The organism is Paenibacillus gallinarum (assembly GCF_014836635.1).
Classification (GTDB): domain Bacteria; phylum Bacillota; class Bacilli; order Paenibacillales; family Paenibacillaceae; genus Paenibacillus; species Paenibacillus gallinarum.
The window spans coordinates 115,343-173,013 of record NZ_JACSQL010000004.1; the positions used below are offsets into that span (position 1 = coordinate 115,343).

Annotated in this window: 47 protein-coding genes (2 of these 47 running past the window's edge); 31 read left to right on the forward strand and 16 right to left on the reverse strand. The window is 43.1% G+C overall.

Annotated features, from left to right (window positions below; translation table 11 throughout):
* Positions 1-110, reverse strand: the start of a protein-coding gene (locus H9647_RS11565; protein WP_191800001.1) for a hypothetical protein. Its footprint begins 313 nt before the window's first position; 110 of the gene's 423 nt are visible here — the first part of the coding sequence; its start codon is at positions 108-110; the stop codon falls past the left edge of the window.
* Between the two features lie 612 nt (positions 111-722).
* Here H9647_RS11565 and H9647_RS11570 point away from each other — a divergent pair.
* Complete coding sequence (locus H9647_RS11570) at positions 723-971, forward strand: hypothetical protein (RefSeq protein ID WP_191800003.1); 249 nt, start codon at positions 723-725, stop codon at positions 969-971.
* Positions 972-1,465: 494 nt separating this feature from the next.
* On the opposite strand, the gene H9647_RS11575 is transcribed toward H9647_RS11570, so the two are convergent.
* Positions 1,466-2,077, reverse strand: a complete 612-nt coding sequence (locus H9647_RS11575; protein WP_160034995.1) for a hypothetical protein — start codon at positions 2,075-2,077, stop codon at positions 1,466-1,468.
* Positions 2,078-2,107: 30 nt separating this feature from the next.
* Positions 2,108-2,590 carry a peptidoglycan-binding domain-containing protein gene (locus H9647_RS11580; RefSeq protein WP_160034997.1) on the reverse strand — a complete coding sequence of 161 codons (483 nt, stop codon included), beginning with the start codon at positions 2,588-2,590 and terminating at the stop codon, positions 2,108-2,110.
* A gap of 358 nt (positions 2,591-2,948) precedes the next feature.
* On the opposite strand from H9647_RS11580, the gene H9647_RS11585 reads away from it, so the two are divergent.
* Complete coding sequence (locus H9647_RS11585; RefSeq protein WP_160034999.1) at positions 2,949-3,203, forward strand: hypothetical protein; 255 nt, start codon at positions 2,949-2,951, stop codon at positions 3,201-3,203.
* 159 nt (positions 3,204-3,362) lie between these two features.
* Here the strand turns inward: H9647_RS11585 and H9647_RS11590 are convergent, their stop codons facing one another.
* Positions 3,363-3,938, reverse strand: coding sequence for a hypothetical protein (locus H9647_RS11590; RefSeq protein WP_160037122.1), 576 nt, complete (start codon positions 3,936-3,938; stop codon positions 3,363-3,365).
* A 337-nt stretch (positions 3,939-4,275) separates the two neighbouring features.
* Between H9647_RS11590 and H9647_RS11595 the strand changes: the two genes are divergently transcribed.
* Positions 4,276-5,118 (forward strand): tyrosine-type recombinase/integrase, encoded by an 843-nt coding sequence (locus H9647_RS11595; RefSeq protein WP_191800005.1) that lies wholly within the window; start codon positions 4,276-4,278, stop codon positions 5,116-5,118.
* Positions 5,119-5,263: 145 nt separating this feature from the next.
* Here the strand turns inward: H9647_RS11595 and H9647_RS11600 are convergent, their stop codons facing one another.
* Positions 5,264-6,316, reverse strand: a complete 1,053-nt coding sequence (locus H9647_RS11600) for a 2,3-butanediol dehydrogenase (RefSeq protein ID WP_191800007.1) — start codon at positions 6,314-6,316, stop codon at positions 5,264-5,266.
* A gap of 354 nt (positions 6,317-6,670) precedes the next feature.
* On the opposite strand from H9647_RS11600, the gene H9647_RS11605 reads away from it, so the two are divergent.
* The 5 genes from H9647_RS11605 (at position 6,671) to H9647_RS11625 (ending at position 11,677) form a co-directional block, all read left to right on the forward strand.
* Complete coding sequence (locus H9647_RS11605; RefSeq protein ID WP_191800009.1) at positions 6,671-7,702, forward strand: LacI family DNA-binding transcriptional regulator; 1,032 nt, start codon at positions 6,671-6,673, stop codon at positions 7,700-7,702.
* Between the two features lie 216 nt (positions 7,703-7,918).
* The gene (locus tag H9647_RS11610; RefSeq protein WP_191800011.1) at positions 7,919-8,350 is read left to right on the forward strand and encodes a GtrA family protein; all 432 of its coding nucleotides are present in this window, start codon (positions 7,919-7,921) and stop codon (positions 8,348-8,350) included.
* A 135-nt stretch (positions 8,351-8,485) separates the two neighbouring features.
* Entirely contained in the window at positions 8,486-9,160 is a 675-nt protein-coding gene (locus H9647_RS11615) for a response regulator transcription factor (protein WP_191800013.1), read from the forward strand.
* Positions 9,157-10,530 carry a sensor histidine kinase gene (locus tag H9647_RS11620; protein WP_191800015.1) on the forward strand — a complete coding sequence of 458 codons (1,374 nt, stop codon included), beginning with the start codon at positions 9,157-9,159 and terminating at the stop codon, positions 10,528-10,530. The genes H9647_RS11615 and H9647_RS11620 overlap by 4 nt, the downstream gene beginning before the upstream one ends.
* A 100-nt stretch (positions 10,531-10,630) precedes the next feature.
* Positions 10,631-11,677 (forward strand): glycosyltransferase family 2 protein, encoded by a 1,047-nt coding sequence (locus H9647_RS11625; RefSeq protein WP_191800018.1) that lies wholly within the window; start codon positions 10,631-10,633, stop codon positions 11,675-11,677.
* Positions 11,678-11,783: 106 nt separating this feature from the next.
* Here H9647_RS11625 and H9647_RS11630 read toward each other — a convergent pair whose 3' ends face one another.
* From H9647_RS11630 to H9647_RS11645, 4 genes are all read right to left on the reverse strand, one after another.
* Complete coding sequence (locus H9647_RS11630; protein ID WP_191800020.1) at positions 11,784-14,288, reverse strand: CoA-disulfide reductase; 2,505 nt, start codon at positions 14,286-14,288, stop codon at positions 11,784-11,786.
* Positions 14,289-14,576 (reverse strand): ArsR/SmtB family transcription factor, encoded by a 288-nt coding sequence (locus tag H9647_RS11635; protein WP_160035228.1) that lies wholly within the window; start codon positions 14,574-14,576, stop codon positions 14,289-14,291. It abuts the gene before it with no gap.
* A gap of 145 nt (positions 14,577-14,721) precedes the next feature.
* A complete protein-coding gene (locus H9647_RS11640; protein WP_191800022.1) occupies positions 14,722-16,470 on the reverse strand; it encodes an alpha-glycosidase in 1,749 nt (582 codons plus the stop codon).
* 304 nt (positions 16,471-16,774) lie between these two features.
* Positions 16,775-17,722: an L-lactate dehydrogenase gene (locus tag H9647_RS11645; RefSeq protein WP_191800336.1), complete on the reverse strand. Its 948-nt coding sequence runs from the start codon at positions 17,720-17,722 to the stop codon at positions 16,775-16,777.
* A gap of 577 nt (positions 17,723-18,299) precedes the next feature.
* On the opposite strand from H9647_RS11645, the gene H9647_RS11650 reads away from it, so the two are divergent.
* The 4 genes from H9647_RS11650 to H9647_RS11665 all read left to right on the forward strand — a co-directional run bounded on the left by H9647_RS11650 (position 18,300) and on the right by H9647_RS11665 (position 20,621).
* Entirely contained in the window at positions 18,300-18,956 is a 657-nt protein-coding gene (locus H9647_RS11650; protein WP_191800025.1) for a MerR family transcriptional regulator, read from the forward strand.
* Positions 18,956-19,096, forward strand: a complete 141-nt coding sequence (locus H9647_RS11655; protein ID WP_191800027.1) for a hypothetical protein — start codon at positions 18,956-18,958, stop codon at positions 19,094-19,096. Before H9647_RS11650 ends, H9647_RS11655 begins: the two co-directional genes overlap by 1 nt.
* Before the next feature lie 57 nt (positions 19,097-19,153).
* Positions 19,154-19,900, forward strand: coding sequence for a type I methionyl aminopeptidase (map, locus tag H9647_RS11660; protein ID WP_191800029.1), 747 nt, complete (start codon positions 19,154-19,156; stop codon positions 19,898-19,900).
* A 262-nt stretch (positions 19,901-20,162) separates the two neighbouring features.
* The gene (locus H9647_RS11665) at positions 20,163-20,621 is read left to right on the forward strand and encodes a thioredoxin family protein (protein WP_191800031.1); all 459 of its coding nucleotides are present in this window, start codon (positions 20,163-20,165) and stop codon (positions 20,619-20,621) included.
* A 55-nt stretch (positions 20,622-20,676) separates the two neighbouring features.
* Here the strand turns inward: H9647_RS11665 and H9647_RS11670 are convergent, their stop codons facing one another.
* Positions 20,677-21,174 carry a CcdC family protein gene (locus H9647_RS11670; RefSeq protein WP_318245296.1) on the reverse strand — a complete coding sequence of 166 codons (498 nt, stop codon included), beginning with the start codon at positions 21,172-21,174 and terminating at the stop codon, positions 20,677-20,679.
* A 189-nt stretch (positions 21,175-21,363) separates the two neighbouring features.
* Between H9647_RS11670 and H9647_RS11675 the strand changes: the two genes are divergently transcribed.
* The 6 genes from H9647_RS11675 to H9647_RS11700 all read left to right on the forward strand — a co-directional run bounded on the left by H9647_RS11675 (position 21,364) and on the right by H9647_RS11700 (position 29,716).
* Positions 21,364-22,467, forward strand: a complete 1,104-nt coding sequence (locus H9647_RS11675; RefSeq protein ID WP_191800033.1) for a hypothetical protein — start codon at positions 21,364-21,366, stop codon at positions 22,465-22,467.
* A gap of 191 nt (positions 22,468-22,658) precedes the next feature.
* On the forward strand, positions 22,659-23,102 hold the full coding sequence (locus H9647_RS11680) for an Rrf2 family transcriptional regulator (RefSeq protein ID WP_191800035.1): 444 nt from the start codon (positions 22,659-22,661) through the stop codon (positions 23,100-23,102).
* A 127-nt stretch (positions 23,103-23,229) separates the two neighbouring features.
* Complete coding sequence (locus H9647_RS11685; RefSeq protein WP_191800037.1) at positions 23,230-25,152, forward strand: hypothetical protein; 1,923 nt, start codon at positions 23,230-23,232, stop codon at positions 25,150-25,152.
* A gap of 28 nt (positions 25,153-25,180) precedes the next feature.
* On the forward strand, positions 25,181-27,193 hold the full coding sequence (locus H9647_RS11690) for an RNA polymerase sigma factor (protein ID WP_191800039.1): 2,013 nt from the start codon (positions 25,181-25,183) through the stop codon (positions 27,191-27,193).
* A 64-nt stretch (positions 27,194-27,257) separates the two neighbouring features.
* Positions 27,258-29,222 (forward strand): RNA polymerase sigma factor, encoded by a 1,965-nt coding sequence (locus H9647_RS11695; protein ID WP_191800040.1) that lies wholly within the window; start codon positions 27,258-27,260, stop codon positions 29,220-29,222.
* A gap of 8 nt (positions 29,223-29,230) precedes the next feature.
* Positions 29,231-29,716 carry a DUF4188 domain-containing protein gene (locus tag H9647_RS11700; protein WP_191800042.1) on the forward strand — a complete coding sequence of 162 codons (486 nt, stop codon included), beginning with the start codon at positions 29,231-29,233 and terminating at the stop codon, positions 29,714-29,716.
* Between the two features lie 9 nt (positions 29,717-29,725).
* On the opposite strand, the gene H9647_RS11705 is transcribed toward H9647_RS11700, so the two are convergent.
* Together H9647_RS11705 and H9647_RS11710 are read right to left on the reverse strand one after the other, a co-directional pair.
* Positions 29,726-30,709 carry a LacI family DNA-binding transcriptional regulator gene (locus H9647_RS11705; protein ID WP_191800044.1) on the reverse strand — a complete coding sequence of 328 codons (984 nt, stop codon included), beginning with the start codon at positions 30,707-30,709 and terminating at the stop codon, positions 29,726-29,728.
* A gap of 146 nt (positions 30,710-30,855) precedes the next feature.
* Positions 30,856-32,292: a glycoside hydrolase family 1 protein gene (locus H9647_RS11710; RefSeq protein WP_191800045.1), complete on the reverse strand. Its 1,437-nt coding sequence runs from the start codon at positions 32,290-32,292 to the stop codon at positions 30,856-30,858.
* A gap of 199 nt (positions 32,293-32,491) precedes the next feature.
* Between H9647_RS11710 and H9647_RS11715 the strand changes: the two genes are divergently transcribed.
* Together H9647_RS11715 and H9647_RS11720 are read left to right on the forward strand one after the other, a co-directional pair.
* Complete coding sequence (locus H9647_RS11715; protein WP_225229240.1) at positions 32,492-33,553, forward strand: lactonase family protein; 1,062 nt, start codon at positions 32,492-32,494, stop codon at positions 33,551-33,553.
* Positions 33,554-33,702: 149 nt separating this feature from the next.
* Positions 33,703-41,268, forward strand: coding sequence for an Ig-like domain-containing protein (locus H9647_RS11720; RefSeq protein WP_191800047.1), 7,566 nt, complete (start codon positions 33,703-33,705; stop codon positions 41,266-41,268).
* Between the two features lie 51 nt (positions 41,269-41,319).
* Here H9647_RS11720 and H9647_RS11725 read toward each other — a convergent pair whose 3' ends face one another.
* Entirely contained in the window at positions 41,320-42,282 is a 963-nt protein-coding gene (locus H9647_RS11725) for a class I SAM-dependent methyltransferase (RefSeq protein ID WP_318245299.1), read from the reverse strand.
* A gap of 273 nt (positions 42,283-42,555) precedes the next feature.
* Between H9647_RS11725 and H9647_RS11730 the strand changes: the two genes are divergently transcribed.
* From H9647_RS11730 to H9647_RS11750, 5 genes are all read left to right on the forward strand, one after another.
* Entirely contained in the window at positions 42,556-44,409 is a 1,854-nt protein-coding gene (locus H9647_RS11730; protein WP_191800342.1) for a rhamnogalacturonan lyase, read from the forward strand.
* 400 nt (positions 44,410-44,809) lie between these two features.
* A complete protein-coding gene (locus tag H9647_RS11735; protein WP_191800051.1) occupies positions 44,810-45,871 on the forward strand; it encodes a sulfate ABC transporter substrate-binding protein in 1,062 nt (353 codons plus the stop codon).
* Between the two features lie 54 nt (positions 45,872-45,925).
* Entirely contained in the window at positions 45,926-46,768 is an 843-nt protein-coding gene (cysT, locus tag H9647_RS11740; protein ID WP_191800053.1) for a sulfate ABC transporter permease subunit CysT, read from the forward strand.
* A gap of 19 nt (positions 46,769-46,787) precedes the next feature.
* On the forward strand, positions 46,788-47,651 hold the full coding sequence (gene cysW / locus H9647_RS11745; RefSeq protein WP_191800055.1) for a sulfate ABC transporter permease subunit CysW: 864 nt from the start codon (positions 46,788-46,790) through the stop codon (positions 47,649-47,651).
* 50 nt (positions 47,652-47,701) lie between these two features.
* Entirely contained in the window at positions 47,702-47,926 is a 225-nt protein-coding gene (locus tag H9647_RS11750) for a YezD family protein (protein WP_191800057.1), read from the forward strand.
* A 724-nt stretch (positions 47,927-48,650) separates the two neighbouring features.
* Here the strand turns inward: H9647_RS11750 and H9647_RS11755 are convergent.
* Together H9647_RS11755 and H9647_RS11760 are read right to left on the reverse strand one after the other, a co-directional pair.
* Positions 48,651-49,580: a metal-dependent hydrolase gene (locus tag H9647_RS11755; protein ID WP_191800059.1), complete on the reverse strand. Its 930-nt coding sequence runs from the start codon at positions 49,578-49,580 to the stop codon at positions 48,651-48,653.
* A 286-nt stretch (positions 49,581-49,866) separates the two neighbouring features.
* Entirely contained in the window at positions 49,867-50,778 is a 912-nt protein-coding gene (locus H9647_RS11760) for a hypothetical protein (RefSeq protein ID WP_191800061.1), read from the reverse strand.
* Between the two features lie 204 nt (positions 50,779-50,982).
* Between H9647_RS11760 and H9647_RS11765 the strand changes: the two genes are divergently transcribed.
* The 6 genes from H9647_RS11765 (at position 50,983) to fosB (ending at position 56,797) form a co-directional block, all read left to right on the forward strand.
* A complete protein-coding gene (locus H9647_RS11765; protein WP_318245297.1) occupies positions 50,983-51,390 on the forward strand; it encodes a GNAT family N-acetyltransferase in 408 nt (135 codons plus the stop codon).
* 269 nt (positions 51,391-51,659) lie between these two features.
* The gene (locus tag H9647_RS11770; RefSeq protein WP_404822620.1) at positions 51,660-52,880 is read left to right on the forward strand and encodes a threonine synthase; all 1,221 of its coding nucleotides are present in this window, start codon (positions 51,660-51,662) and stop codon (positions 52,878-52,880) included.
* Positions 52,881-53,126: 246 nt separating this feature from the next.
* Positions 53,127-53,759, forward strand: a complete 633-nt coding sequence (locus H9647_RS11775) for an NAD(P)-dependent oxidoreductase (RefSeq protein ID WP_191800065.1) — start codon at positions 53,127-53,129, stop codon at positions 53,757-53,759.
* 87 nt (positions 53,760-53,846) lie between these two features.
* Complete coding sequence (locus H9647_RS11780) at positions 53,847-55,514, forward strand: NAD(P)H-hydrate dehydratase (RefSeq protein WP_191800067.1); 1,668 nt, start codon at positions 53,847-53,849, stop codon at positions 55,512-55,514.
* Positions 55,515-55,678: 164 nt separating this feature from the next.
* A complete protein-coding gene (ssuE, locus tag H9647_RS11785; protein WP_191800069.1) occupies positions 55,679-56,236 on the forward strand; it encodes an NADPH-dependent FMN reductase in 558 nt (185 codons plus the stop codon).
* Between the two features lie 141 nt (positions 56,237-56,377).
* A complete protein-coding gene (fosB, locus tag H9647_RS11790; protein ID WP_191800071.1) occupies positions 56,378-56,797 on the forward strand; it encodes a metallothiol transferase FosB in 420 nt (139 codons plus the stop codon).
* A 105-nt stretch (positions 56,798-56,902) separates the two neighbouring features.
* Here the strand turns inward: fosB and H9647_RS11795 are convergent, their stop codons facing one another.
* A protein-coding gene (locus H9647_RS11795) for a ribonucleotide-diphosphate reductase subunit beta (RefSeq protein WP_191800347.1) crosses the window boundary here: on the reverse strand, positions 56,903-57,671 show its 3' portion. The gene runs 263 nt beyond the window's last position; only the last 769 of its 1,032 coding nucleotides appear in the window; the start codon falls outside the window, past its right edge; the stop codon is at positions 56,903-56,905.

Here is a 57,671-nt window from a genome sequence, read left to right on the forward strand (position 1 = left end):
AGAGTAGAATCTGTATGTTGCTTTACGCTATTGTTACTTACAGATTCGGCATTATTACAGGAGCCAACTAATAAAAAAGATATGATTAGTACAATAGGTACCAAGCGCATAATTTTACCTCCTTATTAATACAAGTAAAGACGATAGGCAGGTAACAAAAGTTCCAATATCTTTAATTTATTCTAGGTGGTGTACGCAACCTATATACTCCATATCCAATTCAGAACAAAACAAAAAGCTGAACGTGCGTGCTGATTTGTCAAAACGAGTGGTGTCGTTATTTGAGAGTCTAATTTAGACTCATGATACTTCATTAAGCTAACGGGCAGGATAGTTGAGTAGGCCAAAAACGAAATCTGGGACGTTGCTCCCTTTAAGTTATGCAATAGGGGAGGATAGTTTAATTCACTTCGCGAAGTTAGTGAAGGAGTCGTTACATACAATTTGCGAGCTTAAATAAACCCAGGAGGAAACTATGCAAAGAAGAACTGATGGCTCATTTTGATATGTATATCTGCCTTTCTTTATGGAGTGCGGTATTTATCAGCAACTATTTTTGGATCAGGTGTTTCTTCATGGAGCAGTCAATTATTTAATGCAATGTTAGAGTACGTAGGTGAAGGACCATTAATCAACTAATCCTTGTCTCTTTTCGTTATTTAAAGTAAGCGTATAAACGGGCATAGCATTGAGAAGGAAAGATAATGCAAAGGTGTGATTAAATGAAAGGAAAGTTTTATGAAATTACTGGAATAATATTTGTGGTTTTTTCTGGTCTTCTGTATACCTTGGAACGATGTGCAAACTGGATTTCTAATGGACTACGCGCACAAGGACTAGCATCTTTTTCTGGTGACGTACTTTCGAGCGAACCATGGGTGGATCTCAAAAATAATGTTTTTGTAATCTCTTTTCTGGTCATTGGAATTGTTGCTTTTTTGTATGGACTCTATAGAAATAATAAGTTTTGATATTAATCTTAGGAGATATTCTAAAAGTGAATGATGTTCTATTCGCGATTTGGCCTATTTTTGGACTATCATGATAATGGTCGGAGCAGTTTGTGGAGTATTTTTACTTGTTCTTATTATTAAAATATTGATAAAACTGAATTTATTGCTTGAACTAAAAATAAAAGCAAACAAATCCAATTAAATTCTTGACGCTACCATTTTTGTTCCTTGCATCTAAGAGGCAATTTATCACCTACATAACACTGTGAAGTAACGTTCAACTAACTGTAAAAACGATAGTTGAACACAGCAGGGAGCAACTTGCCAGTGGGTAGTTGCAAGCGGCAGGATAGTTTAGTTGGACAAAAGGTATACCTTATCATGGCGAATAAAGACAATAAACCCCTCAGCATAATGCCAAGGGGTTTATTGTCTTTATTTTACTTTGATATTTGATCAAATAATCAAAGAGTTCAGAGGAATATAATACGGTTACATCACACAGAATGTTACTACTCTATGATTTGCTTTGCTACCTCTTTTAGATAATCAGCACTCACATCAAGGTCTACTGAAAAAATAACATAGAGATGATCGTTAGATACTAAATTTACGACTTTTCTTGGTTCGCCATCTACAATTACTGCTTTATGGCCGTTGATTTCCTCTACATAGATTTCTGAAGAAGCATAAAGGTCAGAGTTTTTGAACATTTCTACTGTAGATTCTGGAGTTCCCTGTATATCGTTTTGGAAAATTTGAATCTCAGAACCACTTTTCAATTTATAATCAACTCTTGTTTGGACTTCATTACCATAATCAGTTGCCAGAGCGTTCAAATCAACAATTGGATTTTCACTAATTTCTGAAACTACCGCCTTAGAAATAGTATTACTAGAAAGAGGTTTATTCACCAAGTCCAAAGGTATATGATTTCCAGCATGATCCGCCTCTAGTAAAGGAGTAGTTGTGTAAGAGTAGTCAGCAGAAACATCAGAAGTTTGTTTAACTTCAGATGTAGTTGTTTTAGTTATTGTTTCATCACTGGCGTATGCATTAAAAGTGTAAACTCCTCCAAGAAGTAAGGCAGCAGCAAGACTAGTGGAAAGTATTTTTTTCTTCATTTTCATTTTTCTCCTTTATACTTTGAATTTTTAATATGAGTATACAATGCCCGTTTTCACTACGTATTGGTTGCTCTTATAACGCAAATCATATCTCCAATCATACCCGTCTCCGTTAGGTGTTGATCTGTAAAAAGTTTCAAAAGTAGTGCTACCAGAATGTCTATAATAAAATTGATCATACCCAACATTAACAACATATTTGTTCATACTTTTCCAAGTAGCTGGACCAGCAATACCATCAGCAGTAAGTCCTGCATTTGATTGATAGGATTTCACAGCTGTACCAGTACCACTACCATATTTCCCGTCAATATCACCTACTGTTGACTTTAATCCTGAAGACCATAGATTTGCTTGTAAAGACTCTACATATCCACCAGAAGAACCTGAACTCAGCGTCGGATAGATAGTAAAGATTTCAGCGCTAGCATTTCCTGCAATCAACAAACTTCCGACCAACATTACTGAAGATAATAGTGCTGTGTACCTCGTTTTTTTTGCAATAACCATTAAATAATTCTCTCCAATTCTTGATGTCATAACACTTATTTTGTTGTGATGGAATAGATATACACTTTATTAAAATATTAATAATATGTCAAGAATATTTTGGAAAATAAAATTAATATTTATGGAAATAACGTAAGTGCTTGATCAAAGCCAATATGACAGCGCAATACTTTCATTTGCTACGATCTATTTCTATTGTTTCTTATTAGACAAATAGCTAATTATATTCTAACGTCTTTTCTTTAAGCTACTCGGCAGAATAGTGCAATAAGTTATTGCGATAATCGCCATTGTATGATACCAAATGGTATTGTTAGTCAATTAGTTTTATAATTAATTTCAAGCGAGGTGACAACAAATGTGGAAGAGCAGTTTTATATCTGGTCTGGGACTGATTGCATTAAGTGGCATATTGTTCACATTAGAAAGATTTATTGCAGTTTTTAAATGGATTGGTGAATCGGCTCCAGTAAAAATAAACGGGTCTGGATCTTATACAACTGAACCAGCTATGCCTGGTGTGTTTGATAATCTATTTGTAGGGATTTTCTTGATACTTGGACTAGTTTTATTAATTATTGGGCTAAGTAAAGGAATAAAGAAGTCTGTTTGAAGTTATCCCTTTAACAAAAGCTGTCGATATGTAATACTGTGTTTTTAGGGAAAAATCCATTCTTCTTGAACTAACGAGTAAACGATAGTTCAAGAAGAAAAAGCAACCGATCAATAGACCGGTTGCTTTTTCTTTAAGCTATTTGGGCATCGCCTCAGACTAATTAAGAGAAGGTTTGTTATTTATAAATAACTCAACCTTGCTATTCTCTCCTAATAATTCTAGCGAGCTTGTCTTTTTAAAATTTTTACTAGTTTTCTCAAGAATTTCAATGGCTTCAGAGTTATCCTTGTTAACCAAAATAACATTCTCTAGAACGACTGTCCATACTCCGTTTACTAATTTAACAGGTACATTGTAAGTTGGAAGCTTTCCAGATTGTGAGAAAGTTTGAGTAAGTTCTACTGAATACTCTTCTTCATTTATTTTATTTGCATTTCCTACTTTAAAGGAAAGTAAAAGATCTGCATTTTCAGCTGTTTCATTTACTATACTATTCTTTAGAATCTCATAAGATGCGGATACGATATCTAATTGTTCCTCTTCAGAACCCCACTTAATATCTGTAGTCAATTCTGCAAATGTTGTTGCATCTAGATTTTGAGCTGCACTATACGCCGTATTTATTGTTTCTAGAACTCTTTGTTCATCACTAGAAACACTTGCACTTGCTGTCCCACCAATAGCCCCCATTAATAAAGACATTGTTAGACCGATTTTCCAAAACTTTTTCATGATGTTTCCCCCTGATAAATCTAGCTGTGTTTTAGATCTAGAGATGGTTTTATTCACCAATAACTCTAGCTTATTAGATAATAATGGATATTAATATTAATATCAACAAAATACTTTACTTTTGTCTCAACATGAATATTTAGATCTATTTTTTATTCCCTTAGTTCTAGTTTAACAATATGGTCGATAGCAATATTATGATTGCAAAAAATTAGAAGGTCTTACTACGAATCAAAATATTGGTTGAACTAACGAAAAAACGTTAGTTTAATCTAGTGTCTATAATCCTTCTATTAGTAGCAAACTAGAATTAATCGCTCTAGTAGGAGGTTATATTATGATTTTAAGTGAACTTTGGCATCATTACGAAGCAGACAAGCGAATTCAGGGGTTTAGCCCAAATACATTGAAAGCATATGCTTTACAGCTCAGGATGTTGGTTACAGATCTTGGGGATATAGATATTTCCGAGGTAACTCTGAACCTGTTGAAGGAATACCTAGCAAAGCAATCCAATCGATTAAAGCCCAGTAGTTTAGGGCACCGCATCCGTTTTGTGCGATCCTTATTCCGTTATGCATATGAAGAAACCTATTTACAGACTAACCCTTCGCTCAAATTACGTGAGCCAAAAATGGATAAGCGAATTCCTAAGTTTTTGATGGAGGAAGATGTAATTCATCTGAAGATTTCTTGCCAGACACAAAGAGAAAGAGCTCTACTAGAGTTTCTCTACAGCACTGGTTGCCGGATTGGAGAGGTCGAGAAATTAAATATGGAGGATTTAAACTGGGAGAATTGCTCTGCCATTGTAAACGGGAAGGGTTCAAAGCAAAGAGAAGTCTACTTCACCACGGAGTGTAAAGTATGGTTGAAGAAATATTTAGCAAGTCGAGAAGACTCCTGTAAAGCCTTGTTTGTAACTGATACCAATCCTGTTAAGCGAATGGCCATTCCAACGCTAAGGTGGGTATTAAAGCGATTAGCAGATCGCGGAGCCGTGGAGGCTAATGTGTATCCCCATCGATTCCGTCATACTTATGCATGCCAGCTGCTTGATAACGGGGCACCATTAGAGTTTATCCAAGGTATGCTGGGTCATGAAAAAGCCTCAACCACGCAAATCTATGCTCAGCTTCGTGGAGAGCGTCGGAGAGAACTGTATCGTCGATTTTTTTAGTAACAGAGGCGGATTATATTTAAGAGGTCCAACGACTTATTCAACTAAAGGACGAACGGTTGTGAAATACTATCCATTGCAATGCGTCATAAAAATAAACAAAAAAAGACTGCTGTAAAGACAGCAGCCCGTAATAAAACTTATATTATTCCGCTTTAACGAGGATTTTGACTTGGCTCTTTTCTTTTAGCAAACCTTCAAAACCTTGCTCAATCACATCATCAAGTTTAATGCGCTTTGTTACCAATTTGTCAGCAGGGAAGTAGCCTTTCTCCATAAGGTTGATTACCGCTGGGAATACATCACGGTATCCGATGATACCGGAGATACTGCGTTCTTGCATGACAATTTTATTAGGCTGAATCGGTGCTTCTTTTTCAAAAATGCTGACAATCATGAGTTCTCCGCCAATTCGGACAGCTTCGAGTGCTTGTTCGAGTACAGGCGGCACGCCTGTTACTTCGAATACTACATCAGCACCGCCATCTGTTAAGCGGTGGATTTCTTCCACTACATCATGGGTTTCTTTCGGATTAATGACTTGTGCTCCAAGTTCTATAGCTTTTGCGCTACGCTCAGCAGAGAGTTCCACTGCATATATTTCGGACGCACCAGATGCTTTTAGCGCTTCGATTACGAGTAGTCCGATAGGACCGGCACCGAAGACAACGGCTTTGTCGCCAACTTTCAGTTTACTTTGACGAACTGCATAAAGGGCAACGGCAGAAGGTTCAACCAAAGCGCCTTGTTCATAGGAAACCGTATCTGGAATTTTATGTACGATATGCTCGTCACAAGCAACATACTCAGAGAAACCGCCCCCGCCGCCGGCAAGACCGAGGAATCCCATTTTGTCGCAAAGATTATATTTACCTTGGCGACATGCTTTACATTTACCACAGTTGAAGATGGGTTCAACAACCACGCGATCTCCCTTTTGAAGACGAGTTACACCTTCTCCAACTTCAACGATTTGTCCAGAAAATTCATGTCCCATGACAACAGGCGCTTGCTCTCCCGTAATCGGATGAGGTTCGTCTGCTGGAATAAAGATCGGACCCGCTGTATATTCATGTAAGTCGCTGCCGCAAATGCCGCACCACTCGACTTTGATTTTCACTTTCCCAGGTAGAGCTTTTGGTTCGTCGATTTGTTCAATACGCAGATCTTTCACACCATGCCATCTAAGCGCTTTCATATCAAATCATCTCCTAAATAGAAAAGTTAGCTCGCAAGTAAATCAATAAAGCGGCCTGTTTCTTTCACTTTAGTTCTCATTTACTGCTCTACTTCACAGGAATATCATGTTCTTATTACAAAAAAACAATATTTTTTAGGAAACGTTTCCGATTCAAATATGTCACACTTTTTATATACTGTCAATTCTAAAATACCTTCTTACTGTGTATATAAGTTAATTTAAATGCTAGTTTAATACGTTTGTTCAGGAGGATATCTTGATATGATGGCAGCTGTGATATAATAAAAATAGAATCCTACTTCATCTAGGAAACAGGAAACGATTCCAGTTCAAAGAGAGGTTGCCGAGTGCGTGAATAATAATAAAGATCAGAAAGTTACAATAGAAGATGTAGCTAAAAAAGCGGGGGTTGGAATAGCGACCGTCTCGCGAGCTATTAATAATACAAGCGGCATCAGTGCCAAGACAAAGGCGAAAGTACTGGAAGCCATTGAAGAGCTAGGGTTCACCCCGAACACTTCGGCACAAAGTTTAAAAGTACGCCACACCCATCAGATTGCACTTGTGGTATCCGATATTCGCAATGCGATTATGCCTGAGATTGCTTGGTCTGTAGAGCAGACCGCCAAACATTATGGATATCGTGTAGTCCAAATCAATACTTCAGGAAATGCGAGAGCGGAGCTTGAAGCAATTCGAGAGGTGAAAAAACTCCATGTAGACGGAATGATCATTCTTCCGCTTGCTTACCCCAAAACGCTTGGAGATCTGATTAGTAAGTCTCCTGTACCGATATCCATTATTAATTATGGGAAAAAGCTAGGCCCTGAATATAAGGCAGATATTGTGTGTATGTCCAAGCAAGAAGGAAACCTGGTCATGGAGCATCTGCTGAAAATGGGACGGACGAGGATTGCTTATGCCGGAGCGGCCAAAGATATGATCGAAGAACGGTATTTTGCCTATGAGCGTGCGTTGCCGCAGGTTGATATTTCATTAACTTATTTCGGGGATGACTTTTCACTTCAGACGGGGATGGAGGCAGCGAGTTATTTTTATAGTCTTAAGGAAATGCCGGATGCGGTCTATGCTTGTAACGATATGATTGCGATTGGTATGGTGAATCGTTTCAAGGAATTGGGCGTTCGTGTTCCCGAGGATGTAGCTATTGTGGGTATTGATAATAATCTGTGGACGACGCTTACATCCCCTCAGATTAGTTCCGTTACGATATTAGGCGATGAGTGCGCTCGTCTAGCTACCGAACTGCTCATTAAGCGAATTAAGGAGAATAATCAGGCTCCCTATGAGAAAGTAGAGTTTGAACCAAGACTGATCGTGAGAGAATCCAGTGTATCGATGAAAAGATCTCCTTTATTATAAGAAGGCGAAGAGAATTCTTTTCAAAAGTGGGAAAAATAAAATTTTAACAGGGAATCACGCAAATTGCGGGGTTCTTTTCTGTTTTTTCTGGGATTTCTAATTCATATTCAGTTCATTATTTTTCGGTATATTTGGGTTACTCACAGTTAGAAACTTCTATTGAGATACATAAGTTTAGATCACAAAGTAAACTTTAGGTTTACACGGGGGATGCAGATGAGACAGGCTTTACATAAAAATTCATATTATCGATTATTTTTGGTCGGTATACTGAATCTGGCGGTTGATCTGGGTATCTTCTTTTTGCTTCATCTCTGCTTGGTACCTGTTGCCTCTGCTCAGATAATCGGCTATGTAGCTGGTATGCTTAACAGCTATGTTTGGAATCGAAACTTAACGTTTGTATCTATGAAAAAACGGAGTTTTGGTAAGCTGGTTCGTTTCATTTCTATACATATGATTACGCTGATGATATCCATAGGTTTACTACATGTAGTTTATTATTATTTCGGTATATCACTCTTTTACAGCAAGCTGCTGGCGACGGTCTGCAGTGTGATGGTGAGTTATTTGGGAAGTTCACTTTGGGTGTTTGAAGATAATGAAGAGCCGTCATCACAAGAGGATCATCATTTCGGGAGCCCTTGACTTACGTAGCCCTTAACTTACGTAGGGGCTTCTTTTTTTTATTTTTGTGAGAAAAAGTATAATGATAAGTGGATTGATTTTAAAATGACTTTAGATGTTTCAAACTATATGGATCATAGGGAGGACCTTAAGATAATGGCTAAAATTTTGGTGGTAGACGATGAAGCTCATATCCGGGAACTAATTGAATTATTTCTGAAACGGGAAGGTCTAGATGTCTACCAGGCAAAGAATGGAGAAGATGCGCTCACTGTGCTGGATTCCATGAAGCCTGATCTTGTGATTATAGATATTATGATGCCGGGTATGGACGGCTGGGAACTTTGCAGTCACTTGCGGGCGTGGAGCGATATTCCGATTCTCATGCTTACGGCTAAGGGAGAAACCGAGGATAAAGTAAAAGGTTTTGAACTCGGTACAGATGACTATATGGTGAAACCCTTTGCCCCTCAAGAGCTGGTAGTTAGAGTAAAAGCACTGCTCAAAAGATACCGGGTCTCCATGGACCAAACGGTAAAAGTAGGGAGACTTACACTAGATCGTCCTTCGTTCCAAGTTATATCGGAACAGTCTTCTGTGACACTGCCTCTTAAGGAATTTGAACTGCTGTATAAGCTGGCCAGTTATTCAGGAATTACCTTTACCAGGGAGCAGCTCATTGAAGATATTTGGGGGCTTGATTACGAAGGAGACGAGCGAACGGTAGACGTACACATTAAAAGACTGCGCGAGCGATTTCCTGATCATAAGACCGGTTTTCGGATTGTGACCATTCGAGGACTTGGTTATCGCCTCGAGGAACTTGTATGATCCGCAGTCTGTATGTGCGGGTTGTTCTTACTTTTATAGCAGTCACTGTTGTTAGTCTAATGATTTCATCATTCGTCGCCTTTCGTTGGTTTGAAAAGGATGTAAATCGCGATATGTCGGGTGAACTGATGGAAGAAGGAGCGAAAGTACAGCAATTGTATGATACGTGGCAACCGGAAGACTTATCGGTATTTGTTGAACAGACTTCAAGCCTCATGCGGGAGCTTCATATTACACTTGTCGGTCCGGATGGACAAAGGATAGATAGTGAAAATAAGGAGCAGAATCCACCGGTCAAACAGGGGAATTATACGGAAGCAGTGGATACGGTACTGAGCGGAGCAAATGCGATTATCCAGGAGGAAAGCCAAAGCGGAGGTCCGATGCGCCCGGTTGCGATAGGTGTACCTTTACAAACGACAGATGGGGTATACGCGATGTTTTTACAGCCTAATTTAAAACCGCAACGTGAGAATTTTAGGCGTACTAACACCATGATTAATTTGACATCTTTGCTTGTCGGCAGTTTTCTTATCCTGATGGCTTCGCGTTTTCTCGTAAGCCCGCTGAAGAAGATGACCAGTGCCACAAGGCAAATTGCCCGCGGTGATTTTAGAATCAACCTTCGTATGAAACGCAGAGATGAGATTGGGGAGCTGGCAGAAAGCATTCAGCTTATGGCCAGTGAACTCGGACAACTGGAACAGATGCGTAAGGATTTTGTATCGAATGTATCTCATGAAATGCAGACACCGCTCACTTCGATTCACGGCTTCTCCCAGGCACTCACGATTAGTGAACTTAGTGATAAAGAGCGAATTCGGTACGCAAGCATTATTGAAACGGAAAGCGAACGTTTATCCCGGCTCATTCGCAATCTACTGAGGCTGTCATCTCTCGATTCAGATAAACATCCTTTCCAGATCGAAGCATACAGGCTTGATCGTCAGCTGAGAGACGTTATTTTAACTTTGGAACCGATATGGACCAGCAAGTCGATCACTTTTCATCTCCATCTGCAGGAGCTCGTAATTCAGGCAGATCGGGATCAGCTCAGCCAGGTATGGACCAATCTGATTCATAATGCACTGAAGTTTTCTTCTGAAGGAGACAGCATCGAGATTTCAATGACTCGTGAACGGGGCTATGCCGTTATTGCTATTAAGGATCATGGAGAAGGGATGGCTAAAGAAGATTTACAGCGGATCTTCGAGAGATTTTATAAAGCCGATGCTTCCCGCAATCGTTATGAAGGCAGCGGACTGGGATTATCGATTGCGAAGAAGATTATTGATCTTCATGAGGGCCGAATTCAGGTGGAATCAGAGCTTGGAGTGGGGACGACTTTTAGAGTGTATCTTAGACTGTAGCAGGGGATTTCATATAGGGGGAGGCCTGTATCATTCATACTCAGTTCATAATGATTCAGTATAGTGACGCTATAAGAATCGTAGGGGAGTGAGCGAGGAAATGGAAGGGCAGGTCATGTACTCTATCGTGGTTCCCGTATATAACGAGGAAGAGATTATCCAGGTTACTTACAGTCGGCTCTCGAAGGTTATGGAGCAGGCGGGACGACCGTATGAACTCATTTTTGTGAATGATGGCAGCACAGATCACACGATGGATATTTTGACACAGGCTGCTCTGATCGACTCCTCCGTTCGGGTTATCGAATTCTCACGTCATTTTGGTCAGCAAATGGCAATAACAGCAGGAATGGATGCTGCAACAGGGCAGGCTATTATTGTTATGAATGCGGACTTGAAAGATCCGCCGGAACTAATCCATGACATGATCAAGCTGTGGAATCAAGGGTATGATGTCGTAAGTGCTAAACGAAGAGAACACGGGAATGAAACAGGAATGAAACGAGTGTCAGCTGCTGTGTACAACCGTATCCTGAAAGGGCTAACGAACAATAATATTCCCGTTGTTCCAAATGATTTCCGGCTGATTGACCGGAAGGTGAACGAAGCCATGAAGATGTTTCAGGAAAAGAACCGCATCGTTCGGGTGCTCGTCAGCTGGGTAGGCTTCAGACAGTTTGGGCTTGAATATGATCAAGAAGAACGGGATGCGGGACAAACCAAGTATCCATTACGTAAAAAGATGCAATTATTAGTGAAAAGTGTAACCTCTTTCTCTGATAATCTTGTCAAAATATCATCTTATGCAGGGATTTTCATCTCCTGTATTAGTTCTGTCAGCTTGCTCGTGACCCTATGCTTACATTTGTTTACGGATAACAAGGTAGCAGGGTGGGCATGGCTCCTATTGGTCGTACTCTTGCTTAATGGGATTATGATGATGATCCTCGGAGTAATCGGAGAATACATGGTTAGAATTTACGATGAATCAAGGGGCAGACCTCTATATATTGTGAGGGAGAAGATAGGGTTTGATGAGCAGGTAAGGAGCCAGCTAAAAGAAGAGGATCACACTCCAGAAGTTGAAAACTATGGACTCTCTGATGATCTTCCTTCTTTTACCGATATATCTTCGTATCAGAGATAAACCCATCATTCATGTATAAGCATATATATAGAAAAGACCCTCTATAAGACGATCTGTATAACAGATATCTAAGAGGGTCTTTGTTTGTATAATTAAATTGATCTGATTAAATAAATAAATTAATTCCCGATTGATCTGCTTGACCGAGATAATATCCAACTCCGCCAATTTTCACACCGTCAATGAGTTCTTCTTTCTGTATTCCCATCACATCCATAGACATCTGGCAAGCCACAAGCTCAATCCCTTGTTCTTTAGCCGTCTCCATTAAATCCTCAACGGACGAGATGTTATTCTTTTTCATAACGCCGCGAATCATCTTGGATCCGGCGCCTATCATATTCATGCGGGATAAAGGAAGTTTACGACTGCCGCGCGGCATCATGAGACCAAACATTTTGCCAAGGAAATCTTTTTTTACTTGTATAGGTTCCGATTTACGAAGGACATTCAGTCCCCAAAACGTGAAGAACATGGTGACTTTCTTGCCGCTTGCCGCAGCTCCATTCGCAATGATAAAGGAGGCAATGGCCTTATCTAATTCACCGCTGAATACGACCATGGTTGTTCCTTCGGGTGCTTTGGCAGGACTAGGGACTGTGCCTGGTGCCGGCGTTGCGTAAGTCTGATCTTCGCTCGTTGTTTCTTTTTTTCTCAAGATTGCTTTAATCTGTCCATCATGCATACGTTCCACCTGAAGCGTATCATGGTTAGACATGCGTGCAAAGGATTTTACATCTTCGTAAAAGCCCGGATCTGTTGCTGTGATTTGCAGCACTTGTCCTGGGCTTAGACCATCCATGGCTCGTTTGGCTTCGATAAGAGGTCCGGGACAAGATAAGCCGCAGGCATCCAGATGGATGTCGGCAGAAATGTTATTTTCAGATGCTTGCTTTGTCTCGTTTGGGTGAGCAGCATCTATGAAGTTCGAAGCTGCAGGTGCAGGAGTGGAGGAATCCATTTTCTTCTCCGGTTTGAATGCACTCATCTTGTATGTTTTGTACCCTCCTGTCAGATTGCGAACACGATAGCCATGCTGCTGTAAAATGCGGGCAGCGGTGTAGCCGCGCAGACCAACTTGGCAGTACACCCAGATTTCTTTATTAGGATCGAGTTCATGCATACGTTCTCTCAGCTCATCCACCGGAATATGTAGGGAACCAGGAATATGTCCGTTTTGATGCTCAATCGCAGATCTCACATCGACCAGTAAAGACTGACTAGAATCCATTTCACCCAGTTCATCTGGTGTAAATACATTCATTCTTCCTGCCACTACGTTCTCCGCAACGTAACCCAGCATATTTACAGGGTCCTTGGCAGAGGAGAAAGGGGGAGCATAGGCCAGATCAAGTTCAGTAAGGTCGGTAACGGTTCCGCCAAAATGGAGAACGGTCGCGATATCATCTATACGTTTGTCCACTCCCACTCTTCCCACCGCCTGTGCTCCGAGAATCACACCCTGCGGATCAAACAACAGCTTGATTGTCATTGGTGTTGCTCCAGGATAGTAAGCTGCATGTGCATTGGGGTGTACATAGACCGTATGGTAGTCGGTACCAAGCTCTTTCAGCTTCTTCTCGGTAAGTCCGGTTTGTGCACCCGTCAGTTGAAATACCTTAATAATGGATGTTCCGTGGCCGCCTTTATAAGTTGTCTTAAGTCCGGCAACTCGGTCTGCTGCAATTCGGCCTTGTTTATTGGCTGGTCCGGCAAGCGGAATCGCAGTAACTGCTCCGCCTTCATGAATCTCCACGGCATCACCGACCGCATAGATATTTGGTATATTGGTTTCTAGTGCTGTACTGACCTGTATATGACCGCGATTTCCAAGGGCAATGCCGCTGTCTTTTAGAAAACTGGTATCTGGTTTCACACCTACGGCGAGAATGACAAGGTCACTAGTGAGCACTCGGCCGCTGCGGAGCGAAAGGGTGACTTTGCCGTTTGTGTCATTAAAAGACTCTACCGTATCCTGAAATAACAACTCTACACCTTGTTGCTCCATTTCCTGAGCTAGGATATTCGACATTTCGCGGTCAAATGTACCGAGAAGCTGATCCGCTGACTGGACCACCGTTACTTCAAGTCCGGCTTCCTTAAGGTTCTCGGCCATTTCTACTCCAATATACCCTCCGCCTACAACGACGGCTGTTTTTGTCTCAGGAGAGATCACCTGTTTTTTAATCCGATCTGTGTCTGGAATGTTCCGAACCGTATGGATTTGGGGGTGGTCAATACCTGGCAGAGCAGGGCGGATCGGTGCTGCGCCTGGTGATAGGATGAGGGCATCATAACTCTCCTCATAGGTTCCTTTTTCAGCACTGCGAACGGTCACTGTTTTTCTTTCGGCATGGACAGCAATCACTTCGCTCTTGGTACGAATATCAAGGTTGAATCGCTGAGTCATTGCTTCCGGTGTCTGCACAATAAGCTTAGAACGATCAATGATGGTGTTTCCGATATAGTACGGTAATCCACAGTTAGCAAATGATATGTATTCATCTCGTTCAAACATGATGATATGTGCTTCTTCATCGAGCCTTCGTAGACGAGCAGCTGCAGATGCCCCGCCCGCTACGCCTCCTACAATGATGACTTTTTTACTCATTTATTTGTCCTCCTGAAAAAATAATTCCATCAGCCCTTTTACACGGGGGTCTTTCACTGTATAACGAACTTCAAGTCCATGTCGCTCGGTCTCGACGATGCCCATACTGCGTAGTTTCTGCAGATGCTGGGAGACCGTAGACTGTGGCAAACCAAGACATTCCTGCATGTAAGTCACATTACAGTGGCCTTTCGAGAGTAAACCTCTAATGATACAGAGTCTGACAGGATGAGCGAGTGCTTTCAGACATTCGGACATCTCGTTATATTGTTTAATATCGTTATCCATCATTTCACCTCAGTAATTTATATATTACTATATCGCAATATTACGTTATAGTGATATTAAAGTCAAACTTTGGGCAAAAGAAAACCCAAGCACTCGCATTTCTGCGAAGCTTGGGCCGAGGTTTCAATCCCGCTTTGTATGTTATTTATCCCTTCACTGCCTGAAGAACGGCATATCCATAGGCAGGTACAACAATGGAGATTTCGCCACTATTCACCGGTTGCTCCATACCAGAGAAGAGGTCAATATATTTATCGAATTTAACCGATATATTAAATTGCTCCGGTTCCTCCGATTTACTCATTAGCACAAGGATATTTTCCTTATCATTTTTCCGCTCAAAAACGATTCTTTTCCCTTGTGGTTCGGCTTCAATGAACTGAATCTCGCCCGTCCGAAGCGCAGCATGGTTTAGACGAAGACGTATTAGTTTTTGGTAGAAAGAGAATAGTTCCCGGTCTTGCTTTTCTTCGTCCCATTCCATACATTTACGGCAGTCTGGATCATATTCTCCATCCATTCCGATTTCGTCTCCATAATAAATGCACGGAGCACCAAGATACGTAAACTGGAAGAGTGCAGCAAGTTTCATTTTGCGCTTATCTCCATTACAAAGGGTTAGTAGACGAGCGGTATCATGACTATCCAGCAAGTTAAAGGCAACTTCAGAAGCCTGGAGCTGATATCTAGATAGCTGGCGACCGATCGAGTTAGCAAACTGGTAAGCATCCATCTTGTCGATTACAAAGAAATCATTAACCGCGTTGGTGAATGGATAGTTCATGGAGGCATCAAACTGATCTCCTTGCAGCCAAGGTGAGGATTCATTCCAAACTTCTCCGAGAATATAGGCGTCGGGGTTGGCTTTTTTGACCGTACTGCGGAACTCACGCCAGAACTGATGATCCACTTCATTCGCTACATCAAGACGCCAGCCGTCTGTCCCGACTTCTTTGATCCAATATTCGGCTACCTTCAGCAAATATTCTTTCACTTCCGGGTTTTCGGTGTTCAGTTTCGGCATCAGCGGTTCAAAAGAAAAGGTATCATATGTGGGAATGCCGTCTTCTACATCAATCGGAAATTTACGAACATGAAACCAATCTTTATATTTGGAATTCTCACCGTTCTCATGTAAGTCGACAAAAGGCTTGAATGTACGCCCAGAGTGATTAAATACAGCATCAAGCAATACGCGAATTCCGCGTTCGTGGCATAAGTTGACGAGCTTCTTAAGTGTATCTGCATCACCAAAGTGACGATCCACTCGTAAATAGTCTTCTGTATCATATTTATGATTGGTGGTAGCTTCAAACACAGGGGTAAAGTAGATCGCTGTTATACCAAGTTCAGATAAATAATCGAGATGATCAATTACACCTTGAAGATCACCGCCAAAGAAATTATCCCGTTCCGGCTTGCCGCCCCAAGGGAGGACTCCTTCCGGATCGTTGCTTGGATCTCCGTTAGCAAAACGCTCAGGAAAGATCTGATAGAACACAGCATCTTTAACCCAAGCGGGCGGGGTGAAGACATCAACCGGATTAATATAAGGGAACTCGAACATTCGGCTAGGGGTTTCTGGTTCTTCGTCTAAAAAGTCATTTTCATCCATCCATATCGATTCACTATCACTCTCCAGATGGAAAGCATAACGTAACCGGTGATAAGGTGGTTTTACTTCGCATGTAAAATAATCAAACATGGAATCAGATGTCCATTTTTTAAGAGGAAGATACATTTTTGTTTTCTCCCAGTCATATTTGTCACCGGCAAGAAGCGTTATTTGGTGGACATCGTCTCGTTTGGTACGAATCCGGAGATGGACCGTATCTTTGTCATATGCATAGGCCCAGTGCTGTTTAGGGTGATGATAGATAGCTTCTAATAACATGAGAGAACCTCCTAATAATGATGTGCAAAATAAGTAAGGGAATCTTAAAAAAATCCATACTGTTTATTTTTACCCACATTAAAAAAGGTACAACCTAAAGAGAGTCTAATTCTCCGAGGTTGTACCTGATAATCATCAGATAACATTGCCTTTAATTTATGTTTCTTCCACATTATGTATTACAAGTATATGATTTAATAATATACCATTTAGGTGAATTTATGCAATCGTGAGTGAGGAGTTATGCTAGATAGTTGAAGTTCATCCGGCCTTCATATTCATTCGAAGTACCGGATGAGGAGAGTTATAATAAATTATTTATATTTGCGCGAAGGACCTGGCAGGAGTATTTGAACAGTTTCATTTCCTCTTCTGCTAGCTGAAGCTCGATAACCTCTTCGATTCCTCTGCCTCCAATAATGGCAGGAACGCCAATACATATATCTTTTTGTCCGTATTCGCCATCTAGAATAGAAGAGACAGCGATAATTTTGTGATCATCCGTCAGGATGGAACGTGTAATGAACGCAATTGCACTGCCGATACCGAACTGGGTCGACCCTTTTCGGGTGAAAATCTCCCAGCCTGCATCCCGTGTCTTGCGGGAAATATCTGCAAGATCAAGATGTTTGAATCGTTCCTTATGCTGATCGAGGATATGAAGAATGGGTTTGCCGCCAATGGTAACATGAGACCAGGCCACAAATTGAGATTCGCCATGTTCTCCAAGTGCATATCCATGAACACTGCGCGGATCGATGGAGAAGATCTCCGATAGAATGGTTTTAAGTCTCGAAGAATCAATCGAAGTCCCTGTTCCAATGACTTGGCTTCTCGGTAGACCAGACAGTTTCCAGACTAGATAAGTAATGATATCCACGGGGTTCGCAGCTACTACAAATACACCTTCAAATCCGCTCTCCATAATAGGTGCCACAATATCTTTCGTAATCAGTACGGCTTCTTCTAAGATATCCAGCCGAGTCTGCCCTGGTTTTGGATTAGCACCTGCCGTAATAATAATGACATCCATATCTTTGCAATCAGCATAAGTTCCGGCATGTACCTTCGTCCGCTGATAAGTGAAATCCATGCTATGGGACAAATCGAGCGCTTGACCGAGTGCTTTCTCATAGGTTCGCCCGATGAGCATAATTTCACCTGCGATGGCTTGATTAATCATTGAGTATGCTGCACTCGAACCGACAAGACCTGCTCCAACAATCGCCACTTTTCCTGTTCTGCTTCGCATCACCCATCTGCCCTCCCGTTATAAACCGTCATGATGAATATAAACATGAAGTTCTTTCTGTTTCGTTATCATTATATTCTATGCATGCATCTATTCAACGTTACATAAGATAACATAATTTTTGTGTTTTTATCAATAATCAAACTATACTTTCTATTATTTAGGAGGTAATGTTACATGCTGATGACACAACAGAGCTAAAGGACATGAAGAAAGGAGAGGGTCCTGTCGAAAGACACAGGAGAAAAGTCATATTTTATACCTGACAAAACTTCTTACGATACCTCATTCTTAGAAGAATTACGCCAAAGGAAATAAGAAGGAAAGAACGAATTTAGAGTATAACAAGATTTATAGAGAGTCACCCGTGAGTGAAACGTCTTTATAACTACTTGTTACCTTAAATCAAGTTCTCAGCGTTATGAGATTGATTTAACTAATCCATTAGATAAGACTGTTGCTCGCGCAAACAACAGTTCTTAAGACGCCCTTATCCATAATGTTGACCAAAGCAGGCATTGTTCATGACGAATGTTTTTACAAACAAATCGATTGTAAAATCCGGGAGGTAATGAATATGAATATGCATTTGAATGGTAACGAAACAGGAGCAACGACGGAGACTGCAAAAGAACTGGGTATTGGAGCGAGCACACTTCGTAAATATGCGGCGGCACTGGAAGAGCAAGGGCACCATTTTGAACGTGCGGCAAACAAATCAAGATTATTTGGCAACCGTGATATCGAGCGGGTGAAAACTCTAATGACGCTTCTTCGTGAGCAGAACCTACCTTTGCAAGATGCGGCTGTTATTGTCATGGAGATCGGCAGTGAGAAAGCAGCTGCTGCAAAAGAGATCGTGAACCCAGCATTGGCACACAATGCAGCTTCATCGGTTCAGACGCATTCGCTTGTAGAGCAGAAACAAGTTCTTCAGACAGCAGGGGTGACTTCTGCACAAATAGAACAAATGAATGTAGAATGGCAGATGCTCCAAGAGCGTATGGTAGAGCTTGAACAGGAGCAAGCAAAACTTCGAAAACAAAATGATGAACTGCAAGTGCTGGTGGGAGAACAACAAACATGGATGCGAGAGAAGCTGGAAGAGGATCGAGATCGCCAGCTAATTACGAATTTACGCAGTTATCAAGGACGTAAACAGAAGCCGAAGACCAAGGGACATTCCCTCCGAATGTTGTTTGGGTTACTCCCGAAAAGCAGGAGGGAGGCGTGATGATGAGCAGGGGCGTGATGAAGATGACAACAAAATCGTTATGCCGGATTCATCATAGACAGTTTCTTCGCTCACCTTATCGTCTGAAAGATACAGTTCAAATTACAGGACCTCCCGTAACTGAGGGTTTTTATTTTTAGATATTTAGAGTTACAATAGAAAGGAGGATTCGATAAAAGCGACAAGGAGAGCCACAAATGATTATTTTAAAAAGTAAAGATGAGATTCAATATATGAAGAAGGCTGGCGAGATTCTTGCCGCTTGTCATAGAGAGATTGCAGGGCTCATTCGCCCAGGCATTCAAACTCAAGAAATTGATGCATTTGCAGAGAGCTTTATGAAAAAGCATGGTGCAACACCAGAGCAAAAAGGGTATAACGGATATCCATATGCAACTTGTGCCTCGGTTAATGACGTGATCTGTCACGGTTTCCCTGGGAAATACGCGCTGAAAGACGGGGATATCGTTACCATTGATATGGTTGTTAATCTGGATGGCTGGCTTGCGGATTCCGCATGGTCTTATGCTGTAGGTAATGTATCAGAATCAGCACAGAAGCTGCTGGATGTAACAAAAACTTCCTTATATAAAGGAATTGAAAAAGCCGTAATCGGCAACCGGATCGGGGATATCTCGAATGCTATTCAGGTATATGCGGAAGGAGTAGGATTTTCTGTAGTACGTGAATTTATTGGGCACGGGATCGGACAAGATATGCATGAAGAACCGCAAGTACCTCACTATGGACCTGCTGGACGCGGTCCGCGTCTGAAAGAAGGCATGGTGATCACGATTGAACCGATGCTGAACATCGGAACATATCGCAGCAAGTTAGACAGTGATGGCTGGACTGCCCGCACACAGGATGGCGAATTGTCCGCTCAATATGAGCATACCATTGCGATTACCGCAGATGGTCCTATTATTTTGACTGAACAATAAGCAGATACCGGTAAATGAGATGTGAGGAGAAGAGACGTACTTTTCCCATATACTCTAGGTAGGTAAGTAGATCATTACTTAAGAAACAGGACTCCTTTTATCCTCCACATAAAGAGAGCCCTGTTTCTTTGTGTTTTCTTTTATTATAGAAGATCGGATAGTTACATTACGCACAGACAATAATAGCAACATACCATAAGATGAAGCGGACGCTTTGCGGGACGACGAACGTAAGTATTGTGAGAAAGGATGTCTGCATAAAATGAGTAGCCGCAAAAGTAAACGCACATTCAGTAGTCCCCTGTTATGGGGAGCAGGAATTGTCGTTATTTTATTGATACTACTAGCAGTGGTAAATGGAAGTGAGAAGGAAGAAGAGTCCAAGGTACTCACTGCGGTAACGAACGAAGAAGTGTCCACCTTTTTGGAGCATGACGAGTCGGGGTTTCTATATGTGGGCCGTCCCACATGTCCAGCTTGTCGTCAGTTTATGCCCCTGCTAGAGGATGCTATACAAAGTACGGGTCAGACGGTGTATTATTACAATACAGATGAAGGCCGTGAGCAAGATGAAGAGAAATTAGGAACGTTGTTAGACCAGCTTAAGATTGAATCTGTACCTGCTCTTCTCTATATAGAGAATGGCGAAGAAGCGGACAGGTTAACGCCAGGAACGATGGATCAGGAAGCCATCGATGCTTTTTTAAATAGCAAAAAGTAAAAAGCTCTAGAAATTGAACACATCCGGTGTTCGATTCCAGAGCTTTTTTATCGACTTAAGAACTCGTTGAAGACTCCTTGGCCTCAAAAGTTTCATTGTAATGCCGCAGCATATACAGCCGCCAGTGAAGTAGCATCCCAAAAGCCAAAACAAAAAATAAGGCTCCTGTCTGAACTACGGTTATATAATTTTGTATAAATTCATGGAGTAGTAAGCGAACCGTAAGCAAACCTAATAAGATGAACATAAAGCTTTTGGAACTAGAAACATAGATCTGCCCATCTCTTTTCTCAAATTTGGTGCTTTTAATGAGCGGGTATGCAAATAAAAACCAACCAACCAAAAAAGCAACAACGGCCCATAGAAACGGAAAGTGTGTCTGTGGCACGACAAACATCAAGAATCCAGTGCTCATACCGAGGGGAGGAATGATAATCTTCCGTTTGGTAATGGGTCTGTTTGCTGCTTTCATGCGAATAAAAATGGCACTGAGCGCAATGAAGATCATACCAATGGTTGCTGCGATTTGTAAAAATGAAGAGCTTATCGGCACGTATAGGACCTCTCTTTTACTTAAAATCAAATTTTCTTCATTATATCATATCTTCACTAAAACACTCTTACCGAGTTGTTTGTGATTCGGATGTGAACCACGTTTCTTTTCATTTCTTACCACCCGAATTATACTTAGACTGTGCTTGCCAAAATAAAGATAGATAAAGATATAGAGGATGGTGAACACTTGAAATCTGGTGTCTGGAAAACGACCGTAATTCTTGGGATATTAGTGCTGGTTTTAGTCCTTGTAAACTATCCTACGATTCAGTGGAGAGCAAACCCGAGTCGGACGATAGATATTGCTATTATTGATAAATCAGTATCGGATATGAATTATAACGAGCATAAAGGTCTTACTTGGATCTTAAACCAGCAAAAAATAAGGGACCGAAATGGTTATACCTATGTTAATGATGAGAGCTATTACGGATTTAACCCAAGCGCTGCAAATAATATCCAGTCCCTTCCTTCTACGCTGCGAGGGAAAGATCTGATCTATGCAGCAGATACATATGGAATATACAAACAGGAACAACAAGCAGATCAGACATATAAACAAAAGTTAATCTATGGCGGAATGAAAATAGAGGATGTCCAAAAAATACAGTATGCGACGGCAACAGGAACTACTTTTATCGGAGAATATAATATTCTTGGCGCGCCTACAGATGAGGGAGTCAGACAACAACTTGAAAATATGCTTGGTATACATTGGTCTGGTTGGAAGGGGAGATATTACTCAGAATTAGCGGATGTATCGATCCCTATGAAACAGGGGTACGCTCTTGCAACAGGGAAAGAATGGGCCTATCAGGGAGAGGGAATCTTATTCATTGATGAAAAAGAGAACATGGTGGTATTGGATAGCAGCGATCTAGATGCTCATTCGTTTGGAGTTGAGTTCTCGGAAAAAGGGTACGAGTGGAGCCAGATGAAAGGGAAGACGAGCTATCATGGATGGTTTGATATTGTAGAACCTCGCAAAAGGGCAGAGGTACTGGCAGAGTATACGATGGATTTGTCCGACGCAGGAGCGAAGAAATTAAAGTCTGCAGGGATTCCAGATCATTTTCCTGCAATTACTCGGTTTAATCATACGACACATTATTCTTACTATTTTTCGGGAGATTATGCAAACCGCGTGGACACGCCTTACCCTACTCAGTATATAGGCTGGGATGTGGTCATGAGATTCTTTATTCCAAGAACGCATCAAAATGCATTCTACTGGGAAATATACGTTCCGGTTATGAAGCAGATCTTCAGTGAGATCAAAGCATCATCGTAAGACACAGGAAATGAAGCAGGTCGTTGTCGTAACAAAGGGGCCTGTCTTGACAAATGAAACTGTCACCATTATAGTAACATTTTTACATGTATTACCAACAACGGGCAGAGTCTGGTTTGATTTTAGGCGGTTTGCGTAACATAATAGGGTAGAAACAGATAAGCACGGTAAGATTATGGGAGGGCAGGATAATGAACAGTGAGTTTACCATTGCGGTGCATGGTCTGTTGTATCTGGGAGTCCGAGAAGGACGTATTGCAAATAGTGAAGATATTGCCGCTAGTGTAACAACTCATCCAGCCAGAGTACGTAAAGTTCTGAGTGTACTCCGTAAGCATAGATATGTGACAACAAAAGAAGGAGCTCACGGCGGATATATGCTTAGCAGTAATCCCTGTGATGTTAGGTTAGGAGATTTATATCGATTATTTGCACTGGGTTCCTTTGCTCCGCACTGGCGTTCCGGGGACGAGGATTCGAATTGTGTAGTCTCTTCGAATATCAAGGAAGTCATGGGCACTATTTACGAGGATGGAGAACGGGTAGTAGAACTGTACCTCGATAGTATCACACTTGAAGAAGTACAGAAGAGGTTAACAGATAAAGAAAAACATCGTATGAATCGTCTTCAATAAAGGAAGACAGAATACGTAAAGTCTGGCTGAGAAGCCGGGCTTTTTTTATTTTAATTTTCCTTTATTAGATTTTATAATACAATAATTACCATGAGATAATGGAAATGGAAGGAATGGTGCGAGATTTATGAAGGAGTATATCCTCTTTTTACATAGAAATGAGCAGTTACTGTTTACGTTAGCCTATAGCTTAACGAGAGATTTAGATCAGGCTGGAGAGTTGCTTGCTGAAGGTGTGGCCGTTTATTGGTCTAAGCTAAAAGAAGACGAGCAACAGAATGGAACTATATCTCTGATACGAGAAGAAGTAGAGGATAAGGATACAATCTTCGTCTCACAAATGTACGGAATCTTCTCAGCTTTGGTACAAAACAATGTTCAATACAAGAGAAATGAGAATCTAAGTAATCATGGGATAGAGCATCAGATGGTCAGCGATCGGTCGCTGGCACTGGAGGAGTCCATATCTACATTGAAAAATGAACTTCGTTCCATATTTCTATTAATCTATTTGTTTGGCTGGGAGAATGAGAGAATTGCCACTTATACGGATTCAACTATTCAGATAGTAGAGAAGAAACAGAATGAAGTAATTTCTATATCTCACCGTAGAATGTCTTCTCGTTTTGGAGAGATCAATCCTCTTTTTCTAAATCGCCACTTTGAGAAAGAACGAGCAGCAATTGCTAGTGTCGAGAAAGAGTTTATTAGGTGTTACATAGTAAAAGGACTTTCCCCAGCTGGACTAAAGAAAGGAAACAAAATGAGAAGGAGAAAAAGCAGGAAAACTTGGTTTCTTGGCATGATGGGGATTGTTGCAGCGGCGGTACTTCTGTTGTCCATTACTGGTTTTCCAAAGCTCCTATTACAAGATAACGCAAAAGATAGGCTTGCTTCTATTCCGGATGGACAAGTAAGTACAATCGAAGCAGATGTAAGTTATTTCAAGGAAGCTGCGATTCAGGAGGCGACGTTATTAAAGAGATTAAATTCAGCAATGGGTCAGTCTGAATATCTCGGCTATCAGCCTGAATATCTTGGGTATACGGTACGACAGAAAGGAATTCGTCTGACCATTGATGGAATGATGACTATGGGGAGTGAAACGGTCATTTGGTATTCCCTCGAAAATGAGGAGGGAGACGAAACACCCAAAATTATAGATGGGACTATGGATTCCATTCATTCGGATGAGTTTAGTGGATCAATAGGGATTATTCGAAATCATAGAGAACTGACAACTGACTCGCTGTCCAAAGTTCAAGGACAGATTATATTCTCTAGATTAGATACATCAGACTTTAAACCCGAACTGAAGCAGCCGCAGCCTGCTTTATTAAAATTAGACGTATACTTAGGCCAAAAACAGTCCAACTATACCGTTTATCAAATCGAAATTCCTGCTGGAGAGGCTGATGATTCTTCAATGATAAAAGGAATGAATAAGCGCATAGAAATCAATGGATATACGATTACACTAACTGATGTGAAATATACCAAGTATGTAACCGAAGTGAAGTGGGAGCCTGATCGAGCTAATCCCAAAGTTATTGATCAATTAGTAGAGCCAATGCTTCTAATGAAAGTAGGAGAAGAGGAACGGCATTTTCCTGCCGTAAGAACAAGTGCAGATGGAAGGACCATTTATTTTCCTACACTAGCATATGAGGGCTATCTTAACACTACTGAGTTTCAAATAAGCGGTGCGTTAACGGCACTTGAAAATCAAGAATTCATTGTGAATACGGATCAAGGTGAATTAATAGATGAACCTACATCTTTTGATGGGACTTACGAGATAGAGAAAGATGCAGACAAAGGGACCATAACTTTTCATTATACAATTACTGATCAAGAGAACTGGTTGTTCCTTAAAAATCAGTATACGGATGACTCAGGCAGCCAGCATGATGTTCTTGAGAAAAAACGGGCACAGAATCAGTTCTCATATACGTTCTCTGATCAAGAATATAGTCAGCCTTTGCACTTCTCCGTTATGGGCTATCCAGATCAAATTGTACAGGAAGCAAAAGTGATGATTAATGAATAAATGCATTCACTAAAGGAGGAGTTCGATATTGAATCCATACCATTCATATAAGGACGAAGAGTTAACGACAGCTGTGAATCAGGCTGATTTCGGGGCGTACGAAGAGCTGCTAGACCGAAAAACAGTAGATTTATATCGGATTAGTTCTGCTCTTACGAGAGAAAATACACGGGCAGAACAGTTGCTTCAGGATACAATTGCTGCCGGTTGGTATGAATGCAGGAAGAGCGAAGATCAAGAAATCGATGTACCGCTCCTTTTAGTGCAGACGCTGCTAATACAAGACAAGCAAAGGCAAGGCAGGAGTCGGCAGAACTTGTCCTCTATGGAAGTCACCTCGATGGGAGCAAATTCTATGGAATCAAGAGATGCTGAAGAGAACTCAAGCAAATCTCTCCCAGTGAAACAGATGGTAAGCCAGCGGTCGAAGCTAATAGAGCAGTCGATTGATCGCATGCCCACTTCCGTAAGACAAGTGTTCCTGCTGTCCTATCTAGCAGAGAAAGACAGGTCTACAATTGCATCATACATAGGGAAGACAGAAAAGATTGTGACTCGGTACTTGCAACAAGCGATGACGATAATCGCAAGAGAGCTTGGGGAGAAAGGTGAGGATATACACTCATCCTCGCTGCGGAAGCATTTTGAAGAAGAGCGAGAACGGATCGAGATTAATCTACATACGGGAAAGGTAGAAGCTGCTGTTCAGCAAGGATTGAGAGAGGCAAGAAAAGAAAGAAGTTCCAATCAACACTCGAAGCGTAGGGTCTACCGATGGTCTTTTATTGGTGCCATGCTGCTGCTTATCGTATCTGCTGCTGTATTCTATATGATTACAGATAGTCGTTCCCAAGCTGATTTACATCAGCCGCTGAATGCGGAAGGAACTTTGGTTACACCGGATATGAGTTACTGGAAACGTACAATGAAGCAGGAACCGGGCTTAGAAAAGCGTTTGAACGAAGAGGATTATTTGCCGATTGGAAAAGTGCTGCCAGAAAACAATGGGTTGAGGCTCATTATAGATGGAGCAATGGATACGAGTACCGGCTTCATTCTATGGTATACGCTTGAAAATGTAGGAGGAACAGAAGCACCTTTGCTCGATAATGGGCTCATAAGAAATCGCTCTAACGAAAATATAATTGGATCTGGTGATTCCGGTGAGGAAGGTATCCAATATGTAACAAAAGGAAATAAGACGCAGGGCAGGCTGACCTTGTCATTATCTAACAATGCGACGACTGACTTACTTGCAGTTGAGAAAGAAGTAACCATCACGGCGAACGCCGATGATGAGAGATTTCGGTATGCTGAGTTTGTGATGGATCATCCTGTTTTTCCAGAAAAGCCGAAGAAAACAATTGAAGTGAATGAGCACTTTACCATTCAAGAGCAGGAGTATTATATCAAATATATTTCTTTGTCTACTCAAAATACAAGGGTACGTGTAGAAGCAGTGGGAGCAAAAAATCAATCTGAAGCGGATGATGCTGTAGAACGCTTAGTAGAGCCAAGTCTGTATGTAGTAAATAAGAGCTTTCTAGGTACGAGCAGAAAATCGCATTCATTACTGGAGAGCTATGGCTCTGATCTTATTTTTGATTCGATCTATTATGAGGAGTACACGGAGCTTAGCCTCCAAGTTGAAGGGTTTAAGAAACATGAGGGGGATTTTGCGTCATTTATTATAGATTCGAGCACAGGTGGAGTTATACATAGTGATATGAATCTACCAAAATATATGAGGATTTCAACACCGACAAATGAGGAAACACTTTACCTGCACTATCCAATAGAGAATAGAGATCGTTATGGGATATACGGAAACTTTATGGATGGGGAGGGCAATCGCTATCAGATTAACGGCGCAATCAAGAAGAAAGATGAAATCTTGTACAAACTTCCGAATGTACCTTATATCCAGCCTCTCCAATTTCGCTTTTATGAGATAAATACAGATGAACTCGAACTGATTCAAAATGAAGAAGAGCTTCCAAATGTACAGAACCGACTTATTATTCCAATGGTAAAGATGTAATGGCATGAGCTAATAAATCATTATATGAACCATGAACAATACAGAAAGGTGATGAGATATAACATTGAATACACATCATCAATTATCAGACGAACAACAATCTCATGCAACAGGTACTGGGGAAATGACAGCATATGCTGAGTTAATACAGCACAGAGCCTCTGAATTATACAAAGTAAGTTATGCACTGACCAGAGAACATGTAGGGGCAGAACAGTTACTTCGACATACAATTGCTGCTGTCTGGTATGAATGCAGAAAAAATAAAGATCAAGAAATTGATGTACCGCTCCTTTTAGTGCAGACGCTGCTAATACAAGACAAGCAAAGGCAAGGGAGGAGTCGGCAGAACTTGTCCTCTATGGAAGTCACCTCGATGGGAGCAACTTCTATAGGGTCAAGAGTCGCAGATGAGAATCCAAGCGAATCTCTTCCAGTGAAACAGATGATAAGCCAGCAGTCGAAGCAAATAGAGCAGGCGATTAATCGCATGCCTACTTCCGTAAGGCAAGTGTTCCTGCTGACCTATCTTGCAGAGAAAGACAGCTCCGAAATTGCAACATACATAGGGAAGAGAGAAAAGATCGTGACTCAGCGTTTACAGCAAGCGATGACGATACTTGCAAAGGAGATTGGAGAAAACAGCGAGGATATGCTTCGATCCTTGCTGCGGAAGCATTTTGAAGGAGAGAGAGAAATACTGCTGTTAAACCTAGCAGAAAGGAAGTGGGAATCTGCTGTGCTTCAAGGCTTGCAGGATGCAAGGGAGGGTGAAAAACCACCGACGCGTACAACGAATATAGTAGGTTGGTCTATTAGTGGGGTCATTGCGGTTCTTGCTGTCATGCTCTTTGTTTTCAATCCATGGGCTCCAGAAAAAATCCATGAGGCATTGAATCGGGAAGGAACACTTGTTGTACCTGATCTGAGTTACATGATGGAGACAGGAGAGGAAAATAATCTTATCAAGGAAAAAATAGATGACGGTGACTATGTAGAGCTGGGTCAGGTGATGGAGACAGATAACGGTGTGCGTCTCATATTGGATGCAGCCATGAACTATGGGAGAGAGAAATTATTTTGGTACACCCTTGAGAAGGGGGAACTGCAACATATTCCTTTCATATCAAGGGGAGAAATCATGGATGCAAGTGAAACAGACTTAATTGGGAATCTTCAAGGAACTAGAAACCTTACAAGTGAGAGCGATTCATCCTTGAAAGGGATGATGTTATTAACTAAAAATGATAGCTCTCTGCTGAAGTCTACTGAAGGGGCACTAATAAAGTTCGTAATTGAAACTCAGGAGGATCAACGTAACCGTACCTATAGTCTTTCTACGCCTTATCCTAAACTGCCGGAAGAGGAAGCGAAACATGTGATACTGCGCGATAGCTTCACTGTGGAGGGACAATCTTTTGAATTAACTGAGCTGATTATGACAACGGAGTATACCCAAGTGAGATTGAAACCAGATCCTGAGAATAGGTATAGTATCGACAGTATAGATAGCATTGTTCTAGAAACAGGGACTGACGATAACCGCCGTGGATATGGAACCTTTGAACTGGGAGTCGATTATCTTCTCTTTCCATCCATTTATTATGAAGAATTTGATCATCTGCAGCTTAGCATGGAAGAGACCTTAGCGAATGTTGATCCTGTTCTAGTAATCGATACAGACAAGGGCAAGATTGTCTCCTCACCTAAAGATTCAGCAGATATTACTACCGAATTATCTATTGATCAAAGCACGATCGAAGATGGTTATTTTACAGTCAATTTTCCAAACTGGAAAGAAACAGATTTTCATGTTTCCAATCAGTATGAAGATGCGGCAGGGAGTTCTTATTTTGTTCAGGATAATGAGTATAGTGTAGAAGACAGGACTACTTCTTTAAAACTGAATGATTTTAGCCATGTTCAGCCATTAACCTTTCATTTGACATCTTATTCAGATACTACCGAGAATAACTCGATGCGAATCAGTATCCCACTCATTGGTTCTACAGATAACGTAAAGGAGTAAATAAATCCATGGCAAAAATAAATCGAGGGCGCTACACAGCGAAAATGGAACAAGGATATGCCGTTCTTATCATTGGCATGCGGGTGAATAAACTGTGGGCGATACCGTCTTGGCTACCTGTATTCACCGCCATGGGCCGGATGATTCGTGAGCTATATACGAATAAGGAATGGGGATTCTTATCTGCTGAATTCATGTTCACAGCCCGTGGTCCTACCGTCATCCAGTATTGGCGCTCGTTTGGCGATATGGAGCGATATGCTAAAGAAGGGGGCATTCATCTAAAAGCCTGGCGTGAATTTAACCAGCTCTCTCGTAAGACAGATGCGGTAGGAATTTACCATGAGAGCTATCTTATTGAGCCAGGACAATATGAAAATGTGTACGTTAATATGCCGTCCTTTGGACTTGGTAAGGCGGGGAACTTGATTCCAGCCGATCCGCATCAAGCTGCAAGGGACCGGCTGCGGCACAACGATACACAAGAAGAATAGGTCTTTTTGTTATACGCTTGATCGCTTAACAAGTTCAAATGGGATCGAACGTTTGATTGTTCCGCCCGTCGACGTCTGCCCTGCTTTTCTCATCTCATGGAATACGTGAAAAGCTTCCTGGCCAATCCGCTTCAAGTGTTGATCAATGGTTGTCAGTTTCAAAGCTTCTGAGATCAGAAGGTTATCAAAGCCCACAATCGCCAGATCTTCGGGAATTCGAAGTCCTGCTGCTTGTGCTTGAAGAATGACACCTGCTGCCACCTCATCACCTGTAATGAGGAGAGCAGTGGGTCTTTTTTTCATGTTCATCATTCTCTCTACAATACGAATTCCGTCTTTCATTTCCGTACTATCTTCAAAAATCCACTCCGGGTTTAGAGGTGCATCTAGTTCCGCAAGTACATCAGTATACGCCTTATACCGCTGCTGGCTGCTTGTACTATGTGCGCGGCCGATACAGTATCCGATATCTGTGTGCCCATGTTCGGTTAAGTGTTTCATACCTGCAATAAAAGCATCATAATGATCCGTATATACAGAAGAGATCCGCTCATCTTCTATATACTCACAGGTCACGATCGGACCATATGTTCCGTAGCTCGCAATTTTCTCTACAGAGAGGGATCTAGAGCAGAGAATGAGTCCATCGATCTGTTTGGTGCGAAGCAGATGGAGTGCTTGTTCTTCCTCGTTTCGATCATATCTGCTTTGATATAACAGCGTACCATACCCGGCTTCGGAGGCTTCATCCATAATTCCAGAAAGGATGGCATGAAAATAAGAATGGCTGCTCGGCACAATAACCCCAATTGTTTTCGTCTGTCCTTTGATTAAATGTACAGCATTGGCATTTGGTGTGTATCCTTGCTGATCTATTACTTGCTGAACTCTCCTGCGTTTCTCTTCACTCACATAGGGATGTCCGCTAAGTACACGGGAGACAGTAGATACAGACACACCTGCCAGCATGGCAATGTCTTTGATATTGGCCATAGGAGGACCCTCACTTCAATAATCCAGTATTTTACATAACAAAGAATTCTTCTATAATCATTATAATCATGAAAAGGAAGAAACCAAAAAAGCCCCTATGAGAGGGGCTGTAAATGGACTTTGAAAAGAACAGGTGAACCTGAATCTTAGATATTTTCACCATTCGTTTTAATGACATCTTGGTACCAGTAGAAGCTGTCTTTTTTGATGCGGCGCAGGTCTTTATCTTCTTCTTCATCCTGATTGACATATACAAAACCGTACCGTTTCTGATATCCGTTCAGCCAGCTCAACAGATCGGTGAAGGACCAGCTGCAATACCCAATGAGCTCGACACCATCCATCATCGCTTCTTTACACTGACGAATATGAGATTCTAAGTAAGCAATCCGGTATGCATCGTGAATCTGACCGTCTTCTTCTAGTTTATCAAACTCGCCAAGACCATTTTCTGTAATGAAAATAGGCAGGTTATAACGACTGGTGATCCGGCGCATACCGATTCGAAGACCGATGGGATCAATCGCCCAGTCCCAATTCGATTTTTCTACATGAGGATTATCTGCTGTTTTATACAAGCCAGGGATACCTGTTGCTTCATTGCTTCCTTTTTTGCCAGTATTGTTCATTTTCCCGAAAGACACACCGTCCAGCGGGTTATGCTCATACGTGATGGTCTGGTAATAGTTTACGCCAACAAAATCGGGTTTGCCTTTCAGCAGTAACTCTTGATCTCCTTCTTCAAACGTTGGAGCAAGTCCCATGCTTTTAAGATGACGATATGGAATACTTGGATACGTTCCTCTGCAGTAAACATCCAGCCACCAGTAACTCGTAAATTCTTCTGCATTCTCAAAAGCGAGCATGTCTTTGGGTGAACTTGTTGCCGGGTAGGAAGGTGTATAGGCAAAACTCGGTCCAATTTTACCATCAGGTACGTATTTACGGAACGAGTCAATCACCTTCGCATTGGCAAGAAACATAATGTGGTTCGCTTCATAGAAACGTTTGCGATCCCTCACGCCCGGCGGATGCAAAGCTTGCATAAAGGCAAGGTTGGTATTGTGATTCTGTTCATTTAAGGATACCCAATATTTCACTCGGTCTCCAAATCGTTTGTACAGAGTGATGCAGTATTCGTTAAAGTCTTCAATAATTTCTCGGGACTCCCAGGCACCGTATTTTTCTTGAAGAGCTTGCGGTACATCCCAGTGATACAGTGTAAGAACAGGTTCAATACCGTGAGCCAGCAGTTCGTTAATTAGATTATCGTAAAACTGAAGTCCTGCTTCATTTACTTTCCCTGTTCCTTCCGGATAAATCCGTGGCCAGCTGACCGAAAAACGATATGTTTTAAGACCCATTTCTGCCATGAGCGCGACGTCTTCCTTATAGCGATGATAGTGGTCAACTGCTATTTTTCCACTCGTTCCTTTATACGTTTTTCCAGGAATCTCGGTATAAATATCCCATACGGAAGGTCCTTTACCGTCCTCGTTCCAAGCGCCTTCAATCTGGTAAGCGGCTGAAGCTGAACCCCATAGAAAATGCTCTGGAAAAGGATTTAGTTTCTCATGAATCATTGAATGATGCCTCCTTATATATGGTTACATTTGTTGTTATCTAGCATGTACACAAGTAGGTTACGTTATGAAATGCATTTCAGAGCAAGCATGCATCTCATGAATTTTTTGAGAAATATACAAGGATTAAGGGGAAATAGCTCTTATATGGTTAATAGAACAGTAACTAGACTAGTTTTATAAAAAGGAGCGATCGACGATGAACGAACAAGTGCAAAGAGCTGATGAAGTATTATTTTATACAGGAACGTATTCTACAGCAGAAGAACCGAGTATTTTTCTTATCGCAGCCAATAAAGAAACCGGTCAAATGCGTGTGATGAATCAGATGGACGGCATTGGTCAACCTTCTTTTGTAGCACTGCATCCAAGTGGTGAGAAACTGTACGCAGTAAGTGAAAAAGGAGAAGGGGAACTGTTTACCTATCAAGTCGATGCCTCTACTAAACAACTTCATCTCATAGACCGGAAATCAACGGAAGGTGCGGACCCCTGTTATGTGTCTGTTGATGTAGAAGGTCGTTATGTTTTTGTAGCTAACTATTCGAGCGGAAGTGTTAATGTATTTAGATTAGATGATTCGGGTCTCCCGGTAGAAATGAGCGCGAAGATTCAGCATGTAGGGGAAGGGTTCCGTAAAGACCGCCAAGAGGGACCGCACGCTCACTCTATTCTGCCAAGTGCTAATGGTAACTTTGTTTATGTATGTGACCTTGGTTTAGACCAGCTAATTGTCTACCGTAACGAGGATGGCAAGCTCTCGACCCATTATGAATTAAAATTACCTGCCGGATCAGGGCCTAGACATCTCGTCATTCATCCGTCTGAGAAATTGGCTTATGTTGTGAATGAGCTGAATAGTACAGTTACAGCCATGACCTATAACAAAAATCGCGGGGAATTCCAAATTACGCATCATATCTCAACACGAGGAGAAATGAAGCAAGATGAGAATACAGGGGCAGATATTCGTGTATCTCCTTGCGGTCGATTCTTATATGCCTCAAATCGAGGGGATGATACGATTTCTCTTTTCCATATTAATGAGGAAACGGGAGAACTTACAGCCATAGAACAAGTATCTACAGGAGGAAAAACCCCGCGCAATTTCAATCTCCTTGAAGGAGGGCTGCTGATTGCTGCCAATCAGGGAACGAATAATCTCGTTTCTTTCCGTATAGATCGTGATACAGGCAGGCTCTCGAAAACAGGATTTGAATTAGAACTGCAGTCACCCGTTTGTATTGAGCCATTAAAATAAAAGAGCAGTCTTACGAAAAACATAAACTTTGCCTTTAGGGTGAAGTTTATGTTTTTTTATATGCTATTTTACAGATTTACGAATAGGACGAACATTCGCACGATATATTGACCTACAAGTATGTATCCTAGCGGAGGTGTGTGTCGGCAATGCCTTATATCTTAAGATATAACGTGACTACAAATGGAACGATTACGTTTACCGGGAATACACTCGGGCTTAATAAAGTAGCAAACCAAAATAATCAGGGGACGACAGGCTCAATTGGAGCATTTAGTACATTAAATACGACACTTCGAGCTGGAAACTTTCCATTAGGAACGACACTGAATTATACACTGAATGGTTCGAGAGCGGTTCTTGATATACCGAGCGGTGCATCCGTGCTGTACGCTGAATTAATCTGGTCAGGTTGTTACGATGCAGGTGGAGGAAGCGTGCTTGGTGCTATAGGGAACCCGATCTCTTTTTCAACACCTATCGGTACAACCGCCGTATCCCCTGACCCGGCAACCGCACAAAATACCGCGCCGATCCGTAGCAACTATGTGAATTCAGCCATTGTTACTGCGCTTGTGCAGGAAGGAGGGGCAGGTACATACGCAGCGGGTACAGTACCGGCTACGGTAACGGCGTCAAATAATAATGATAATTTTGCTGGCTGGACACTGGCAGTTATCTATTCAAGCCCTTTTTTACCTTCCCGAAATATTAGTTTTTATGTAGGTGCAGAAATCGTAAACCAGGCGCTAGGAAGCACAACGACGTCGATTGGCGGATTTGCTACCCCGGTAACGGGAACAGTGAATGGTCGCCTATTGGTCAGTGCAAGCGAAGGAGATCCACAGATCTTAGGAGATCAACTTAGATTCGGACCTACCGTAGCTGCGCTGGCTCCCATATCCGGTCCTAACAACCCGGTGGATAACTTTTTCTGCTCGCAGATTAATAATGATCAAGGTTTGCTTGATACTCGGGGAACGTTTGGAACACTTAACAGCCCTCCGGGAGGGGCTACGATTGGGGCAAGACAAGGCTGGGATATTACGAATGTAAATGTATCATCCTCACTAACTAACTCTCAAACGACGGCTGTGATTCAGGCTACTTCCCAGGGAGATGCTTACCTGGTGAATTCGCTTGGACTGCAGGTGGATGTGAATGCTCCATTTTTTGTATTTACGAAAAGCTCGAATGCCTCATCTGCCCTTGTAGGAAGCGCTGTTCAGTACACATTAACCGTTAGCAATACGGGTACGGCTGCTGCTTCACTCGTCTTGCTTAAAGATAATTTCCCTTCATCAGGAAGTTTTGTACCAGGTTCTCTCTTTGTGAATGGAGTAAACCAACCGGGTGCAGATCCCGTGGCAGGTGTTAATCTTGGGACAGTAAACCCAGGACAGACGCTTACGATCGCATACTCTGTACAAATCGTGGCAAGACCTCCTGGATCAGTACAATCGAATGTAGCTGAAATATCTTATAGCTTTCAAAGTTTACCTGGAGGCCCTATCTTTCAAGGTACCTCTCGATCAAACGGAAACATCGTATCCATCGGCAATCAGCCGCCAACCACACAAAATTATGCCGTGGTAACCAACGGAAACACAGCTGTTTCCGGCCAAGTTACGGGCAGCGATCCTGATGGTGATCCGTTGTCGTTCACTCTCAATTCCGTTCCTACGAGTGGAACTGCCCTAATAAATACAAATGGCACTTATACGTATACCCCGAATCCTGGATTTGCAGGAAATGATTCATTCACAGTACTTGTAAGTGATGGATTTGGAGGAACTGCTGTATCTACGGTGGCAGTGACCGTATTAAATCAGCCGCCAATCGCAAATAACCTCGATGTGACAACAAGTAAGAATACGCCATTGAGCGGTCAAGTAACCGCTACCGATCCGAATGGTGATGGGTTAATTTATAGTCTGAACACGGCTCCGGCAAACGGTACGCTTACCATAAACCCAGACGGAACTTTTGAGTATATACCGAACACAGACTATATAGGGAATGATTCCTTCACTTTCCTCGCTGCCGATCCGAATGGGGGAACAGCGATAGGGGCTGTAACGATCCACATACTCAATCGTCCGCCGATTACGCAGAATGTGAATCTTACAACACCTGCGAATGTGGCTGCATCAGGTCAGGTTACGGCCAGTGATCCAGATGGAGATCCGCTCACCTTTACACAAAACACTCCTCCTGTAAACGGTACATCACAAGTCAATCCGGATGGAACCTTTACGTATATTCCGAATCCTGGTTTTATAGGCAATGATTCTTTTACCGTGCTTGTAACGGATATTAGTGGGGGTACAGCGGTATCTACTGTAACGATTGAGGTTGTTAATCTACCGCCTGTAACAAGTAATCTTAATCTCGCAACAGGAGAGAACATCCCCGTATCAGGTCAAGTAACCGCTACGGATCCGAATAGTGACCCACTTACATTTGCTTTGACGGGGGCTCCGGCTAGTGGAACTGCAGTCGTAAACCCAGATGGTACTTTTACGTATACACCTAATCCCGGATTCGTCGGTACCGATACGTTTAACGTGGTTGTCAGTGATGGAAACGGAGGCACGGCGATCTCTGTTGTAACGATCCAGGTAACCAACCAACCACCTATTCCGCAAAATTTGACCTTAACAACGGCGGGAAATACACCGGCATCAGGTCAGGTTGTAGCAACAGACCCGAATGGAGATCCATTAACGTACAGTTTGAATTCGGCACCAACTAACGGAACGGCAGTGGTTAATGCAGATGGAACCTTTACGTATACACCAGTTGCAAATTTCTCGGGAACGGACGCTTTTACGTATCTTGTATCGGATGGGATTGGAGGCACAGCGGTAGGTAATGTGACCATTAATGTGCTGAATCAGCCACCAACCACGAGCGATGTTTCCCTTTCGACGATCCAAAATATGATGGCTACAGGCCAGGTTGTTGCCACCGACCCGAATGGAGATCCATTAACGTATACGTTGCAATCTTCACCGGTAAGTGGTACGGCAGTAGTGAATCCAGATGGTAGTTTCACCTATACGCCGAATACCGGTTTTACAGGACCTGATTCTTTTACTGTACTGGTGTCTGATGGACGCGGAGGAACAGCGGTATCTACGGTTATGATTAACGTCGTTAACCAGCCTCCAGTGGCACAAACGCAAAATTTCTCTACCGTACAAAATACAGCCTTATCTGGACAGATTATTGCAACGGATCCAGACGGGGATGCTCTTACGTATCAGCTTTCATCTCTTCCGGCGAATGGGACAGCAGTCGTAAACCCAGACGGCACGTTTACGTATACCCCAGCTACCGGATTTGTAGGAACCGATTCCTTTACTGTTCTTGTTAGTGATGGGAAGGGCGGAACGGCCGTGGGAACGGCTATTGTCAGGGTAGCGGATCAAGCGCCTATAGCACAGGATTTGGCTATAACGACGAACGTTAACACACCGGTAGCGGGTCAAATTCCGGCAACGGATCCCGATGGAGACCCACTTACGTATATATTATCTGTGCCACCTAGTAATGGAGTTGTTGTACTGAACCCGGATGGAACCTTTACGTATACACCAAATTTCAATTTCTTCGGAATTGATAACTTCGCTGTATTGGTGAGTGATGGAAAAGGGGGGACGGCTACCTCTAACGTTCAAGTGGGTGTTCCGGTTGCTGCGCCTGTTACATCAGATGTAACGCTGGATACGAACACAAACATTCCAGTATCCGGCCAGGTGGTAGCTACCGATCCGCAAGGCGAGACTCTGACCTATACGGTATCGGCTGGACCTGCGAATGGCTCTGTCGCTTTGAATTCGGCGGATGGAACCTTTACGTATACCCCGAACCCGGGGTTTGCTGGTACGGACACTTTCTCTGTGCTTGTTACAAATACAAGCGGAGTTTTCGTCACTTCGGTTGTAACCATTAACGTAGATAACCAGCCTCCGGTGGTACCCAATTATTCTTTTGACACCGTACAGAATGCCCCGGTTGGTGGTCAAATTCTAGCTACGGACCCGGATGGAAACCTGTTAACGTACTCATTAGCCATTGCACCAACACTGGGTATAGCATTGGTAAATCCGGATGGAACCTTTACGTATACGCCGAATCCGAGCGTCGTCGGGACTGACACTTTCTCTGTACTGGTTAGTGACGGAAGAGGAGGCACGGCAACTTCTGTAGTTACAGTTAACATTATTGATCAGCCTCCTGTAGCCCAGGATCTACTCCTTGCTACACCGAACGGTGTCCCTGTATCTGGTGCTGTGACGGCAACCGATCCCGATGGTGATCCGCTTATGTATACGCTGAATGCTGCCCCTGCTTTTGGCACAGCGGTTGTGAATCCAGATGGAGCGTTCACTTATACGCCAAATGCGGGCTATGTAGGAAGAGACAGTTTCACCGTGTTAGTCGATGATGGAAAAGGCGGAACGGCGATAGCAACCGTCCAGATTGATGTCACGAACAGCCCGCCTATAGCGGTAGGAACGAATGTGTTTACTACTCAAAATACACCAGTAGCTGGAGCTGTGACGGCAACAGACCCAGAGGGTGACCCACTTACATTTAGTTTACTCACACCTCCGGCAAACGGAGCTGTCACCGTAAATCCAGATGGAACGTTCACTTATACACCGAATCAAGGTTATGTAGGTCCAGATAGTTTCACTGTACTCATTAGCGATGGCCTAGGTGGAACAGCAATAGCGACGGCTACTGTTAACGTAACAGATCTCCCGCCGGTAACGTCCGATGTAAGTATTTCGACGTCTATTAATTTATCGGTATCAGGGCAAGTGACAGCAACCGATCCAGAAGGTGATCTGCTTACGTTTAGTCTTTTATTACCGCCGGTAAATGGTACGGCAGTAGTGAATCCGGATGGAACCTTTACGTATACACCAAATCCAGGTTTTGTAGGTCCGGATGCTTTTACCATACTCGTGAGTGATGGAAAAGGAGGAACGGCAGTATCAACGGTCAATGTTCAAGTAGTTAATCAGCCGCCACTTACTCAAAACTCAATCGTATCCACAGTACAGCCAATACCGGTAACAGGAGCAGTCATTGCAACGGATCCCGATGGAGACCCGCTCACGTATACAGTACAGACGCCTCCTACGAATGGAACCTTGATCTTGAACCCGGATGGAACGTTCACGTACACACCTGCGGGCGGGTTCTATGGAACCGACTTCTTCACTGTAACGGTCAGCGACGGAAGAGGAGGAACTGCAGTAGCCGCAGTTACGGTAAACGTGAATGCGAGTCCTCCTGCAGTGCAAAGTCAGAACCTTACGACAGGAGTAAATGTACCGATATCTGGTCAAATCGTTGCTGTTGATCCAAATGGGCTGCCGCTCATTTATTCTTTACAATCTCCACCTGTTAACGGAACGGTAGTAGTAAATCCAGATGGTACATTCACTTACACTCCAAATCCCGGATACAGCGGACTTGATAGCTTCACCGTACAGAGTGCTAACTCTGCAGGGGGGATAGGTGTAGGTACAATAACGCTAACGATAGTCAATCTACCGCCGACGGCTACAGGTGCTAATGTATCGACGAGTGAGAACATTCCCGTATCTGGAGCCATATCTGCAACCGATCCAGATGGAGATCCGCTTACCTTTACGATCAATTCACCTCCGACGAGTGGAACAGCGATCGTGAATCCAGACGGTACGTTTACGTATACACCGAATCCGGGATTTGTAGGCAGTGACTCGTTCACCATTTTAGTTAGTGATGGAAGCGGAGGAACAGCGATAGCTCCGGTGACCATTCAAGTGACTGGTCGGCCTCCGGTTACAGAGGATCAGGTGATTTCAACAGGTCCAAATACGCCGGTTAATGGACAGATTATTGCGTCCGATCCCGATGGAGATCCGCTCATCTATCTCCTGGGTTCTTCTCCGACGAGTGGAACGACCCTGCTGAATCCAGATGGAAGTTTTACGTATACTCCGAACGTAGGCTTTGCAGGGACGGATTCTTTTACGGTATGGGTGAGTGATGGAAATGGAGGAACTGCTGTTTCCACGGTGACCATCAATATTCCTATTCTTCCACCAATCGTAAATGACGTTACATTTACGACATTTGCAGGTAATCCAATCAGTGCTGTGTTAACTGCAGTGGACCCTGAAGGCTCGGCAGTTACTTTTACTTTGAGCATACCGCCTGAGCAAGGTGTAGTTACGGTGAATCCAGATGGAAGTTTCACGTATACACCAGGTCCAACTTTTGTGGGTACCGATAGATTCACGGTTATTGCTACGAATGCATTCGGTGCATCCTCCAATATCATTGTGACCATTCAGGTCATTACCGGAACGCCGATTGCACCAGATGTCTCACTTTCTACCCTTATCAATACTCCAGTAGACGGAATAGTAACAGCGAGCGCCCCAGATGGAGTTCTGATCTTTACGCTCTATACGTTATTGCCGGCAAACGGAACCGTCGTTATAAACCCTGACGGTACGTTTACGTATACCCCAAATCCAGGATTTATTGGAGCAGATCAATTTAGTGTCATTGTTACCGACTTATACGGTCAAAATGTGATTTCTACCGTGACAGTAACGGTAGAAGATGATATCCCTTTTGCTAATCCGGTAAGGGTAGCTACGGTTCAAGGGCAGGCGGTGAATGGAGCTGCGATCGCGACGGATCCGAATGGTCTTGCACTTATCTATTCACTAGGAACTCTTCCTGAGTTCGGTACGGTGGTTGTAAATCCAGATGGTACCTTTACGTATACGCCAAATCCTGATTTTACAGGTACAGATCGTTTTACAATCATTGCAATAAACAGCGTAGGAGAATCGGTATCGATTCCTGTCACCGCTGAGGTGAGTGCTTCCGGACCGGTAGATGGGCCGATCACAACCGACATCGGTATTGGAACAACGCAAGATCAGCCGGTATCTGGAACGATCCTTGCGAGTGATCCGGCAGGACTTCCGCTGATTTATCAGCTTGCAGGTCTCCCGAATTCAGGATCGGTAGAGCTAAATCCAGATGGAAGCTTTACTTATATTCCAAACGCAGGTTTTACAGGAACGGATACGTTTAGTGTGAGGGTCAGTGACAGCCTAGGACTCAGTGCTCTGTCCGTCGTCAGTGTTGTTGTATATCCTTCAGGCAATCCAAACTCCGTGAGTATTCAGCTTACTACGACAGTAGGAACCCCTGTAAGAGATGCGCTGCCAGCGGGTCAGGGGAATTATATTTTGCGGAGCGGTCCTTCACGGGGAAGAGTAGAATTACGACCGGATGGTACTTTTGTTTATACACCGGATGCCGGATTTACCGGAATAGATGAATTTACGATACAATTTACGGACCTGGCAGGTACGATTACTTTATTCCTTGTTTCCGTGAGAGTGACACCGAGAAGCAGCACCTTAACCCTTCAGCTTCGTACGGAAGAAAACCGACCGCTTTCAGGAAATTTAAATACGATTGGTCTCGGTCTTATTGTTACAGCACAGATCATAGATAACCCGAACAATGGAAGACTTGTACTCAATGCAAATGGAACGTATACCTATTTTCCTGATCCTGACTTTACAGGCCCAGATCAATTCACATTTATAGTAACGGATGCGCAGGAAGACATTTATACGGTCATTGTTAATGTATTTGTCTATCCGGAAGGGGAAGAATAGAAGAAGATTTCATTCGGATGTTGATAAAATAGGAACCCGGAAGAGCCTCGATTATGGAGACCTTCCGGGTTTCTTTTTTGGATTTGTCTTCCTCTTTTTTATGGGGTTCTTTTTGGAACGAAGGAGGGGGACAGATTTGTTTTTTTGTATTCTTTTTGGTTTCCTAGCGGGCTTTCTTGCGTTCGGAACGCTTATGGAATTCGGCTTAGATGAGGAAGGGGAAGACGGTTCCACCGGAGTAGTCTGTTTTGCTTCAGATTGAGAAGATTCCGCATCCTGAGAGCCGAGCATGGAAAGATGTTCCGTATAATAAATTTTTTCAATCTCACGCTCATTTTGAAAAGATAAACGCTGCTCGTTTACATACTCCGGCTCCTCCCAACTTCTTTGTCTTAGATAGGTAAGCCCTTCGGGGGAGATGTCTTCTTTAATAACAACAAGCTGGTACATGATTTGGTAGGCCACATTAAGCTGGCTTTGTCTTAACAGACTGAGCTCCAGAGGATCGTACGCGCTGTAGATGGGGAAATAAAAAAACTCCAGGTGTAATAGCCGAAAGTCCATCCTGATCTCCTGCTCCGCTTCGGCAAGGGACCAAGATGTATCTTGACGAAAGAGATACTCTTCCTGATCTACATAATAATGAGGGTCCTGCGTCCAGTAACGAGGAGAATGCTCGTTGAAAAATTGTTTGAAATGAGGGTTTGTCATGTGTGCTGTCACATGCGCATAAGGCGCTATAATGCATACAATAGCACCATGTTTACATACACGATATATCTCTTCAAGAACAGGCTGTAAATGATGAACATACTGTAAACTATGGGAAGCCATGATATAGCTGACCGAATTGTCTTCGAACGGCAGAGGCTCGTTCATATCATGTATGATATCCACCGCATCGTAAGGAAAGCGGTCAATACCTATACATCCAGGCAATTTACGATTGCCGCAACCTAGATCAATTCTCATAATAAACCTTCTTTCTTCGTCCCCCTCACTGTATCCATACACTGCCTCCAAGCACTACCTCTTATAGCTGTATTCGGGAAGTGCCGCCGATGTATAAGCATTCATCCAGACAAACGACCCATTCTTACGAGCAGGTATTTTATTTTCCGTATTTCCATCTCACAGCAGAAAGTGTCATTAAATTAAGGAGAGAGACCTATATAAGGAATAATTAGATTAGAATATAATATGAACCACAATATAAAGCGCTTACATTCATTGATATTGTTACCACAATCCTAATAAGCCTTGGAGGGATACGTAGTGAACAGGAAAATGAGAAAAGGTGTACGGAAATTAGGGATTTGCATTTTAGCAGCAGCGATATGTTATTCAGCAGGTGGCTTTTCTGGACAAGCTCATGCCGCAAATCCAAGACAGATGGAATACCTGGACCGAGGTGTAGTTGCAGTAAAGACAGATACGGGGGTATTTGTGAGCTGGAGGTTACTTGGCACAGAAGGATCTGGCGTAACGTTTAATGTTTACCGAGATGGTGTGAAGGTGAATGCAACACCGATTATGAACAGTACGAATCTTCAGGATGCCGCAGGTACAACCAGTTCAAAGTATACAGTTAGGGCTGTCGTTAATGGAGCGGAGCAAGCTGCTTCTTCTGCCGTAAGCGTATGGGGAGCGAATTATTTATCGGTTCCGCTGAGTAAACCGGCAGCCGGAACAACACCAGACGGTGTAAGTTATACGTATAGCGCAAACGATGCGAGTGCAGGGGATCTAGATGGGGACGGTACATATGAGCTTATTGTGAAGTGGGACCCTTCTAACTCCAAAGATAATTCCCAAAGCGGTTATACAGGGGAAGTGTTCATTGATGCTTATAAGCTGGATGGAACCCGTTTATGGCGGATTGGACTTGGCAAAAATATTCGGGCAGGTGCGCATTACACTCAGTTCATGGTATACGATTTGGACGGGGATGGAAAAGCAGAGGTTGCCATGAAAACAGCGGACGGCAGCAAAGATGGTACCGGTGCTGTGATTGGCGATGGAACGAAAGATTATCGTAATAGCAGCGGGTACATTTTGACCGGACCTGAGTACCTAACGATCTTTAATGGACTGACGGGAAAGGTTCTAACAACAGTAAACTATGACCCTCCTCGAGGTACAGTAAGCAGCTGGGGAGATAACTATGGAAACCGGGTTGATCGCTTCTTGGCGGGAATTGCCTATCTTGACGGGGAGAGACCAAGTCTCGTTATGGCTCGCGGTTACTATACCCGTTCTGTCCTGGTTGCCTATGATTATCGTAATGGGCAATTAACGAAACGCTGGACTTTTGATACAAATACTTCAGGCAACAGTGCGTATGCAGGGCAAGGGAATCATAGTCTTAGTGTAGGAGACGTCGATAATGATGGAAAAGACGAGATTATCTATGGTGCAATGGCCGTGGATGATAATGGAACGGGACTCTATACGACGAAGCTTGGACATGGCGATGCCATGCATTTTAGCGACCTGGATCCAGATCGTGCTGGAATGGAAGTATTCCAGGTACATGAGACCCCTTCTGCTACAGCCGGGATTGAATTTCGTGATGCGAGAACAGGCGCGTTAATCTGGGGAATCCCGACAAGTGCTGATATCGGACGAGGAATGGCTGCAGATGTCGATCCAAGATATAAAGGGGCAGAGGTATGGGCTGCAGGATCCATGTATACTGCAAAAGGACAGCTGATCAGCAGCAAACTGCCTTCTACGAATTTTGGGATCTGGTGGGATGGAGATCTCAGTCGTGAATTGTTAGATAATAACCGGATCGATAAATGGAATTATGATACTTCTACAGTAACAAATCTGCTCACTGCATCGGGGGCGGCCAGTAATAATAGCACGAAAGCTACACCAGCACTGCAAGCAGATCTACTCGGAGACTGGCGGGAAGAAGCCGTGTGGCGGACAACCGACAGTTCTGCACTCCGAATCTATACAACCACCGCTCTAACAGAAACCAGGATTTATACGCTGATGCATGATCCTGTATATCGTCTTGGCATCGCATGGCAAAATGTGGCCTACAATCAGCCGCCTCATACTAGTTTTTATCTCGGCACAGGGATGAATACTCCTCCAACACCGAATATACGATTGACGGCAGCTCCTTAAGTCAGGCAACCCAGATCTTGTTATCATGAAGAAGTGAATCATATCTGCATTCGTTTAGAAGACCGCATACATGCGGTCTTCTTTTTGCCATGAGCTTTGATCGCTTTATCTAGCGGATAAAGTGTAATTATTTGTAAAAAAGAGAGGGGTTAACAAATAGCGACTATAACTGTTAAAAAATGTTTGACAGCCGCGTTCAGCCTCATTACAATGTACATAACATACTAAACAGGTAGGAATAAATGTTAATGCGAAACCTACCATACGGACGAGGAACGTAAGGCAGTATAGATCCGGCAGACACGTACATTCTAAGGCGGTTTGACCTTGATCTATAGGCTTTCGTTCCTCCATTTTTTATATCTCATACTTAATAGCTGAGGCGAAGGGGAGATTTTAGATGAAAAAGGGGATACGCAAAGGTCTTACGATCAGTATGGCATTATTATTAACGGCTTCGCTGGCAGCCTGCGGCGTAGATAATACACAATCTGCAGGCGGTGGAAGTGCTGGAAACAAATCGGGAGCCATTGAATTGTTAAACGTTTCTTATGACCCAACACGTGAACTCTATGATCAGTATAACAAAGCTTTTTCCGCTTATTATGAGCAGGAGAAAGGGCAGAAAGTGACGGTAAAACAATCCCACGGAGGATCAGGGAAGCAGAGCCGTTCTGTTATTGATGGATTGGATGCCGATGTAGTTACCCTTGCCCTCGGATACGATATCAGTGCAATAGAAGAAAAAGGCCTCATTGAAGAAGGCTGGCAGGAGAAATTCGAACATAACAGTGCTCCTTATACATCAACTATTGTATTTCTTGTGCGTAAAGGCAATCCCAAAGGGATTAAAGATTGGGATGATCTGATCAAGGGCGATACAGAGGTGATTACACCGAATCCCCAAACATCCGGCGGCGCAAGATGGAACTATCTGGCGGCATGGGGTTATGCACTGCAAAAGAACAATAATGACGAGACCAAAGCAAAAGAGTTCGTAGCTGAACTGTTCAAACATACACCGGTTCTTGATACAGGCGCACGCGGTTCAACTACCACATTTGTAGAGCGTGAGATTGGAGATGTGCTGCTGGCTTGGGAGAATGAAGCTCAGTTGTCTGTAAAAGAACTGGGACCAGACAAATTTGATATCGTTTATCCTTCTGTCAGTATTCTGGCAGAGCCGCCTGTTGCTGTTGTTGATAAGAATGTAGAGAAAAAAGGTACACGAGAAGTAGCGGAAGCTTATCTTACTTACCTGTACAGTGAAGAAGGGCAAAAAATCGCAGCAGACAATTACTATCGTCCCACACTGGATGTTGTAGTCGAACAGTATAAAGATGCATTCCCTGAGATCGAGCTGTTCACACTTCAGGATGTCTTTGGCACATGGAAAGAAACACAGGAGAAACATTTCAGTGAAGGCGGTATTTTCGAACAAATCTACACACCAGGCAGCTAAAGCTTTGGCACGGCTGACCGGAAAAAAACCGGAGGCATGAAGGGATGGACAGGTATGAGTAGTAGTGGAGTGGGAACTTCCAAAGTAAGGGTTCTCCCTGGTTTTGGAATAACAATGGGTTTTACGGTTCTATACTTAAGCCTCGTGGTACTCATTCCACTGGCTGCACTTCTGTTTAATTCAACAGGTCTTACATGGGGCAAGTTCTTCGATATGGCTAGCAATCCTCGGATTTTGGCCTCTTTTAAAGTCAGCTTTATGACTGCTGGTTTTGCTGCTTTTGCGAATTTGTTTCTAGGTCTGCTGCTTGCATGGGTGTTAGTACGTTATGAGTTTCCTGGTAAAAAAATATTTGATGCGATTATTGATCTGCCATTTGCGCTGCCTACGGCAGTCGCTGGGGTGGCACTTACCGCTTTGTATTCGCCTAACGGCTGGATCGGTTCCCTTCTTGATCCGCTTGGAATCAAGATTGCTTTTTCTCAGCTGGGCATTACGCTCGCGCTTATGTTTATCGGTATTCCGTTTGTCGTTCGAACCGTCCAGCCCGTTTTAGCTGAACTCGATACCGGTTTAGAAGAAGCGGCGGCAACGCTGGGTGCAGGACGCTGGCTGACGTTTCGTAAAGTGATTCTGCCTGAACTGATTCCTCCTCTTCTGACCGGGTTTGCGCTGGCATTTGCAAGAGGGATTGGGGAGTACGGATCGGTCGTCTTTATTTCGGGAAACATGCCTATGAAGACAGAAATCGCTCCACTGCTCATCATGACACAGTTGGAAAAATTCGATTATGCCGGAGCTACAGCCGTCGCTTTATTGCTCTTGCTCGTATCTTTCGTTCTGTTGCTTCTAATTAATACCCTGCAGCGCTGGAGCCGCAAAACATCCCGCAGATAAAGAAAAGGAGGAATCCATAATGGCAGGAACCGTACCTTTAGGAAGAGGATCTAAAGTACAGACAAAAGCATCCCGGGGAGCAAGCGAAGCCACCTGGGTCAAGTGGACACTGATCGGAGCGGCTGTACTTGTGATGGGCTGGCTCCTTATTTTGCCCCTCGTTATCGTGATCACGGAAGCTTTAAAACAAGGAGTTGGCGTATTTATCGCGGCTCTTACGGAACCCGATGCGCTCGCGGCATTGAAACTTACCTTAATCGTAGCAGCAATTACCGTACCGCTGAATACCATTTTTGGGGTCATGGCTGCTTGGCTCATTACGAAATTCCACTTTCGCGGCAAGGGGTTGCTGATTACCTTAATCGACCTTCCGTTCTCCATCTCACCTGTAGTCGGCGGACTTATGTTTGTGCTTGTATTTGGGGCAAGCGGATGGTTTGGTCCTTTGCTGGAAGCAATGAATACGAAAGTTATTTTTGCGGTACCCGGTATTATTCTAGCTACCTTATTCATTACTTTTCCTTTTGTAGCAAGAGAGCTTATTCCGCTCATGGAAGACCAAGGAACGCAGGAAGAAGAAGCGGCGGTGATGCTGGGTGCTAAAGGGTGGAGAGTGTTTTTCTCAGTTACTTTGCCTAACATCAAGTGGGGCTTACTGTACGGTGTTATTTTATGTAATGCCAGGGCAATGGGGGAATTCGGGGCTGTATCCGTTGTATCCGGGCATATCCGGGGAGAGACGAACACCTTGCCTCTTCATGTTGAAATTTTGTATAACGAATATCAATTTTCTGCCTCTTTTGCTGTAGCCTCTTTGTTGTTGTTGCTGGCTCTGGCAACGCTCATATTAAAAAGCTTCTTTAGCAGAAAAAGTACACATTAATCATAATCCCATAGAGGGCAGTGGCCTAATATAAACAGGAGGCGTTTGTAATGGCGAAACCGCTAAAAGTGGATGAAGTGTGGTTGGAACGGATTGCTGACTTACTAAATGAGATGGAGTTCGGCTCTGTTTCTATCGTGGTACATGAAGGTCAGATTGTACAGATCGAACGTACTGAGCGCAAACGATACGATAATAAGGCGGCGGCACGTACTTCGTCAGCGGGCAATGCGGGGAAGACTTCTGCTGAATCGAGAGGGGTAAGTAAGGCGTAAGCGGTTATTCTGTGCTCATCGGTAGTGTAGGGGTGGCGGGAAACGATCTTTCCGTGCTCATGCTCCACTTGTTTTGGCTGGACGTAAGTAGACTCGGGAGAAGTAGTAGTCCAGCCAAAGCCAAAAGTCGCTATGATCTCGGAATGATCTTATTCCCTGGAGTTACGTTGTAAGGTGAAAAAGGGCAAAGCTTCCTCCCCACGTGTGGGAGGGGTAAAGGACGTCGCTGTTTCCTTGGGGTAAACAGCGAGTCATAGAAGAAAGAGGGGAGGCGGGCTAGTAATTAGCTGCCTTTTATTTGTTATGTGGGGGGAAACGATCTTTCCGTGCTCATGCTCCACTTGTTTTGGCTGGACGTAAGTAGACTCGGAGAAGTGAGGGTCCAGCCAAAGCCAAAAGTCGCTATGATCTCGGAATGATCTTATTCCCTGGAGTTACGTTTGTGTAGGGAGAAAAAGGGCAAAGCTTCCTCCCCACGTGTGGGAGGGGTAATGGACGTCGCTGTTTCCTTGGGGTAAACAGCGAGTCATAGAAGAAAGAGAGGAGGCGGGCTAGTAATTAGCTGCCTTTTATTTGTTATGTGAGAGGAAACGTTCTTTCCGTGCTCATGCTCCGCTTGTTTTGGCTGGACGGCTCCATTAATGGTTACGATAGTCCCAACTATTAGTAGTAGGATAGAAATTATTATGGTAATCGCTCCTTCGTTTAAAAATAGAAAGATTTCTTATTCTTGCTCCACCTCATCCCATTTACCAGGGGTTATCTCTTTATATAGGTAAGTTTTGTTTTCGAAAGTCCCCTCTATATAACGATATCCGTCTTCTACCCACTCTTTGGTCACGTCAATATCAAATGAATCTGAACTGGTATCATATATTACTGTGTATTCACCTCTCGATAATACAACCTCGCGCTTCTTCGGGTAAAAGGAATGATAATCTGTGCTGCCTAGCTCCTCTCCCCAATATCCTGCAATTCCACCTTGATTATGATGAGAACTAATTGTTCTATATTTAAACTTCAGCCAGGTTCTTGGATCGATAGGGAACTCAAAATATGTATTGGGTGTCACGGTAATATACGATTTTTCTCCCACAGGGTATCGTGCTTCTACTTCTTGATAAATGATGCTTTTTACGATGATTTTATAGATGCAATAAAGAAGGACAAAGATAACAGCCAAAATAACGGGTAATTTGGTTCTCCTCTTCAGGCAAAAAGCGAGAAGCAGTCCTGTTGCTAACGGAAACCATACCCACGGATCACCTAACGTCAGGGCCTCCATAATAAAAAGTTTGTCACTAAAAGGATAAAGTAATGGGATATCGTGGCCCATATAATCTAGAAATAAATGCCCTCCAATAGCCGATGCCGTAGAAGCTCCCCACAAACGCCAAAAAGAAACTTTCCTAAGTAGAAGTTTAGCGATAAGAGCGACCCATACAACAACGAGTGGAGCGAATAACAAAGAATGTGTCCAAGGTTGTAAATCACGTCCACCAAGCAAGTCGGGGGCTATACCACTCAGTCCACCTATGAATAGGGAGGCTATCCGCTGTATCCATGTACCTTCAGGAAGCAAGCAATAGGAAATAGCAGCCCCTAGAAGGGCGTGGGATAATATATGAAAAAACAAATAGAGATGTGGATCCAAGGTGAATAGTCAGCTCCTTTCTTAAGCTACCTATATAACACTTGAACCTCTTAAAAAGTTCACATAAAAAAGATCCTTTCCCATTTTGTTGAAATAGGCAGGATCATATGTCGTTTCTTCACATGAATTGTATATCATCCTATAGTCAGGAACAGATTCTTACGAAATCTAATATATAAATAAAGTTATGTATTTTCTATGTAATATAAAAAGCAATCCTTCCCTTTGTACAGGGAAGGATTGCTTTTTACGTCTTCTTTGTCTACTGGCATTGTACTCGAAAATATTATTTATTATCTTCATCTTTATCGAAATCTTGATTCTCTTTCGTTTCCTCTATTGCAAGAACCTCTGCATGATGGATCACCGGACGGTTAGACATCAAATCGGGATGACCTACATAAGGTCGTTCCTTACGTGAAGGGGGTTTACTAAGTCTGAATCCGAGCAGGAATAAAAGAAGCTGAACCCCAAGCACATAGGGAGCTGCAGATAGTCCGATCAAGTGGAACAATGCGGCGAGAATGATAAGAATCGATAACATAATATTCGTAAAACCTGCATCTGTTCGAGGTTTGGACAAAGCGAGAATGTAGATATACGCTGTAGTGATGAGCCCGGAAACGAATCTAGCGGAGACGATAATCCAATCATATACCGATGGTGTGATAGCCGAATCAATTTCCACGATAAATTGATAGATTAGGAACGCGATTCCTGTTGCCGCAAGAGGGGCGAATAAAGGTTGTACAATCTGCCACAGGGCTTGTCCCCAGCTAGGCGAATGCAGTATAGACAAAAGTTGATTTCGTTCTGCGGCAAGCTTAGCCATTTCACGGTCAAGTCCACGCTGTAGCAGTTCCAGTCTGGATTCATCTCTTTCATTAAGGCAAGCTTGAATCTGTTCTTGCAAATGAGGGTTTAAACAAGGCGCTGATTTACTTTCCTGAAGAGCAAGGATAAGGGCGCCATGGAAAGGTTCCCCCGGCAGACCTTCACGCTGTAAGCCAAGTGTGATTTGGCCAGCCAATCGAGAATAGGCATAGAGTGTGTCTTGCAGCTCATCCGCTCGCCTATATTTGTTCTGTTTCAGCGTTGAAGCATGATATATGTATAACCACAACAGCAGAACAATAAAAAAGGCGATGAGGGCAATTGTAGGTACTGATAACGGAACTGTATTGATACCTGCTAGCATGTTCAGGCTTCTTCCTCCTTCCGTACATTCTTTACTTCTTTCACTATTGCATATGAAAACTAGGTTTTCAAGTCATATCCCTTAGATCTGGATAAGCATTGTTTTCCATCGCCCTAAAAGGAACGCACGTTTTCATTTAACCCAAAAATCACTTACAATATCAGGAGATAGAAACCTAAACTCTTAGAAAAGAGGTGGACACGAGTGTTGATAACTTATGAAATTCCTTCGATAGAATCCTATTTAAATCTACGTCGTGCTGCTGGGTTGAGTGAAATGAGTAGGGAAGGTGCCGAAAAAGGGTTACCTTCTACTTTATTTGCTGTCAGTTTAATGGAGGGCGAAAGATTAATGGGAATGGGCAGAGTCGTCGGCGATGGCGGATTACAGTTTTTAGTATGCGATATTGCTGTTCATCCAGATGAACAGGGCAAAGGATACGGGAAGATCATCATGAAAGAAATTAAATACTATATAGATGAACAAGTTCCTGCTGAGGGTATCGTGTCTCTTATTGCGGATAAGCCGGCAGATCGATTATATGGGCAGTATGGTTTTATATATGCGGCCCCGGACTCCCTCGGTATGTGGTTCAAACAGAAGCAGGAGTAAGAATCTTCGTGAACATAAAAAAGGCGATAATTGACAAAATTACATAACTGTGAAAAGATGGAGAGGTAACAAATCCGATCAAAAAGCGGATCATTGATATAAACATAAGTTATAAGATGAATATACAGAGATATCAACATAAAGAGAAAAAAAGGGCCCCTTTGAATTCTGACGGAGATGTTCAGAAACAGCAAGGAGGGCCTTTTCATTATCAAAAAAGGGGATGTTGCCAGCATATTTTGGTCGGAAAATGTGAGGAGGCTATGTTCATGGTAAGGGATAACTACAGCTATTTAAGTCATCTGGAATGTCCAAAATGCGAACTTATCTACCATTCAACGGAGGTACAGCAGGTATGTTCCTGCGGTTCTCCGCTGTTAGCCCGCTATGATTTAGAAAGTCTAAGTAAGGATTGGGATCCTTCCTCGTTAAAAGACAGAGAAAAGAATCTATGGAGATATCACGAACTGCTGCCCGTACGGCAGCCGCAGCATATTGTTTGTCTTGGTGAAGGTATGACACCACTGCTGCGTATGCCAAGTCTCGGTATGGATATGTCGATTCCAAAACTTTATATGAAAGACGAGAGTCTCATGCCAAGCGGATCGTTTAAGGCTAGAGGAGCGGCTGTTGGTATCTCGAAGGCAAAGGAACTTGGCGTTCATCGATTTATAATACCGTCTAACGGTAGTGCAGGAGCGGCTTGGTCATTATACGCTGCGCGCGGAGGGATGAGTTCTTCCATAGTAATGCCGGTTCACGCACCTCGTATTACTCGTGATGGGTGTATTGCAGCAGGAGCCGAGCTTCTACTAGTGAAGGGTTCCATAAGTGATGCAGGACGAATGGTAGCTGAGAAAGTGAAGCGTGAAGGTTTATACGATGCCACAGCGCTAAAGGAACCTTATCGGATTGAGGGTAAAAAGACGATGGGCTTCGAAATTATCGAACAAATGGATTTCGAGGTTCCAGATGTAATCCTTTATCCTACCGGTACTGGAGCAGGACTCATCGGTATTCATAAAGCACTGCAAGAACTACAAGAGATTGGCTGGATATCAGGTCCGCTTCCAAGGCTTGTAGCTGTTCAATCAAAAGGTTGTGCACCCATTGTGAAGGCGTGGGAAGATCAGCAGACAAAGTCTATGTTTTGGGAGCAGTCGAGTACTGAGGCTCATGATATTCATGTTCCTAAGACAATAGGAGATTTTCTTGTGCTGGATGCAATCTATCAAACAGGCGGCGCTGCCATCTCGGTAACGGATGAGGAGATATCGGCAGAGCAGGAGCAGGTTACTAGAATGGAAGGAAGCTTCCTATGCCCTGAAGGAGCTGCCACATTTGCTGCGGCACGAATTCTTCGGTCCAATGGCTGGATTGAAGAGGAAGAAAAAGTGGTGGTACTGAATACGGGATCTGGACTCAAGTATCCAAGAATATCAAGTAACGAAGTCACATTGCTTGATCCTGAGGAGGCTTGGACATCCTAAAGGTTTTAAGGAGTAGGCTCCATCTATTATCAAAGGATAATGGAATTCATAGTTTAGGTGAGGAACTATCGTTCTATTCTTATAAAGAATAGAGATGGTTCTTTTTTAGTGAGAAAATAGTGAACTTTTGATTTTTGATGAATCTTCTTTATAATGAGACATACCGTTTTAACTGTTGGATAAATGGATTAATACATAGTGAGAAATATCTGTACAGGGAATTTATTAAGAAATGGGGAATAAATAATGAAGTTAATTATATTTGGTGCATCAGGAACCATTGGACAAGCGATCATGCAAGAAGCTTTGAGACGAAAACATGAGGTTACGGCGGTTGTTCGCAATCGATTTAAACTTAATGAAAAACATGATCTACTTACGATTGTAGAAGGTGATTTGCTCAAACCTGATTCCATTGCTGAATTGGCAAAAGGTCACGAAGTGGTGATTAGCGCTTACGGCCCTAAGTTTGGAGCAGAAGAGGAACTGGTGGAAGTGGCTCGTGCCCTTGTAGAAGGATTACGCAAAGGCGGAGTAGAGCGACTGATCGTGGTTGGCGGAGCAGGAAGCTTGATGACGGATGAAGGGATTCCACTTATGGAAACAGCGGGATTCCCAGAAGAAGTGAAGCCTCTTGCGATGGCGCATCAAGATGCCTATCAAATCTATCAAGAATCGGATCTTGACTGGACTTACCTGAGTCCTGCCTCCACCATTGAGCCAGGGTTCCGTACAGGTAACTTCCGAATTGGTACAGACCGATTAGTAGTGGATGAAGATGGTCAAAGCCGGATCTCTGTAGAAGATTATGCTGTAGCCCTTCTTGATGAAGTAGACGACCCTTATTTCAGCGGTTCTAGATTTACGGTTGCTTATTAACGGTCTCTAGTAGATGAAAGACAGAAAAAAAAGCGAAGACAAGTGCTTCGCTTTTTTTCATACCATTTGGACAGGAGGAGAAGCAGTGTGTATGTAGTTACAGCAGATCAAATGAGAGAACTAGATGAGTATGTTATAGAATCTTGGGGTGTTCCCTCTGTTAGTCTGATGGAAAACGCAGGTAAGGCACTTGCAGAAGAAGTGCTCCATTTATGTCAGAACCGGCAGTCAAAAGAGCAGACTGTTAATGGAAACCCACTTATCTCTACTGAGGCAAGAGCAGCTTTTGATCGATGGAAGGGGACACGTGGCCAGATCAGTAACGATGCTGTACTCCGAGGCGAGAAAGTATGCGCAGAACACTGGTATATCCTTGTTGGAAAAGGAAATAACGGCGGGGATGGGCTGGTAGCTGCTCGCCACCTATGGGAAGCTGGGATCGGAATCACCCTAGTATTTGCCGGGTCTCCGAAGGAACTACGGGAAGAAGCTCTGCTTGAGTATCACACAGCTGAATCGATGGGGATTCCATCTATCCTATTTACAGGACAGGGAGATCTGACATTCGCTGGTGGAACAGGAATTATTGATGCCTTGCTCGGTACAGGAAGTAAAGGTGCTCCGCGAAATACGTATGCTTCTTTGATACAAGCAGCGAATGGGAGTGGATTGCCTATTATTTCGGCAGATATTCCGAGTGGACTGAATGCAGATACGGGGGCTCTCTATGAGCCGCATATCCGGGCAGAAATGACGGTGTGTTTCGCATTATTAAAGCGAGGTCTTACACAGTTTCCAGGCGCCGATGCCGCTGGGCATATTAAAGTACGTTCTGTCGGGATTCCGCCTCAGCTTGCAGAAGGACGATTTCGTGAGACCGTCTATTTACTTACAAAAGATATATTGTCTGAGAAGCTAAAAGTGGATCTTACTCAAAGGCGAGCGGAAGATGGTCATAAAGGAACATATGGTCATGTACTGCTTGTGGCAGGCACGCTAGCGATGAGCGGTGCCGGACTGCTCAGTTGCCGGGCGGCACTGCGATCCGGTTCTGGGCTTGCTACATGGGCGCTGCCTTCCGAGCTGCTCCCGCATGTCATTGGTGCAGTGCCTGAGCTCATGCTTGCCGCTGCGGCAGACGGTCCGCAAGGAACATGGAATAGAGTATCGGCGCAGAATATCATCAAGCTCGCAGAGAGTAGGGATGTCATCGCAATTGGCCCCGGACTGGGACGTTTTGAAGAGGATACAGCTTGGCTGAGTCAAATATATAAAGAGGTAGACCTACCTATGGTTATTGATGCGGATGGACTGAATATGTTGGCAGAGGGGGGCTTGGATTTCTTTGAACATAAAAGGTGTAGAAAAGCTCCCGTTATTCTGACACCACATCCAGGGGAAATGGCGCGTCTTGCCGGTGTGTCTACCAAAGAAATTCAGCAAAACCGAATAGATCATGCTTTGTCCTATTCAGCGAAAACGGGAGTAACGCTTGTTCTAAAAGGTTCCCGTACCGTGATTGCTACGCCCGAAGGGAATGCTTATATTAACATGACAGGTCATGCTGGGATGGGAACAGGCGGTACAGGAGATGCGCTGACGGGAATCATAGCTGGTCTGCTCGCTCAGGGATACAGTGCAGAGCAAGCAGCTGTATTTGGGGTATACCAGCATGGCAAAGCCGGAGAGACCGCTGCAATGATGCGGGCTCATCCAGCAGGAGTCATGGCGGGAGACCTCATCGAATATTTGTAAGTAAGAACGAAAGAGAAGTGATTCCTACGGGGGAATGATCCTACTTCTTAGGTTGACAGTAAGGGGATTACATTGGTATTATTTTCTAATACCCATAAAAATAGTAGGATTTATTAGGATACAGTACAGCAACAATAAAAATAGATACTAGAGGTGAATGAAGTATGGCTAAAATTGCAGTGATTAATGGTAGTCCTTCTCTGACTTCAAGATTAAATGCAGTTATTGAATATGCAGAGCACGAGCTTAGAGAAGCTGGCTTTGAAGTAGATCGTATCAACGTGGCAGAGCTTCCTGCGGAAGATCTGATTCTAACTAAGTTTGAGAGTGAACATATTGTAAAAGCCAATGGGATCGTTGCTGAAGCGGATGCCGTGATTGTGGCAAGTCCGGTGTACAAGGCATCTTACACCGGTGTCCTTAAAACCTTTCTTGATCTTGTGCCTGAACGTGGTCTTGCCGGAAAAACCATCCTTCCTCTGTTCATCGGCGGAAGCCTGGCACACTTGCTGACTATCGATTATGCTTTGAAACCTGTTCTTTCTGTACTTGGCGCACGGCATATTCTTGCTGGAATTTATACAGTAGATGCTCAGGTAGCACGTAATGAGCAGGGCGGTCTCGATATTGCTCCTGAACTGTTAGCAAGGCTCCAATCGGGAATTCAAGAATTCACGGAAGAGATTCAGCTTCGTGAAACTCAAAAGAGTGTAAAAGGTTAATATGGATTATAGGAAAGAGCTAGCCGGATAAGCGGTAGGGCTCTTTTTTATAATAAGAATTAGCAGCAATCACACTACAAAAGCAACTGGTTATATATGGTATAATAGGTTTGTAATTTGTATTGGAGGGGGAAATGACGATTGAGTATTCAAGGAATTAACCATTTCTGTTTTTCTGTATCAGATCTTGCCAAATCAATTACATTTTACAAACACATTTTTGATGCTGAGATTGTACTTGAAGGCCGAAGATTGGCCTACTTTGATTTAAACGGGATATGGATCGCATTGAATCAGGAAGATGTCCTTCGTAACTTTACTGCCCCAACGTACACACATATTGCATTTACGGTAGATGAAGAAGATCTGCCGCCTCTGCGTCAGAAGCTGAACGAGGCTAATGCTAAAATTCTGCCAGGCCGTGAACGGGATGCAAAAGATAAAGAGTCCATTTATTTTCTGGATCCAGATGGACATATGTTTGAATTTCATACAGGTACTCTGGAAGATCGCTTGAACTTCTATAAAGAAGATAAACAACATATGACGTTTTACCGTTAAGAACGGCTACTTTTTATACAAGTAAATGAAACGAAAAGAACCCTATAAAGACACTTTACTAAGTGTCCATATAGGGTTCTTTTTTCACTTCAGGAAGGAGCTATCTTATAGATCGTCAAATCCGTTGTCGTCTCCGACTTTACCGTAGTTACGGGATTTCGCTTCAAAGAAGTCCGTTTTTGTTGAGTTCAACGCATCATCAGAGAAAGGTTTGATCCAAGGCATACTGTTTACATCTACGCCGTCATATAATTTCTCAAGTCCCATGAGACGCAGACGTTTGTTTGCAGTGTATTTAATGTAATCTTCCAGTTCTTTCAGGTCGATACCGCGAACTTTACTGAGTGTATAGTGCGCCCAATTGGTTTCCAGTTCAACCGCACGGTTAATCGTGCGATAGAGGTAGTCGCGATTTTCTTTGGTATCCAGTTCAGGGTAATCGGCAAGCAGCTGTTTGAACACTTCGGCGAAGAAGTAGCAATGCTGGTTCTCATCCCGCTGAATATAAGAGATCATCTGACAAGTACCCATCATCTTCTGATCTCTTGCAAGATTGTAGAAGAAGGCAAACGTACTGTAGAAGAAGATTCCTTCTAGAATCAGATCTGCTACAAGCGCTTCGTAGAACGATTGAGGTGTTGGTTCATCACGGAAGTTCTGATAGATATCTGAGATAAATCGGTTACGCTCTAAAAGAACAGGGTCATTTTTCCAGTATTCAAAAATCTCTTTCTGTTCATCCCAAGAAACCAAGGAAGAAAGAACATATGAATAGGACTGATTGTGAACGACTTCTTGCTGAGCAATAATCGCAGAGATCGCCTCAAGAGAGGAATCCGTCAAATATTCTCTTACGTCACCCACAAACATCGTT

Excerpts from the sequence above, each read along its gene's own strand:
- H9647_RS11570 (WP_191800003.1), top strand. The coding sequence starts at position 723 with ATGAAAGGAAAGTTTTATGAAATTACTGGAATAATATTTGTGGTTTTT.
- H9647_RS11575 (WP_160034995.1), bottom strand. The coding sequence starts at position 2,077 with ATGAAGAAAAAAATACTTTCCACTAGTCTTGCTGCTGCCTTACTTCTT.
- H9647_RS11580 (WP_160034997.1), bottom strand. The coding sequence starts at position 2,590 with ATGGTTATTGCAAAAAAAACGAGGTACACAGCACTATTATCTTCAGTA.
- H9647_RS11585 (WP_160034999.1), top strand. The coding sequence starts at position 2,949 with ATGTGGAAGAGCAGTTTTATATCTGGTCTGGGACTGATTGCATTAAGT.
- H9647_RS11590 (WP_160037122.1), bottom strand. The coding sequence starts at position 3,938 with ATGAAAAAGTTTTGGAAAATCGGTCTAACAATGTCTTTATTAATGGGG.
- H9647_RS11595 (WP_191800005.1), top strand. The coding sequence starts at position 4,276 with ATGATTTTAAGTGAACTTTGGCATCATTACGAAGCAGACAAGCGAATT.
- H9647_RS11600 (WP_191800007.1), bottom strand. The coding sequence starts at position 6,316 with ATGAAAGCGCTTAGATGGCATGGTGTGAAAGATCTGCGTATTGAACAA.
- H9647_RS11610 (WP_191800011.1), top strand. The coding sequence starts at position 7,919 with ATGAGACAGGCTTTACATAAAAATTCATATTATCGATTATTTTTGGTC.
- H9647_RS11615 (WP_191800013.1), top strand. The coding sequence starts at position 8,486 with ATGGCTAAAATTTTGGTGGTAGACGATGAAGCTCATATCCGGGAACTA.
- H9647_RS11620 (WP_191800015.1), top strand. The coding sequence starts at position 9,157 with ATGATCCGCAGTCTGTATGTGCGGGTTGTTCTTACTTTTATAGCAGTC.
- H9647_RS11625 (WP_191800018.1), top strand. The coding sequence starts at position 10,631 with ATGGAAGGGCAGGTCATGTACTCTATCGTGGTTCCCGTATATAACGAG.
- H9647_RS11630 (WP_191800020.1), bottom strand. The coding sequence starts at position 14,288 with ATGAGTAAAAAAGTCATCATTGTAGGAGGCGTAGCGGGCGGGGCATCT.
- H9647_RS11635 (WP_160035228.1), bottom strand. The coding sequence starts at position 14,576 with ATGGATAACGATATTAAACAATATAACGAGATGTCCGAATGTCTGAAA.
- H9647_RS11640 (WP_191800022.1), bottom strand. The coding sequence starts at position 16,470 with ATGTTATTAGAAGCTATCTATCATCACCCTAAACAGCACTGGGCCTAT.
- H9647_RS11645 (WP_191800336.1), bottom strand. The coding sequence starts at position 17,722 with ATGCGAAGCAGAACAGGAAAAGTGGCGATTGTTGGAGCAGGTCTTGTC.
- H9647_RS11650 (WP_191800025.1), top strand. The coding sequence starts at position 18,300 with ATGAATATGCATTTGAATGGTAACGAAACAGGAGCAACGACGGAGACT.
- H9647_RS11655 (WP_191800027.1), top strand. The coding sequence starts at position 18,956 with ATGATGAGCAGGGGCGTGATGAAGATGACAACAAAATCGTTATGCCGG.
- map (WP_191800029.1), top strand. The coding sequence starts at position 19,154 with ATGATTATTTTAAAAAGTAAAGATGAGATTCAATATATGAAGAAGGCT.
- H9647_RS11665 (WP_191800031.1), top strand. The coding sequence starts at position 20,163 with ATGAGTAGCCGCAAAAGTAAACGCACATTCAGTAGTCCCCTGTTATGG.
- H9647_RS11680 (WP_191800035.1), top strand. The coding sequence starts at position 22,659 with ATGAACAGTGAGTTTACCATTGCGGTGCATGGTCTGTTGTATCTGGGA.
- H9647_RS11685 (WP_191800037.1), top strand. The coding sequence starts at position 23,230 with ATGAAGGAGTATATCCTCTTTTTACATAGAAATGAGCAGTTACTGTTT.
- H9647_RS11700 (WP_191800042.1), top strand. The coding sequence starts at position 29,231 with ATGGCAAAAATAAATCGAGGGCGCTACACAGCGAAAATGGAACAAGGA.
- H9647_RS11705 (WP_191800044.1), bottom strand. The coding sequence starts at position 30,709 with ATGGCCAATATCAAAGACATTGCCATGCTGGCAGGTGTGTCTGTATCT.
- H9647_RS11710 (WP_191800045.1), bottom strand. The coding sequence starts at position 32,292 with ATGATTCATGAGAAACTAAATCCTTTTCCAGAGCATTTTCTATGGGGT.
- H9647_RS11715 (WP_225229240.1), top strand. The coding sequence starts at position 32,492 with ATGAACGAACAAGTGCAAAGAGCTGATGAAGTATTATTTTATACAGGA.
- H9647_RS11720 (WP_191800047.1), top strand. The coding sequence starts at position 33,703 with ATGCCTTATATCTTAAGATATAACGTGACTACAAATGGAACGATTACG.
- H9647_RS11730 (WP_191800342.1), top strand. The coding sequence starts at position 42,556 with ATGAGAAAAGGTGTACGGAAATTAGGGATTTGCATTTTAGCAGCAGCG.
- H9647_RS11735 (WP_191800051.1), top strand. The coding sequence starts at position 44,810 with ATGAAAAAGGGGATACGCAAAGGTCTTACGATCAGTATGGCATTATTA.
- cysT (WP_191800053.1), top strand. The coding sequence starts at position 45,926 with ATGAGTAGTAGTGGAGTGGGAACTTCCAAAGTAAGGGTTCTCCCTGGT.
- cysW (WP_191800055.1), top strand. The coding sequence starts at position 46,788 with ATGGCAGGAACCGTACCTTTAGGAAGAGGATCTAAAGTACAGACAAAA.
- H9647_RS11750 (WP_191800057.1), top strand. The coding sequence starts at position 47,702 with ATGGCGAAACCGCTAAAAGTGGATGAAGTGTGGTTGGAACGGATTGCT.
- H9647_RS11760 (WP_191800061.1), bottom strand. The coding sequence starts at position 50,778 with ATGCTAGCAGGTATCAATACAGTTCCGTTATCAGTACCTACAATTGCC.
- H9647_RS11770 (WP_404822620.1), top strand. The coding sequence starts at position 51,660 with ATGGTAAGGGATAACTACAGCTATTTAAGTCATCTGGAATGTCCAAAA.
- H9647_RS11775 (WP_191800065.1), top strand. The coding sequence starts at position 53,127 with ATGAAGTTAATTATATTTGGTGCATCAGGAACCATTGGACAAGCGATC.
- ssuE (WP_191800069.1), top strand. The coding sequence starts at position 55,679 with ATGGCTAAAATTGCAGTGATTAATGGTAGTCCTTCTCTGACTTCAAGA.